General features: G+C 65.6%; 51 protein-coding genes and 3 pseudogenes (2 of these 54 running past the window's edge). 27 read left to right on the top strand and 27 right to left on the bottom strand.

Annotated elements, in window-relative coordinates:
- The 5 genes from D579_RS0100745 to D579_RS0100725 form a co-directional block, all read left to right on the top strand.
- On the top strand, window positions 1-440 hold the 3' portion of the coding sequence (locus D579_RS0100745; protein ID WP_018175728.1) for a sensor domain-containing diguanylate cyclase. The gene continues 586 nt to the left of window position 1, outside the view; 440 of the gene's 1026 nt are visible here — the last part of the coding sequence; its start codon lies beyond the left edge, outside the window; its stop codon occupies window positions 438-440.
- A 206-nt stretch (window positions 441-646) separates the two neighbouring features.
- Entirely contained in the window at window positions 647-1030 is a 384-nt protein-coding gene (locus D579_RS0100740) for a hypothetical protein (protein ID WP_018950784.1), read from the top strand.
- A gap of 171 nt (window positions 1031-1201) precedes the next feature.
- The gene (locus D579_RS0100735; RefSeq protein ID WP_018950783.1) at window positions 1202-3682 is read left to right on the top strand and encodes an EAL domain-containing protein; all 2481 of its coding nucleotides are present in this window, start codon (window positions 1202-1204) and stop codon (window positions 3680-3682) included.
- A 134-nt stretch (window positions 3683-3816) separates the two neighbouring features.
- Window positions 3817-4101, top strand: coding sequence for an MliC family protein (locus tag D579_RS0100730; RefSeq protein WP_018144242.1), 285 nt, complete (start codon window positions 3817-3819; stop codon window positions 4099-4101).
- Window positions 4098-5135, top strand: a complete 1038-nt coding sequence (locus tag D579_RS0100725; protein ID WP_018950782.1) for a phosphotransferase — start codon at window positions 4098-4100, stop codon at window positions 5133-5135. Before D579_RS0100730 ends, D579_RS0100725 begins: the two co-directional genes overlap by 4 nt.
- Window positions 5136-5278: 143 nt before the next feature.
- Here D579_RS0100725 and D579_RS0100720 read toward each other — a convergent pair whose 3' ends face one another.
- Window positions 5279-6172, bottom strand: coding sequence for a hypothetical protein (locus D579_RS0100720; RefSeq protein ID WP_051074757.1), 894 nt, complete (start codon window positions 6170-6172; stop codon window positions 5279-5281).
- 97 nt (window positions 6173-6269) lie between these two features.
- Between D579_RS0100720 and D579_RS0100715 the strand changes: the two genes are divergently transcribed.
- The 3 genes from D579_RS0100715 (at window position 6270) to D579_RS0100705 (ending at window position 9543) form a co-directional block, all read left to right on the top strand.
- Window positions 6270-7574 carry a PAS domain S-box protein gene (locus D579_RS0100715; protein WP_018950780.1) on the top strand — a complete coding sequence of 435 codons (1305 nt, stop codon included), beginning with the start codon at window positions 6270-6272 and terminating at the stop codon, window positions 7572-7574.
- Window positions 7575-7665: 91 nt separating this feature from the next.
- On the top strand, window positions 7666-8286 hold the full coding sequence (msrA, locus tag D579_RS0100710) for a peptide-methionine (S)-S-oxide reductase MsrA (RefSeq protein ID WP_018950779.1): 621 nt from the start codon (window positions 7666-7668) through the stop codon (window positions 8284-8286).
- 135 nt (window positions 8287-8421) lie between these two features.
- Complete coding sequence (locus tag D579_RS0100705; protein WP_018950778.1) at window positions 8422-9543, top strand: flagellin; 1122 nt, start codon at window positions 8422-8424, stop codon at window positions 9541-9543.
- Window positions 9544-9568: 25 nt separating this feature from the next.
- Here D579_RS0100705 and D579_RS0100700 read toward each other — a convergent pair whose 3' ends face one another.
- A complete protein-coding gene (locus D579_RS0100700; RefSeq protein ID WP_018950777.1) occupies window positions 9569-10810 on the bottom strand; it encodes an HD-GYP domain-containing protein in 1242 nt (413 codons plus the stop codon).
- Window positions 10811-10991: 181 nt separating this feature from the next.
- On the opposite strand from D579_RS0100700, the gene D579_RS0100695 reads away from it, so the two are divergent.
- Window positions 10992-12221: an EAL domain-containing protein gene (locus D579_RS0100695; protein ID WP_018950776.1), complete on the top strand. Its 1230-nt coding sequence runs from the start codon at window positions 10992-10994 to the stop codon at window positions 12219-12221.
- On the opposite strand, the gene D579_RS0100690 is transcribed toward D579_RS0100695, so the two are convergent.
- On the bottom strand, window positions 12215-12907 hold the full coding sequence (locus D579_RS0100690) for a DUF4197 domain-containing protein (protein ID WP_018950775.1): 693 nt from the start codon (window positions 12905-12907) through the stop codon (window positions 12215-12217). The two genes, D579_RS0100695 and D579_RS0100690, sit on opposite strands and share 7 nt — an antisense overlap.
- 107 nt (window positions 12908-13014) lie before the next feature.
- On the opposite strand from D579_RS0100690, the gene D579_RS0100685 reads away from it, so the two are divergent.
- Window positions 13015-14079, top strand: a complete 1065-nt coding sequence (locus D579_RS0100685; protein ID WP_018950774.1) for an alpha/beta fold hydrolase — start codon at window positions 13015-13017, stop codon at window positions 14077-14079.
- Window positions 14080-14107: 28 nt separating this feature from the next.
- Here D579_RS0100685 and D579_RS0100680 read toward each other — a convergent pair whose 3' ends face one another.
- Entirely contained in the window at window positions 14108-15085 is a 978-nt protein-coding gene (locus D579_RS0100680; RefSeq protein ID WP_018950773.1) for an OmpA family protein, read from the bottom strand.
- Window positions 15086-15215: 130 nt separating this feature from the next.
- Between D579_RS0100680 and D579_RS15180 the strand changes: the two genes are divergently transcribed.
- Both D579_RS15180 and D579_RS0100670 read left to right on the top strand, forming a co-directional pair.
- Complete coding sequence (locus tag D579_RS15180; protein WP_018950772.1) at window positions 15216-15359, top strand: hypothetical protein; 144 nt, start codon at window positions 15216-15218, stop codon at window positions 15357-15359.
- Window positions 15360-15429: 70 nt separating this feature from the next.
- A complete protein-coding gene (locus D579_RS0100670; RefSeq protein ID WP_018950771.1) occupies window positions 15430-16125 on the top strand; it encodes an MOSC domain-containing protein in 696 nt (231 codons plus the stop codon).
- A 146-nt stretch (window positions 16126-16271) separates the two neighbouring features.
- Here D579_RS0100670 and D579_RS0100665 read toward each other — a convergent pair whose 3' ends face one another.
- On the bottom strand, window positions 16272-16631 hold the full coding sequence (locus D579_RS0100665; RefSeq protein ID WP_018175711.1) for a hypothetical protein: 360 nt from the start codon (window positions 16629-16631) through the stop codon (window positions 16272-16274).
- Between the two features lie 153 nt (window positions 16632-16784).
- Between D579_RS0100665 and D579_RS0100660 the strand changes: the two genes are divergently transcribed.
- Window positions 16785-17324: a DsrE family protein gene (locus tag D579_RS0100660; protein WP_018950770.1), complete on the top strand. Its 540-nt coding sequence runs from the start codon at window positions 16785-16787 to the stop codon at window positions 17322-17324.
- A gap of 150 nt (window positions 17325-17474) precedes the next feature.
- Here D579_RS0100660 and D579_RS0100655 read toward each other — a convergent pair whose 3' ends face one another.
- The 5 genes and pseudogenes from D579_RS0100655 to D579_RS15395 all read right to left on the bottom strand — a co-directional run.
- On the bottom strand, window positions 17475-17747 hold the full coding sequence (locus D579_RS0100655) for a hypothetical protein (protein WP_231368438.1): 273 nt from the start codon (window positions 17745-17747) through the stop codon (window positions 17475-17477).
- 302 nt (window positions 17748-18049) lie between these two features.
- On the bottom strand, window positions 18050-20434 hold the full coding sequence (locus D579_RS0100650) for an EAL domain-containing protein (protein ID WP_018950769.1): 2385 nt from the start codon (window positions 20432-20434) through the stop codon (window positions 18050-18052).
- A 358-nt stretch (window positions 20435-20792) separates the two neighbouring features.
- Window positions 20793-22316 (bottom strand): NAD(P)H-dependent oxidoreductase, encoded by a 1524-nt coding sequence (locus tag D579_RS0100645; protein WP_026289398.1) that lies wholly within the window; start codon window positions 22314-22316, stop codon window positions 20793-20795.
- Window positions 22317-22728: 412 nt separating this feature from the next.
- Window positions 22729-23370 (bottom strand): hypothetical protein, encoded by a 642-nt coding sequence (locus D579_RS0100640; protein ID WP_018950767.1) that lies wholly within the window; start codon window positions 23368-23370, stop codon window positions 22729-22731.
- A 168-nt stretch (window positions 23371-23538) separates the two neighbouring features.
- Window positions 23539-24024 (bottom strand): annotated as a pseudogene (locus D579_RS15395) (EAL domain-containing protein); the annotation flags it as partial.
- 145 nt (window positions 24025-24169) lie between these two features.
- On the opposite strand from D579_RS15395, the gene D579_RS0100630 reads away from it, so the two are divergent.
- Window positions 24170-25702 carry an L-lactate permease gene (locus tag D579_RS0100630; protein ID WP_018950766.1) on the top strand — a complete coding sequence of 511 codons (1533 nt, stop codon included), beginning with the start codon at window positions 24170-24172 and terminating at the stop codon, window positions 25700-25702.
- 70 nt (window positions 25703-25772) lie between these two features.
- Here the strand turns inward: D579_RS0100630 and D579_RS0100625 are convergent, their stop codons facing one another.
- A complete protein-coding gene (locus D579_RS0100625) occupies window positions 25773-26567 on the bottom strand; it encodes a class III extradiol ring-cleavage dioxygenase (RefSeq protein ID WP_018950765.1) in 795 nt (264 codons plus the stop codon).
- A 282-nt stretch (window positions 26568-26849) separates the two neighbouring features.
- Here D579_RS0100625 and D579_RS0100620 point away from each other — a divergent pair, with 282 nt between their 5' ends.
- The 3 genes from D579_RS0100620 (at window position 26850) to D579_RS0100610 (ending at window position 29801) form a co-directional block, all read left to right on the top strand.
- Window positions 26850-27323: an SgcJ/EcaC family oxidoreductase gene (locus D579_RS0100620; RefSeq protein ID WP_026289397.1), complete on the top strand. Its 474-nt coding sequence runs from the start codon at window positions 26850-26852 to the stop codon at window positions 27321-27323.
- A gap of 588 nt (window positions 27324-27911) precedes the next feature.
- Complete coding sequence (locus tag D579_RS0100615) at window positions 27912-28307, top strand: sulfur globule family protein (RefSeq protein ID WP_018950763.1); 396 nt, start codon at window positions 27912-27914, stop codon at window positions 28305-28307.
- 255 nt (window positions 28308-28562) lie between these two features.
- Complete coding sequence (locus D579_RS0100610; protein ID WP_026289396.1) at window positions 28563-29801, top strand: MFS transporter; 1239 nt, start codon at window positions 28563-28565, stop codon at window positions 29799-29801.
- A gap of 4 nt (window positions 29802-29805) precedes the next feature.
- On the opposite strand, the pseudogene D579_RS14095 reads toward D579_RS0100610, so the two are convergent.
- Both D579_RS14095 and D579_RS0100600 read right to left on the bottom strand, forming a co-directional pair.
- Window positions 29806-30545: pseudogene (locus D579_RS14095) on the bottom strand (DUF72 domain-containing protein).
- Between the two features lie 157 nt (window positions 30546-30702).
- Window positions 30703-31197, bottom strand: coding sequence for a DUF99 family protein (locus tag D579_RS0100600; RefSeq protein ID WP_018950759.1), 495 nt, complete (start codon window positions 31195-31197; stop codon window positions 30703-30705).
- Between the two features lie 222 nt (window positions 31198-31419).
- Here D579_RS0100600 and D579_RS0100595 point away from each other — a divergent pair, with 222 nt between their 5' ends.
- From D579_RS0100595 to D579_RS0100575, 5 genes are all read left to right on the top strand, one after another.
- Window positions 31420-31899, top strand: coding sequence for a hypothetical protein (locus D579_RS0100595; RefSeq protein WP_018144261.1), 480 nt, complete (start codon window positions 31420-31422; stop codon window positions 31897-31899).
- A gap of 158 nt (window positions 31900-32057) precedes the next feature.
- A complete protein-coding gene (locus tag D579_RS0100590) occupies window positions 32058-32960 on the top strand; it encodes a complex I NDUFA9 subunit family protein (RefSeq protein WP_018938154.1) in 903 nt (300 codons plus the stop codon).
- Between the two features lie 221 nt (window positions 32961-33181).
- The gene (locus tag D579_RS0100585) at window positions 33182-33850 is read left to right on the top strand and encodes a cytochrome c (protein ID WP_026289395.1); all 669 of its coding nucleotides are present in this window, start codon (window positions 33182-33184) and stop codon (window positions 33848-33850) included.
- Between the two features lie 240 nt (window positions 33851-34090).
- A complete protein-coding gene (locus D579_RS0100580; protein ID WP_018950757.1) occupies window positions 34091-35365 on the top strand; it encodes a hypothetical protein in 1275 nt (424 codons plus the stop codon).
- Window positions 35366-35408: 43 nt separating this feature from the next.
- Entirely contained in the window at window positions 35409-35741 is a 333-nt protein-coding gene (locus D579_RS0100575; RefSeq protein WP_018950756.1) for a cupin domain-containing protein, read from the top strand.
- Between the two features lie 302 nt (window positions 35742-36043).
- Here the strand turns inward: D579_RS0100575 and D579_RS0100570 are convergent, their stop codons facing one another.
- From D579_RS0100570 to D579_RS0100555, 4 genes are all read right to left on the bottom strand, one after another.
- Window positions 36044-37513: an amidohydrolase family protein gene (locus D579_RS0100570; RefSeq protein ID WP_018950755.1), complete on the bottom strand. Its 1470-nt coding sequence runs from the start codon at window positions 37511-37513 to the stop codon at window positions 36044-36046.
- A 203-nt stretch (window positions 37514-37716) separates the two neighbouring features.
- Window positions 37717-38670, bottom strand: a complete 954-nt coding sequence (locus tag D579_RS0100565) for a DMT family transporter (protein ID WP_051074756.1) — start codon at window positions 38668-38670, stop codon at window positions 37717-37719.
- A 243-nt stretch (window positions 38671-38913) separates the two neighbouring features.
- A complete protein-coding gene (locus D579_RS0100560; protein ID WP_018950754.1) occupies window positions 38914-39234 on the bottom strand; it encodes a hypothetical protein in 321 nt (106 codons plus the stop codon).
- Between the two features lie 241 nt (window positions 39235-39475).
- Window positions 39476-39814: a hypothetical protein gene (locus tag D579_RS0100555; protein WP_018144270.1), complete on the bottom strand. Its 339-nt coding sequence runs from the start codon at window positions 39812-39814 to the stop codon at window positions 39476-39478.
- A 527-nt stretch (window positions 39815-40341) separates the two neighbouring features.
- On the opposite strand from D579_RS0100555, the gene D579_RS0100550 reads away from it, so the two are divergent.
- Window positions 40342-40815, top strand: a complete 474-nt coding sequence (locus D579_RS0100550) for an SgcJ/EcaC family oxidoreductase (protein ID WP_018938162.1) — start codon at window positions 40342-40344, stop codon at window positions 40813-40815.
- Window positions 40816-40939: 124 nt separating this feature from the next.
- Here the strand turns inward: D579_RS0100550 and D579_RS0100545 are convergent, their stop codons facing one another.
- Complete coding sequence (locus D579_RS0100545) at window positions 40940-41656, bottom strand: nuclease-related domain-containing protein (RefSeq protein WP_018950753.1); 717 nt, start codon at window positions 41654-41656, stop codon at window positions 40940-40942.
- A gap of 367 nt (window positions 41657-42023) precedes the next feature.
- Between D579_RS0100545 and D579_RS0100540 the strand changes: the two genes are divergently transcribed.
- Both D579_RS0100540 and D579_RS0100535 read left to right on the top strand, forming a co-directional pair.
- A complete protein-coding gene (locus tag D579_RS0100540) occupies window positions 42024-43232 on the top strand; it encodes an IS110 family transposase (protein ID WP_018950752.1) in 1209 nt (402 codons plus the stop codon).
- A 189-nt stretch (window positions 43233-43421) separates the two neighbouring features.
- Window positions 43422-44540 carry an alpha/beta fold hydrolase gene (locus D579_RS0100535; protein ID WP_018950751.1) on the top strand — a complete coding sequence of 373 codons (1119 nt, stop codon included), beginning with the start codon at window positions 43422-43424 and terminating at the stop codon, window positions 44538-44540.
- Between the two features lie 46 nt (window positions 44541-44586).
- Here D579_RS0100535 and D579_RS0100530 read toward each other — a convergent pair whose 3' ends face one another.
- Entirely contained in the window at window positions 44587-46011 is a 1425-nt protein-coding gene (locus D579_RS0100530; protein ID WP_018950750.1) for a PLP-dependent aminotransferase family protein, read from the bottom strand.
- A 153-nt stretch (window positions 46012-46164) separates the two neighbouring features.
- Between D579_RS0100530 and D579_RS0100525 the strand changes: the two genes are divergently transcribed.
- On the top strand, window positions 46165-46935 hold the full coding sequence (locus tag D579_RS0100525; protein WP_017941043.1) for a bifunctional 2-polyprenyl-6-hydroxyphenol methylase/3-demethylubiquinol 3-O-methyltransferase UbiG: 771 nt from the start codon (window positions 46165-46167) through the stop codon (window positions 46933-46935).
- Window positions 46936-47300: 365 nt separating this feature from the next.
- Here the strand turns inward: D579_RS0100525 and D579_RS0100520 are convergent, their stop codons facing one another.
- From D579_RS0100520 to D579_RS0100500, 5 genes and pseudogenes are all read right to left on the bottom strand, one after another.
- Window positions 47301-47720 carry a CBS domain-containing protein gene (locus D579_RS0100520; RefSeq protein ID WP_017941040.1) on the bottom strand — a complete coding sequence of 140 codons (420 nt, stop codon included), beginning with the start codon at window positions 47718-47720 and terminating at the stop codon, window positions 47301-47303.
- 132 nt (window positions 47721-47852) lie between these two features.
- Window positions 47853-48977, bottom strand: a complete 1125-nt coding sequence (locus D579_RS0100515; protein ID WP_018950749.1) for a site-2 protease family protein — start codon at window positions 48975-48977, stop codon at window positions 47853-47855.
- A 247-nt stretch (window positions 48978-49224) separates the two neighbouring features.
- A complete protein-coding gene (locus tag D579_RS0100510; protein WP_018950748.1) occupies window positions 49225-51912 on the bottom strand; it encodes an AMP-binding protein in 2688 nt (895 codons plus the stop codon).
- Between the two features lie 335 nt (window positions 51913-52247).
- Window positions 52248-52331: pseudogene (locus tag D579_RS15430) on the bottom strand (antibiotic biosynthesis monooxygenase); the annotation flags it as partial.
- 562 nt (window positions 52332-52893) lie between these two features.
- Entirely contained in the window at window positions 52894-54891 is a 1998-nt protein-coding gene (locus D579_RS0100500) for a S9 family peptidase (protein ID WP_026289394.1), read from the bottom strand.
- Between the two features lie 53 nt (window positions 54892-54944).
- Between D579_RS0100500 and D579_RS15175 the strand changes: the two genes are divergently transcribed.
- Window positions 54945-55196 carry a hypothetical protein gene (locus tag D579_RS15175; RefSeq protein ID WP_196800931.1) on the top strand — a complete coding sequence of 84 codons (252 nt, stop codon included), beginning with the start codon at window positions 54945-54947 and terminating at the stop codon, window positions 55194-55196.
- 222 nt (window positions 55197-55418) lie between these two features.
- Here D579_RS15175 and D579_RS0100490 read toward each other — a convergent pair whose 3' ends face one another.
- The 3 genes from D579_RS0100490 to D579_RS0100480 form a co-directional block, all read right to left on the bottom strand.
- Complete coding sequence (locus D579_RS0100490) at window positions 55419-56291, bottom strand: sensor domain-containing diguanylate cyclase (RefSeq protein ID WP_018950744.1); 873 nt, start codon at window positions 56289-56291, stop codon at window positions 55419-55421.
- 251 nt (window positions 56292-56542) lie between these two features.
- Window positions 56543-57280 carry a transposase gene (locus D579_RS0100485; protein WP_018950743.1) on the bottom strand — a complete coding sequence of 246 codons (738 nt, stop codon included), beginning with the start codon at window positions 57278-57280 and terminating at the stop codon, window positions 56543-56545.
- 226 nt (window positions 57281-57506) lie between these two features.
- Window positions 57507-57671 carry the final stretch of a 5'-nucleotidase gene (locus tag D579_RS0100480; protein WP_026289393.1) on the bottom strand. Its footprint extends 816 nt past the window's final position, so the window shows 165 of its 981 coding nt (coding positions 817-981); the start codon falls outside the window, past its right edge; the stop codon is at window positions 57507-57509.

The raw sequence follows: 57671 nt of genomic DNA, 5'->3' as shown, positions 1-57671 counted from the left end.
AGCGCCCGCTCTCCGCCATCATGCTCGATATCGACCATTTCAAGGAATACAACGACCGCTACGGGCACCCGGCCGGCGACGGCTGCCTGCAGCGGATCGCCACCTGTCTCGCCGGCGTCGTCGGCCGCGAACAGGACCTGCTGGCACGCCTGGGCGGGGAGGAGTTCGTACTGATCCTGCCGGACACCGATATCGACGCGGCCCACGCGCTGGCCGAGCGCTGCCTGCAGCGCATCCGCGAGGAGGCGATCCCGCACGCGAGTTCCCGCGTGGCCCCCACACTGACCGCCAGCGCCGGGGTCGGCTGCCTCACCCCCAACGAGACCCGCCACGCCACGCAGGTGGTCGAGGCCGCGGACCGCGCCCTGTACCAGGCCAAGCGCGGTGGGCGCGACCGGGTCGCCATTGCCGCGGCCGACACCGCCGAACCCAGGCCCTGAACCATCCCCATCGCCGGTGATCTGAACGGATAGCAACCGGACCGCGCCCGCGCAGGGGCCGGAACGCAGTCCATCCGCGGCCGGGCCGAGCGCCAGGGCCGTGATCCACGTCCAGTCCTCGCGCAGCGGTCGCTGGGCCACGTGGAAAACATCCCGGATTCGGACCAGACTCCGGGGAAAGCGGCACCCCGGAGAGAGGGATCGACATGACCAGCCTGCATCAACCCGCGCGGGAACCTGCGCTCTACCGTTTTCTCGGCATCGTGTTGCCGCCGGTGGCGGCGTACCGCTACGGCGCCGCCGCCCACAGCTGCGCCGCGCCGATCGCCATTGCCTGGGCGGCCGCCCTCGTGTCGATCGCCTATGCCCTGCTGACCGGCCTGGCCGACATCTCCGGCTACGGCGGCTTCCCGCTGGCAATCGGTCTGTTCCTGTGGGTGTTTGCGACGGTATGGACCTTCCTCGTCGTGCGAAACGTGCAGGCGGATCCCTCCCTTACCGACCCCCGGACACACGAACAACGCGTCCGCCAGCGCGAGGACGCCCACGACCCGCTGGATGAACTCGATTCCGGCGAACGCCCGCGCTGACATCTCCGCCCGTACCCGCGCCCCACTGAACCGCGCCGCGTTGACGCCGCTTGACCGCCCCTGAAATCTGCCTCTTGAATACGGTTTGCGCCTTCAGAACTCCCCTGACAAACTCGGGACAACACGTTCGGATGGAAGGAGCCAGCAGGACGCGTCCGACAGGGGAAATGCATGAGCGATTCGTCCGGGGTGATGGTCCAGTACGAGGACCTGGTGGAAAACCACCCCTTCATCATCATCTGTTATCGACCCGACACCACCATCTTCTATGCCAACCGGGCGGCCCACGAATACTTCGCGGCGCCCGCCGGCAGCCTGCTCGGGCACCGCTGGATCCATGACCTCCCCAAAGAGCGGCAGCCCGAGAACCGCGCCGACCTGCTGCGCTATACCCCCGACGCGCCCGTGCGCACCATCGAGAACCCGGTGCGCCGCGGCGACGGGACCGACCGCTGGATCCGCTGGACCAGCCGCGCCTTTTTCAACGAGGCCGGCGAGATCACCCATTTTCAGACCCTCGGAATCGACGTCACGGACCGCAAGCAGGGCGAACTCCTGCGCGAGAACCTGCTGGGGAGCCTGGCTGAGGGCGTCTTCGGCATCGACGCCGATGGCAACTACACCTTCCTCAACCCCGCGGCCTGCGAACTGCTCGGGTTCGCCAGCGAAGACGAGGCCCTGAGCCACAATTCGCACGAACTGTCGCACCACAGCCGGCCCGACGGCCAGGCCTTCCCCGCCACGGAATGCCCGGTCTACCGGGTCTTGCGCACCGGCGAGCCATTGCAGGCCTGCGAGGAGTATTTCTGGAGCCGCGCGGGGCACGGGTTCCCGGTACTGATCAACGCCGCCCCGCTGTTCGATGCCCGCAACCGTGTTACCGGCGCCGTGGTCTCGTTCCAGGACATCACCGAGCGGCGCGCGGCGCGCGAGGCGCTGGAACGGCGCGAGGCGGAACTGCAGGAGGCGCAGCAGATCGCCCATCTGGGCAACTGGATCTCGGACTTCGACGCCGGGGGCATCCGCTGGTCCAGCGAGGTGTTCCGCATCTTCGGCCTCGAATACGACCAATGGGGTGCGACCCACGAGGCGTTCATGCAGGCCGTGCACCCGGACGACCGCGAGCGCGTGCAGCGCGCGGTCGACGACGCCCTCACCCCCGGAGGACCGGAATACGACATCGAGCACCGCATCGTCCGCCCCGATGGCTCCGTCCGCATCGTCTACCAGCGCGGGAGCGTGGACTTCGATGCCCAGGGCCGGCCCCAACGCATGGCCGGCGTGGTGCACGACATCACCGAACGGCGCGAGGCGGAGCGCCACCTCCATTTCATCACCTACCACGACGCCCTCACCGGCCTGCCCAACCGCACCCGCTTTGCCGAACGCGCCGACCAGGCCGTCGCCGATGCCGAGCGCCTGGGGCGTCCGCTGGTGCTGGCCCACATTGGCCTGGATCGCTTCAAGAGCGTCAACGAAGGCATGGGCCAGGCCACCGGCGACGAGGTCCTGCAACATGTGGCCCGGCGCCTGGAAAACCGTCTGCCGGTCGGTGGCGTGCTGGCACGCCTGGGCGGCGACGAGTTCGGCGCCCTGCTCCCGGTGGAGTCTCCCGGCTCGGTCGCCGGCGCCGTCACCCGCCTGCTGGAGCCACTGCGCCAGATCATCAAGGCTGGCGAGCACGAGCTCTATGTGCCCGGTTCCGTCGGGGTCGCCGTGTATCCCCACGACACCCAGGATGCGTCCGACCTGATGCGCCGCGCCGAATCCGCGATGCACCAGGCCAAGCGCACCGAGGGCAATGCCATCCAGTTCTGTTCCGGCGAGCTCAACAACGACGTGCGGACACGCGTCTCGCTGGAGGGCCAACTGCGGCGCGCGGTCGATCACCAGGAAGGGTTCTTTCTCCACTACCAGCCGCGGGTGGCGGCCGGCGATGGCCGGATCGTCGGCGTCGAGGCCCTGCTGCGCTGGGAGGATGGCGCCGGCACCGTGCATTCGCCGGGCGCCTTCATCCCGATCCTCGAAGAGACCGGGCTGATCGTCGAACTGGGCCAGTGGATACTGACCGAGGCCTGCCGTCAGTGTCGGGACTGGCATCAGGCCGGGCTGCCACCGGTCCGCGTGTCCGTCAATCTGGCCGCTCCCCAGTTTCGGGATCGCCAGATGGCGCACAGCATCGACCGGGTATTGGAACACACCCAGCTGAGTGCGGACGCCCTGGAGCTGGAGGTCACCGAGAGCATGCTGATGGCCGATACCGACCAGGTCATCCGCACCTTGGGGCAGTTTCGCGAGCGCGGGGTGCGCGTGGCCCTGGACGACTTCGGCACCGGGTATTCATCGCTGGCCTATCTGCGCCGTTTTCCGCTGGATGTGCTGAAGATCGATCGCTGCTTCACCGCGGACCTGGAGACCGAGTCGAGCGCGGGCGCCATCGTGCGCACCATCCTCAGCCTCGCGGATAACCTGGGCCTCGAATCCGTCGCCGAGGGCGTGGAAACCGAGGCGCAGCAAGCCTTCCTGCAGGAGGCCGGTTGCCAGACCCTGCAGGGCTTCCTGTTTGCCCGCCCGCAGCCAGCCGCCGACTGCCAACGGATGCTCGCCGAGCCCGCTTCGTCCGCCGCAGCGCACCCGGGCCGCAGCGCCTGAGCGGTTCCCCGCGCCATGTTCGCGCGCCCAAGCGACGACGCAGCGAGCATGCACATCGATCCGTGTTTCCCTACGATGGACCATCACCAACCGGAGACCACCGCGTGCGCCTAGCAATCGTACTGGCAGGAATCATGCTGATCGCCGGCTGCAGCGCGCTGCCGCGGGGCGATGATGCCCCGCGCGAGGTGGCCTACATCTGCGCCTACGGCCCCGAACTCACCGCCACCTTCGAGGGCGAGCAGGCCGTGCTGGCTTTCAACGGGGCCCGCGCCCGACTACAAGCCACCGAGACGGCCTACGGCGGGCGCTACGCCAATCCCACCGACGACATCGTGTTCTGGACCCGCGACGACGCCGCCATGCTCGAGATGCTGGGCGTGTTCTGGAGCTGTCGCGCCCTGCCCGACCGCGGATGACCGACGCAGCGACCCGTTTCGTCCTGCAGGCCACCTGTGCCCGCACGGCGGTGCGCGGCCCGGTCATCCAGACCCTCTGGAGCGGCTACGGCGAGATCGTGCGCTACCTTCTTGAAGGCGGCGACTCCCCCACAGTCATCCTCAAGCACATCGTGTTCCCCGACGAGCTGGACCATCCGCGCGGCTGGAGCAACAACCGCTCGCATCAGCGCAAGGTCCGCTCCTATCAGGTGGAAATGGCCTGGTACCGCGACTGGGCCAACCAATGCGACGCCACCAGCCGTGTGCCCCGCTGTCTGGATACCGCGACCATCGGCGACGAGCACCTGATCGTGCTGGAGGACCTCGACGCTGCCGGTTTCCCGCAGCGCAGGGACCACCTGACCCGCGCCGAGGCGCGGCTCTGCCTGCGCTGGCTCGCCCGCTTCCACGCGCGTTTCATGGGGCGGGAGCCCACCGGCCTGTGGCCCGAGGGCAGCTACTGGCATCTGGCCACCCGCCCGGACGAGTGGGCCGCCATCGAGGACCCGGCGATTCGCGAGACGGCAGCGGCCCTCGACGACGCCCTGACCGGCGCCCGCTACCGCAGCTTGGTCCACGGCGATGCCAAGGTCGCCAACTTCTGCTTTGCGCCAGAGGGCGACGCCGTTGCCGCCGTGGATTTCCAGTATGTCGGAGGCGGCTGCGGCATGCGCGATGTGGCCTATTTCCTCGGGAGCTGCCTGGACGAACGGGAACAGGAAAACTGGGAGGCCGACCTGCTGGATGCCTATTTCGAGGCATTGCGCGAGGCCCTGAACGAACGGGGCAAGGGCACGGAAGCCGGCGCCATCGAGCACGAGTGGCGTGCGCTGTTCCCTATTGCCCAGGCCGACTTCTACCGCTTCCTGGTCGGCTGGATGCCGGATCACTGGAAGATCCACGACTACAGCCGCCGCACGGCACTGGCCATGGTCCGGCGCCTTCAGGAAGGTGGCTGGTCCGACATCCCGTCGGGGGCGGATTCGAGCGCTTCCGCGACCTCCAGCCAGTAGGGCCCGGCCGCACAGCGACCCACAAGCAATCGGCGACCGCCGGCGCAGCCGGAACCGCGGGGGCATTCGGAGTCGGCAGATCGGCCCTGGGTCGGCTCACGTCGTTCATGGCGGGCCGATGACGGCACACCCGAACACATCCCTTACGGTGCGGCAGTGTCCGCCGCAGGGGGCGCCGCAGCCCCCGAGAAACCGGGCCCACGGACATCCGCAGGCGCCCAGTCGCGTCCGCTGTCCCGACCGGTCACCCACCACTCGTGCACGAACAGCCGCAGCGGCCCGCGCACCCGTTCCTCGAAGCGCGTAGGCAGGGTGTACCCCTCGATCTCCGCGTACTCCAGGAAGGTCGTATCCACGTGGGCACCCTGGGTGGGGCCAAAGCCGTTCAGGGTGACATGCACGCGATAAAGCAGGTCGGTTTCGGGGTGGATCCACATCACCACCCGGTCTTCGTCCGCCTCGCCGAACCCGGGCTCAATGGTGGCCAGTACCCGACGGTAGTTCACACCGCCCTCGCGCTGGTCCGCCAGCCGCTCCATGTCGGTCGCCCGGTGTTTGACGAAGCTCGGACCGTAGTGGAACAGCTCGCCGGCGTCCGTGGTCATCGCGCTGGCGCGAATCCGGTCGCGGTCCGAACTGCGCTCGCCATCGTAGTACAAGCGGAATTCGTCACCGTGGCGGAAGACGCTCTTGGTGCCCTCGGGACCGGTGTAGTGGACCGCATACAGATCATCGGCGGGGCGATAACGCTCTTCGCCCTGGCCGCGGTAGTCGCCGTCCGCCACCAGCGGCTGCAAACGCTGGATCACGCGCCCCCACTCGCCATCGGTCGCCTGATTCAGATCACCCGGGTATTCGCGCAGGTCCCCGCCGTGGGCCGCAAGCGTTCGCTGAAACAGGGCCTGCGCACTCAGTCCGTCGTCGAATTCCGGATCCGGACCGGGCTGCGGGAAGGTGCCCCCACACCCGGCCAGCAGGACCGCGACTCCCAGCCAGAGGGCGGCGGCTGGCACCCTGATTCTTGCCCAATCAACCATGCATCGCTCCTAACAGGAAATATCTGTACCTTTCTTGTACATGACCTGTACATTGTTTGCAACGGCCTCTACCGCACCCGGTCACAAGGAGCTCGCCATGTTCTTCAACCCCGCCGTTTCGCCGACGGCCCATCCTGCTACGGGAACCACCGACGCGGCCGTGCTCGACGCGGTTCGGGAGGCCGTCGCCTACATCGAGTTCACCCCGCGCGGCCAGGTCCTCGATACCAACGAGCTCTTCCTGAAGACCATAGGCCACCCGCGCGAGGACGTCATCGGCCAGCACCACCGGATGTTCTGCAGCCCCGAGTACGCACGCTCTGTGCAGTACCGCGACTTCTGGCGCCGCCTGGCGGCCGGGGAATCGCATACCGGAACCTTCCCCCGAGTGACGCGCACGGGCGAAACCATCTGGCTGGAAGCCACCTACTTCCCCGTGCGCGACACCCAGGGCCAGGTGGAGAAGATCGCGAAGATCGCCTACGACGTCACCGAAAAGCAGGAACAGCTGCGCGACCAGGCAGCCGTCTTCACCGCCCTGGACCGCTCCATGGCGGTGATCGAGTTCACCCCGGAGGGCGAGATCCTCAAGGCCAATGACAACTTCCTCCAAGCGGTCGGCTACAACCTCGACGACATACGCGGCCAGCATCATCGTATCTTCTGCGACGAGACCTTCTATCGCGATCATCCCGATTTCTGGGAGCGCCTGGCGCAGGGCCAGCTCATGAGCGGGAAGTTCCGGCGGCTGAAGGCCAACGGCCAGGAGCTGTGGCTGGAGGCCACCTACAATCCGATTCTCGACCAACAAGGCCGGGTGGAGAAGGTCATCAAGTTCGCCACCGACATCACCGCCAGCGTGCATACGGCGCAGCGCACCCGCGAGGCCTCGGCCGTCGCCCACGACATGGCCCGCAAGACTGCCGATCACGCCCGCAGCGGCGAGGACTCACTGCGGCTCAACGCACAGCACACCGTGCAGATTCGTGCCGAGGTCACCAGCACCCAGGAGGCAGTCGAACGTCTCAACGCCGAGGCACGCAACATCGAGTCCATCATAGAGACCATCCGCACCGTGGCCGAGACCACCCGGATGCTGTCCCTGAACGCCGCCATCGAGGCCGCGCGCGCCGGCGAACAGGGCCGCGGCTTTGCCGTGGTTGCCCAGGAGGTGCGCAAGCTCGCCGCCAGCACCAGCGAAGCAACCACCCGAATCGCCGAGGTCATCAACAGCAACCTGGAACGCACACGCGAAATCGCCGCTCGCATCGACACGGTCCGTGAGGTCGCCGAGCAGGCCGACGCCCAGGTCCAGACCGTCCAGGGCATCGTCGACGAGATCCGCGACGGCGCCAACCTGGTCGTGGAATCCATCTCTTCCATCCCGCGCGATCACCCGTAGGGACTGCTCCGGGAGTCCGCATCTCCCGGGGCGGGCACCATCCGCGCGGGGACGGGTCTCACCAACGGCCCACACATCTTGGGGAGGCATCATGTCCTTCACTCGCACACTCTGGCTCGCCGCCCTGCTCCTGTTCTCGGCGCCGGCCCTGACACACGCCGAGGGACCCGAACAGGCGGTACTGGCCGGCGGTTGCTTCTGGTCCATGCAAGCACCCTTCGACACGCTGGAAGGCGTCCTTGAAACCGAGCTTGGATATACCGGGGGGCATACCCTCGATCCCGGGTACTGGCAGGTGGTCACCGGGCGCACCGGCCACGTCGAGGCCGTGCGTATCCTCTTCGACCCCGAGCGCATCGGCTTCAGCGAGATCCTGGAGGCCTTCTGGCGCAGTATTGACCCGCTGGATCCCCACGGGCAGTTCTGTGATCGCGGGCCCCACTATCGAACCGCCATCTTTCCGCAGGATGCCGCCCAGCGCGCCATCGCCGAAGCCTCACGGGCCGAGCTGAACCGCTCGGGCCGCTTCGACCAACCGGTCGTGACGCGCATACGGGACGCTGCACCCTTCTATCGGGCCGAGGACGAACACCAGAACTACTACCGCAACCACCCGGAACGCTACGCCGACTACGTGACCCATTGCGGCCTGGAGGAGCGCCTGCAAGCGCTATGGGGCGTACCGAACAGGTTGGGGCCACCATGGAAATGATTGGGTTTCCCGGGCCTAAAGTTAGGTTCAAGACCGCCGTTAACGCACTGTAGCCGCGAAACTTCGGCTGCATGATCCCGGCGGCATGGCACCGGGTACCGACAGGCCCGGTGACGGGCCGTGAGACCCGACAACATGGCCCAGGTGATCAACACGAATCTCCTGTCGCTCAACGCCCAGCGCAACCTGCGGCTTTCCCAGGGCGCCCTGCAGGTGGCCCTGCAACGCCTGGCCTCCGGGCGCCGCATCAACTCGGCGCGCGACGATGCCGCCGGAATGGCCATCAGCGAACGCTTCACCACCCAGATTCGTGGCCTGAACCAGGCCATGCGCAATGCGCAGGACGGCATCGGGCTGGCCCGCACCGCCGAGGGCGGGCTGGGCTCCATGAGCGGCAACATCCAGCGCATCCGCGAGCTGGCCCTGCAGGCGGCCAACGGCACCCTGTCCGCCTCCGACCGCCAGGCCCTGAACCGCGAGGCCCGGCAGTTGCTGGCCGAGACCGACCGGGTGGTTACCCAGACCACCTTCAATGGACGGACCCTGCTCGATGGCAGCGCCCCCACCGCGTTCTTTCAGGTTGGTGCCAACGCCGGGCAGACCCTCGCCGTGGACCTCGGCGACGGCATGGGCACGCGCCAGCTCGGCGCGATCGCGACCAGCCGGTCGGGGGATCTGACAGCGCTGTTCGCCAGCGGCCCGTTCACGGTGGCGGGCGACTTCCGCATCCGCATCGGCGAGCGGCCGGCGATCGACGTCCCGGACGGGGACTATGACTCGGTCGCGGCCCTGGCCACCGCCATCAACCGCGAGCTCGGAGACCCGAGCCGCGCCTCCGCCAGCTTCGATGGGCGCCTCGACATCACCGCACGCGAGACCATCACCATCAGCGGCGACGCCGGTCTCAATGCCCTGGACATGCCCGCCACCCGCGCGGTCGAGGGCCACCTCGCCGGGATCGATCTGGGCACCGCACAGGGCGCCAGCGACGCCCTCCCCCGACTCGACCAGGCCCTGGACCAGATCAGCGCCCGGCGCGGTCGTCTGGGCGCGGTGCAAAATCGCCTGGAGTCCACCATCGACAACCTGGGCATCGGCAGCGAGAACCTCCAGGCCGCGCGCAGCCGCATCCTGGATGCCGACTACGCCGCCGAGGTCGCCGCCCTGATCCGTGCCCAGATCCTCCAGCAGGCCGGAATCGCCATCCTCGCCCAGGCCAACCTGGCACCCCGGCTTGTCCTGCGCCTGCTCGCCTGAATCGCGTCCACCGTGCGCCCGCGATCTATCGACGGTCTGCCGGGAGCCCGGACCAAAGTTCATCAAGGTCCGCGAATGGCCAGACGGAAGGATCCTCGCGCCCGGCAATCGCTTCCTTGTTATGGACAGCGGAGAGATCCACCACCCTGGGTGGAATCCGGCAACCCGAGCTCGTCGAATAGAAGATCTTCACGACCGGCTTGAGCAGCGAACCGGCGGACTGGTCGACGACTACAGCAAGGCGTCCGGATTCCAGGCGCACCAGGGACCCCACGGGGTAAATCCCCAGGCTCTTCACGAACGCCTGGAAGACGGTTGGATCGAAATGGCCGTTCGCCCATTCCGCCATCCTGCGGATGGAGTCGCCCGGGTCCCAGCCCGCCTTGTAAGGGCGATTCGAGGTGATCGCGTCATAGACATCGCAGACCGCGCCCATCTTCGCGTACAGGGTAATCTGATCCCCTGTCAGCCCCTCGGGATATCCCGAACCATCCATCTTTTCGTGGTGATGCAGGCAAACATCCAGGGTGATCGGATCGAGGTCATCTTCAGCGGCCTGAAGGATACGGCGCCCCTCCTCCGGATGGCGCTTCATCACAGCAAACTCCTCATCGGTCAGCTTGCCGGGCTTGTTGAGCACATCCAGCGGCATCGCGGCCTTGCCGATGTCGTGCATCAGCCCCGCCTCGCCAGCCGCCAGGACTGCCTCGTCCGCGAGCCCCAGCTCGCGCGCCAACGCCACCATCAGCGCGCATACCGCCACCGAATGCATGTAGGTGTAGTCGTCGGCGTTCTTCAGCCGCGCCAGGCTAACCAGGGCGCGGGAATTACGGGTCACGGAGTCCGTGATTTCCTCGACTACCTTGCGCGCCAGCTCGGTGTCCACGGTACGGCCCATGCGCGCCTCGCCGAAAATCGAAGTCATCGCCTGCCGCGACTTCCTGCAGATCGTAACGGCTCGCTGCAGTTCCTCCGCAGTAGAAACGGGTTCCTGGCGACCTTCCACAGCGCAAGCGGCCTGCAGCGAGTCCTGCACCTCGGCTTCCCGCGTTGCCTGCATTACGGCCTCCCCCGCGCCTTCTAGGTCCCGTCCCTTGGCGGTGTCGATCCAGACCTCGCGGATGCGGCTTTTCCGCAGTGTCGCGAGGTCCTTCGGGTCGTCCAGGAGAAAGCGTGTGCGCCAGAAGGGATGCTCCATCCACGAGCCACAAAGTTCCCGGATGTACATTCCCTCGACGACATGTTCCAACTTGATCTTCTTCAGCATTCGGGGCCCAGGCTTGCAATGGCAGGCCGGGTCTGCAGAACGGTGTTCTGACTCACATGTACTACACTCGTGATACAGGTGGTCGCTTGGACGACTGGACATGCCACCCTGAAGCCGTGCCGCCTTGTCGCACAGCCGAAGGTGTAATAACCGGCCCGGGATTGGCCAAAGGAAGAGCGCGATGTCCAGGTTTCCCTCGGCCCTGCCCTCCACCGGTGGCATCCGCTACACCGACTATCTCGCGCGCACCACACTCCGTGCCTGGGTGGGCATGTCATTCGTGGGCGCTAGTCTGCTGATCTTGGGTGGGCTCGCCCTGTCCTGGCTGGTCGTCTACACCGCCGGTGGCGCTGACAGTATCGTCCCGCACTTTTATTACGTGCCCATCCTGTTCGCCGCGGCGCGCTTCGGCGCGGGCGCCGCCCTGGTCGTGGCCTTGGTGGCCGGCGTGCTGGCCGGACCCATGACGCCGGTGGATGTCACCGCCGGCATCGCGCAGGAGACCGAACGCTGGCTAACCCGTACCGGATTCTTCGTCGGCATCGGCCAGCTGATGGCCTGGCTGGTCATCCCCGCGCTGCACCCGGTCACCGAGGAACTGCGGCGCATGCGCCAGGAATTCGATATCCGGCGCGGGCTGCGGCACAACGAGTTTTTCCTGCGCTACCAACCGATTTACTCCCTGGCGCAGGAGCGCCATGTCGGCGTCGAGGCGCTGATCCGCTGGCGACACCCCATCCGCGGAGAACTATCCCCGGCGGAGTTTCTGGACGTGGCGGAGGATTCCACGTTAATCCATGACATCTGCGATCTGGCCCTGGACGAGGGCTGCCGCCAGGCGGCCGCGTGGAACGCTCTGGCCGCCGAACACGGCCGCCCCGCATGGTATGTGGCAATCAACCTCTCGGCGCACGACATCGTCCGCCCCGAAATGGCGGCCCATGTCGCGGCCGCGCTGGATCGCCATCGGCTACCGCCGGAGTTGCTGCACATCGAACTGACCGAAACGGTGCTGGCTATGGACGCGGCCACCGATGCCCTGAAGCAGCTCAAGTCACTCGGCATCCAGCTCGCCATCGACGACTTCGGCACGGGTTATTCCTCGCTGGCCTACCTCAACCGCTTCCCCATCGACATCCTCAAGATCGACCGCCAGCTGATCTCCGGACTCGGCCTGGATCCGTCGGCGCGGGACCTCTCGCGCGGCATGGTCCTGCTGGCCGAGTCACTGGGCCTGCGAACCATCGCCGAGGGCGTGGAGACGAAGGAACAACTGGCAATCGGCCGCGAACTGAAATTCGATTGCATCCAGGGCTACTACTTCGCCCGCCCGTTACGGGCCGAAGAGATCCCATCCCTGCTGCTTTCCGACACGCCGCACACCGGCCATCTGCGCGCCGTGCGCTACTGACCGAAATAGTCGCGCAGGAGCTGGGTCGTGCGGGCAGTCGGATCCTCGCGGATGCGCCGCTCCTCGTCCGCGAGGATGGTAAACAGGCCATCCAGGGCGTGATCGGTCACGTAGCGATCCAGATCGACGTCCAGCCCCGACAGGCCCGGAATACGGCCCGCCGCGTCGCGCAGCGGCTGGTACACCCGATAGACGTCGGCCCGCTCCATCTGCTCCCGCACAATCGGCATGTAGCGCTCGCGCAGGGTGGACTCCGACGCATCGCGCAGATACTGCGTGGCGGCATCATCGGCCCCGCGCAGCACCCCATACACGTCCTCCGGCCGCATCCCGCGGATGGCGCTGACAAACACCGGAACGGCCTCCCGCGCTGCCGCCTCCGCCGCGCGGTTCATGCGCCGCTCAAGGTCGTCAACCTGGCTGGCGAACCCGACGCGCCGCAGCACATCCCCAGCCTGTTCCAGCTCCTGCGGCAGCCCGATCCGGATCAGGGCGTTGCCCCAGTAACCGTCCTCGCGGCCGGTCCGCTCCACCGTGCGCTCGGTGCCCACCCGAAGGGCCTCGCGGATGGCCTCCTCGGCACGATCATCACCACCATCGAGGCCGAAGTCGCGGACATCCAGTCCGGCGCAGGCGGTCAGCAAGAGGGGGACCAGAAGCCAGGGGAGCAGGTACGCGCGTCGCATGTCGAAACTTCCGTGAGGGACTTCCCGTCATGATACACAGGGCATCGAATCCCCCGCTCCAGCCCCCCACTTGCCGTGGAGCTCAGCTTGTCCGATGGTGATCGTCCATGAATGCCAGCCGTCCTGATTCGAACCGGCGCCGCCGGCGCCTCGGCGCCTTCCTGATCCTGGTGGGCGTGCCCCTGCTCGCCCTGGCCATCTGGGTCGGCTGGGCCGAGCAGAACCCGGAACAGGAGCGCGAGCTGCGCGTCGAAGTCCAGGACCGCCTGCACGAATGGTTCCCCGAGAGCATGGAGCTGCCCGACGATCTGCAGGGCTTCCTGCCGCGTTCGGACCGGTTCGATGACGAGCGCCCGCCGGACGTCCTGCTGCTGCACGGACTGGACGAGCCCGGCGATATCTGGGACGCCCTGGCGCCCGCGCTGGACGACGCCGGAAGCAATGGCTGGGAATTCCGCTATCCCAACGACCAGGCCATCGACCACAGTGCGGACCTGCTGGCGGAACACTGGGCGCAGCTCGAAGGCGACGACCCGCTGATCCTGATTGGCCACAGCATGGGGGGTCTGGTGATCCGCGATTTCGTAACGCGCTACCGGCATCCGGAGGATGCGACCCCGCGTGTCGGGGGGCGACCCGTCGCCGGCGTAATCCTGGTGGCCACCCCCAATCATGGCTCCGAGTGGGCCCGGCTGCGGGTCTGGCTGGAGGTACGCGAGTGGCTGGCCGACATCCAGCAGCAGCGCTTCTCGCTGTTTGCCGGCCTGCGCGACGGCACCGGCGCGGCCAAGATCGACTTGCGCCCGGACAGCCGCTTCCTGGCCGAACTCAACGCACGCCCCTGGCCGGACGACATACCGGTCCGCATCATCGGCGGCAAACTGCCCGAACCCACCCCCGCCATGCGCGAGAGTCTCGCCGCGCTGGACGAACAGATCGACCTCGAGGCGGTGGCCGGGCGCATCAGCGAATGGTGGGAGCAGACCGACGACGAACTGGGCGACGGCGTGGTGCCGGTCGAATCCCTGCACCTGGACGGGCATCCGGACCCGCTGATCCTCGAGGCCTCGCATCGTGGGCTGCTGGTACCCGGCCCGCTGACGGACGATCCGCCCGCCATCGACCCTATCCTCGACATCCTCGAACACTGGAACGCCGCGCCGGGAGACTGAACACCCGGCTCGGGTCCGGCCGGCGCCGCTATCCGCCGCGCTCGACCAGCTCCACACGGCGGTTCTGGGCTCGCCCTGCCTCCGTGCGGTTGGTAGTGACCGGCGCCATCATCCCGGCCCCTGCGGCCTGGAGCCGGCTGCCTGCGATACCGTGCCGGTCGCGCAGCCAGTTCACCACGGACTGCGCGCGCTCCAGGGACAGCGACACGTTGTAGTCAAAGTCACCGGTGTTGTCGGTATGCCCGACCACCAGCAGCTCCATGGATGACTGCTCGTTCATCAGGTCCGCGATCGTCGCCAGCGCCTCGGCGGATTCCGGCAGGATCGCCGCGCTGTTCACCTCGAACAGGATGTCTTGCACCGCCACGCGGCCGTCCTCGATCAGGCCGGTCTCCATCTCGCCGGCGGTCAGCGGCTGGTGATCCATGGTCGTATCCATGTCCTCCGCGGTCACGATCGCTTTGGAGACCGCCGGCCCGTCGACCCGACGGGCGTTAAACACGGCAATCCCCGCCAGCACATCCCCGGCCTCGGAGCGCGCCGCGATGTAGCGCACCTGACGATCCCGGTTGGCTACCCGGCAGCAATCGCGCGCCCCGCGCTCGAACAGGCCGGATTCCCGGAAAAAGGTCCGTCCCGCCCCGCCCGAGAGCTCCTCCTCGGAGCCGGTGAACAGGATCTCGAAACCGCGTGCCTCCAACGCCTGCAGGTAGCTGCGCTTCACCCGCAGCGTGGTTACGCTGGGGTCCTCGAAGTTGTAGCTCAGCCGCAGGACCTCGCCCTCCAGCCGTTCGACCGACTCGAACCCATCCCCGTCCCACGGCCCGGTGGGCACCGCGAGCCGGTCAAAGTCGCTCTGGTCCTGGTACACGATGTACGAACCCGCCACCCGCGGCACATCCGGGTGATCCCCAGCCCCGTCGATGTCGGCCGCGCCCGCGCTGCCCACCCCCATCAGCCCCGCGACGACCCAGCCCGCAACCGCCGTGTTCGCACGCTTCCCCATGTAATTCCCCCTGTCCATACCCAAGATACGGCCCTACGGATACCCCAGCCGCAAGGCACCCTGCAACCCCGAAGCCGTCGCCCCGACCGACCGCCGCGGAACATCGACGGGAATCCCGGCTCTCAAGGGCATGGACATCCCCCTGCTCGTCATCGGCGCCCTGCTCCTCGCCAGCCTGACCGCCTTCTTCTCCGGCGTGCTGCCCTATCCCATCGGCTGGATCATTCTGGGCATCGCCTTCATCGCGCGGCTGCTCTATCTGCGCGGGCGCTGAACGACCGGTCGTCACCGGTGTACGGACGTTGTATCGTCAAGACTCCGCGCAAGCCCGGGACTGCACCCGCATGACTGCCAACCGACTCATCGGCCTCTACACCGGCCGCGTGGCCACGGACTTCGCCAATGGCCGCGCCAGCGCCATCGACAAGCAGCCGGTGGCCGGCGCGGTGACGGTAGAGTCCCTTGGCCTGGCGGGTGACGAGCAGGCCGACCCAGACCACCACGGAGGCTCGGAGCGGGCCCTGCTCCACTACAGCCTGGACCGTTATGACGGCTGGCGGGTGCAGTATCCGGATCACGCGGCCCGCTTCGCCGCCCCCGGCTTCGGCGAGAACCTCGCCAGCCACGGCATGGACGAACACAGCGTGCACATCGGCGATATCTATCGCATCGGCACCGCCCGGGTGCAGGTCAGCCAGCCCCGCACGCCGTGCTGGAAGCTCGACGTGCGCTTCGGCATCCCGGGCCTGGCGCGCGAGGTCCAGGAGACCGGCCGCTGCGGCTGGTTCTACCGCGTACTGCAACCGGGCACCCTCACCGTGGGCGATACCATCGAACACCTCGAACGCCGGCCCGACAGCCTCAGCATCGCCGCGGCCATGGCAGCGGTCTATCGGCAACCGGACGCCCAGCACCTGCAGCAACTGGCCGATTGCGCGGCCCTGGCCTCCAACTGGCGGGAAAAGGCCCGGCGAAAGCTGCGCGGCACCCCCGATGCCCGCAGCCACCAGCGCCTCACCGGCGAACCGCCCACCCGGTAATCTCCCCCGTACCCGGCTGGCGGACGCAACGGCACAAGTCCACTCCCCATATCCGCATCACGTTCCGGAGCCCCCGGGACGACGGCGGCCCCGGGGCTTCCGTCGCCCCCCATCCAGTCCCGGCACCGCCCGTCGAGTATTGACGTCTACGGGCGGGAGAAGGCCCAGGTGCTCGTAGAGACAGGGCCTGCGGGCGCCATGGCCCCGTACTCCACCCAGCGCGCATGAAGCCGGGCGCCCGTTACCAGCAGCTCGGCACCCTCGGTCACGGCCACGAGCGCCACTTGGCCATCCGCAAAACCGCGCGCGCATCCTTGCCGATCGTCGCCACGCGTTCCGTCCGCGTGGAGCACCCGTTCAAGCTCCAGCGTGACGTACCCCTCGGCCCGCACCAGTACCGTCACTTCGAAACGGCATTCCGACCAGTGCGAGGCACGGACCAACGTGACGCTTGCCAGCAACAGGCCGGCCAGCCCCACACCCACCAGGATTCTCGAAAGAGCCATCACCGCGTGTTTCTCCGGGCGCGTTGACCGGACTGTACTGGCATCCCGCCTGGACTCGCTTTACAGGACCCATGCCCGAAACAGGGGTGTAACGGGCAAAAAAATAAAATCAACAACAAAAACCATTTCTTAAAATCACCAAAGGAGACTCCAATGAGACATTCAGAGACCCCGGCCAAGCGCCGCACGGTTACCGCGAGGCCGCGTTTCCGGCTTCTGGCCGCCCTGGCCTGCACCGCACTTGTCGGCCTCGGCTGGAACGCATCTGCCACGGCGTTCGAGCCCGAAGCCAAGGTCGTCTATCACGTGGACTATGGCGATCCCCAACGGCTATCCTCGATGCTGACCAGCATCAACAACATGATGACGCACTACCAGAACGAGTTCATGCATGTCGACGTGCGGGTGGTATTCATGTCCGACGGCATACGGTTCACCACTGACAACAACCTCGAAGGCACCCCGTTCGAGTCGGATCGGGCGTTCATCGAGGAACGCGACGAACTCCGCACGCGGCTCGCCGGGTTGAAGCAAACGCACGGGGTACAGTACGAGCTTTGCGACATTACCCGGACGCGGGTCCGGCTGGACCATGACGAGGGCTACGACAAGGTCAGCCTGGTTCCCTCCGGTGTTGTCCGCCTGGCGGAACTCCAGAACGAAGAAGGCTTCGCCTACATCAAGATCGACTGACCCCAGGGGCAGAGCCCCTTCCATGTCGCGAGGCATCCAGGCGATGCCCCGTGGCATCGGGTCTTGCCGCCATCCCTCGCCCAGATCGCACATTCCAGTGCCCGGCCCACCAGGGAAACCCGCAACAACGTCCCCTGGCCACACCGCTGATCAAGGACGGTCGAGTAGACGGTAATCCCGCGATCCATCATCCCGTTCGGTAACCACGAGTTCGACCTCGCGACCCACTCCCATCGGGCTTCGCAGCTCCTGCCACAGAAATCGGACCGGACCGTCCGCGGGCGTCTCGACAACGACACGAATCCATGTCGTGTCCTCGGTCTCCCGTTCGACCTCGATCACCGGTGCCCGGATCACCTCCCGACTGGCTACGCCAGGCCCGAACCAGTCCGAATACAGCAACACGCCCAAGACTGCCAGCATGCCCAACGCCGCGAATGCCGCCCGTGTATTCCGAAAGGCATATGCCAGATTGTTCCAGAAACGCCCGACCATCCCGCCCCCCATCCAGCAAACGTCGACGACTGGGCGCCGACCGACTCCTTCCGACAAAACCCGTGGGCGCCTGCTCCACCTCGACTTCCGGATAAGTAGAGGAGTCTCGCCAGCAGGCAGTCGGATCGGAGACCCCGGAAAATCCGGCCGTATGCCCGTCATTTGCTACCGGCTCGTGGTATGCGACACCGCCCGGTACCGGTCGGCGTCACTTACCCGGAGTGCAGGGGTCAATTCGCCTGACGGATCCCTTCTGGGCCGACCAATGGTTCCGGACGATCCAGGCCGAACCCCTGCCCATGGGTGACGCCGACTTCCACGAGACGCGCCCGGATTGCTTCGTCTTCCACATGTTCGGCAATCGTGGTCAGCCCCAGGATCTGACCCACCTCGTGAATGGCGCGCACCATTGCGCGGTCGATCGGATCGGTGTTGATGTCCCGAACAAAGCCACCGTCGATCTTCAGATAATCCACCGGCAGATGCTTGAGGTAGGAAAACGAGGACAGGCCGCTGCCGAAATCGTCCAGCGCGAAGTGACAACCCGTTCGCCGCATCTCGGTCATCAGCCGAGCGGTTCGCTGCAGGTGCCGGACCGCCGCGGTCTCGGTGATCTCGAAGCACAAGCGGTCACCGGGGAGGCCGGACTTCGCCACCGACTCCTGTAGAAACACCAGGAAGGCATCGTTATTCAGTGACGAACCCGAGAGGTTGATCCCCATTACCGGAAGGTCACCCCATCCGGCAGCCTGGAGTTGCTGCATGTACGCCAGCGTCCGGGACACCACCCAGCGGTCGACCTGCCCCATCAGGTCATAGCGTTCGGCCGCCGGGATGAAGGTATCCGGCCGGACCAACTGACCATCGCGGTCACGCAGGCGCAGCAGGACTTCGAAATAGGCATCCGTGTCATCCGCCAGCGTGCGAACTGGTTGTGCCCAGAGTTCGAAACGATCCTGCTCGATCGCGTCCGGAATGCTGCTGACCCAGTGCAGTTCGCCCACCCGGTCACGCAAGTCCTCGTCCTCCGCGCGGAACACGCGCACCTGGTTGCGCCCCGTGTCCTTGACCACGTAGCAGGCCGCATCCGCCTGCTGCAGGATCAACTGGGTCGACTCGCTCGCCCTGCTGACTTCGACCAGCCCCAGACTGGCGGACACGGAGAAGGTCGACTCGTCCCAGTAGAAACGGAAGCTGGCCAGTTCGCGGCCGATCTCCTCGGCCAGGATTCGTCCGTCCTCGATGTCCCGGTCAACCATCAGGATCCCGAATTCATCCCCTCCGAGGCGCGCGACGATATCGCGTTCGTGCAACAGATGAGGCAAGAGCGCCGAAACCTGACGCAGGAGCTCGTCGCCTGCGGTGTGTCCACGGGTGTCATTGATAATCTTGAACTGGTCGAGGTCGAGATAGCACAGGGTGTGCCGGGTGTGGTGCGTGCGCGCGGAACGTAGCTGGTCCTCGAGACACGCCTCGAAGGCCGGCCGGTTCAGCAACCCTGTCAGGGCATCGTGTGTGGCCTGATAGTCGAGCCGGCGCATCACCTCGCGCAGATCGCTGATGTCACGCATCACGAGAACGCTCGCCTGGCTGTCGGCGGCGCGATTCAGGATCGGGGTAAAGGAAAGCTGGACCGGGCGGGTCTGGTCGTTCGCGGTGTGCAGGCGCATATGGGCAGGGTGGCCTGCTTCCGCGAGCACCTGACTACTGGATTCGAGCCGCGCGGACATCGAGTCCCCGCCGCTCTCGTCTTCCAGACATACCACCTCGTCGAGGGGCCGTTTCGCCAGTTGTGCCGCGGGCTCGCCCAGCAACAGGCTGGCCACCGGGTTGGCGTAGTCGATACGCCCATGGTCGTCGGTGGTAATCACCGCGTCGCCAATCGACTCCAGCGTGGTCTGGGCCCGCTCCTTCTCGCGCCGGTTTTGCTCCCGTTCAGTGGCGATGATCTCCCGCTGATGCATGTGGGTCAGGGTCATGCTCAGCCAGTCGGCACTGAGCTGAAGGAACCGCCGTTCCAGCGCGTCCGGTGGCTTGCGCCTCGCATCGTCGCGATAGAGCACCAACAAGCCACGCTGGTTGTCGGGAAGCGGAAGTTCGACCGTCTCGAGGCAAGCCGGAAGCGAATCCAGGCCCCTGGAGCGCAGTTCCTCGCAGGTACCGGACCGGCCTTCCTCAAGGGACAATGCCGAAAGCTCCCGCAGCGCACGTTCGGACAACGGCGAGGCGCGGTGCGGCGGGTAGTGCCGGAGTCGTCTTGCCTCCATCCCGGCCGGGTCCAGTTCATAGAGGGCCACCCCGTCCATCCGCAGCTGCTCAGCAACCACCCGCAGCAAATGCCGAATGGCCTCCTCGTGGTCACTGCTGGCCTGGGTCGCTTCGACAAAGGTGTTCAGGAGGTCGGTCTGCGACCGAAGCAGGTGCATGCGCGCCAGCATGAACCCGAAAAGGATCCCGACAACGGAAGGGATCGCCAGCAAGCGCGGCTCGAAACGATCGGCCCCATAGACAAACAGGATCTGGACCACCGCCAGCAGAGTGACGATCGCGACCGAAATGCCGATGAACCGCGCATAGGCCGGCCAGGTGTTCCGTAACCCGAGTTGTGCCCGCATCCCCCCCTCCCCTTGCGTGTCGATGCGTCGTCTGGCATCAACGGGGTCTTCCCGCAATAGCGGTGGAAATGCCCCCCGATCATTGTGACTATAACGGGTGCCTGATCGGGCCGAAAGAATGCGGCCCGCCGAAAATTAACGGCCCATCGGCTTCGGCACTCCGGGAAGGGCTTTCTGCACGTGCCGTTGCGGTCAAGATCGACCTGCCGCCGATTGCTAGATCCTGGCCCCCAACTGGCGGGAGAAGACCCGGAGAAAGTTTCGCCGCGCCCCCGATGCCAGCATCCAGCAGAGCCTCACCGGTGAACCGCCCGCCAAATAACGCGTGCCACGCACTGGCCCACGATGGCTCGCACCATCAGCCCATGACCAGGTTCATCAGGGGGAACAGCCCGAACCAGAGCACATAACCCAGGGAGGCCGCCATTAATCCATCGATGCGCCCTCTGGGGCCTTGGCGGTGCAGCGCACGCCACAGGAGCCAGACCAACCAGGCGGCATACGGAACCACCACATACCCGATCCCGGCATAGGCCCCCTGCACCCATCCCAGCGCATCGAACGATGCGCCGCTGATGGCCGCCAGGATGGTGAACGACAACGCCACCCAAAGCGCGCCGTCGTTCCCCAGGCGCACGGCCAGGGTGCCCTTGCCCACCGCGGCGTCCGCCTCGCGGTCGGGAATCCCGGATAGCGTGATCGACGGCACAATCGCCAGGAACAGCGGCAGGCTCAACAGCCAGGGCAAGGACGCGGTCCAGTCGCCCGCCAGGAACACATAGCCGCACAGCAGCACGCCCAGGCTGTGCGTCAGCGCGACATCGAGCTCGCCCAGCCCCCGATAGCTAAGCTTCAGCGGCGCCGCCGTGTAGCCGATCGCCAGGATCGCGAGGACGGCCATCACCGTCAGGATCGGCCCCGAATCTCCGGGTGCGGTCGCCAGCAATGCCACGAACGCGAGGGCGAAGCCCACCAGCGCGCCGGCAATCCCCACGCCCAGCTCGCGCGCGGACAACAGCCCCTCCACCAGCACGCGCGACCCACCGGTAAAGGGACCATAGAACCGGTTTTGCCGGTCCGAGCCAAAGTCCACGCGTTCGTTCACCAGCACCGTGGCCACTTCCAGTAGAAACAGGCACAGGTACCCGAGCCAGAACACCGGATTGCCGAACACCCCACCCGCCGGGGCGGCCACCAGCGCCCCCACCGCGTAGGCCACAAAGGTCATCGGATAGAACTGCAAGCGCAACGCCTGGAGCCAGGCACCGGCCTTGTGCGCAAGCCACTCACCCGCACTTTCGCGCCCCTTGGCCAGACGCAGCCCTTCCTGGCGTGCGCGCTGCAACCAGGCCTTGCGCTGGGCCTCGTCGCTATGGCGCACCGAACCGAACATCAACGAGCGCACCGGCCGGACCCCACAGAACCCCAGCGTGGCGCGCGCCATCGCATTGGCACCTGGCTGGCGATACACCAGCCGGTGGATTAGCGGCGGCGTATCCATGGTCGTGATCAATTGCGCCGAGCGGCCCTGCAGCAACCCTTCGTACCCGGTACCGCCCTCGCAAGAGCGAAAGGCGAATTCCGGTGTCATGATTCGGTCCAGAAAACCCTTGAGCAGCGCCGGCATGGTGCCCCACCAGGTGGGATAGACAAACACCAGATGATCAGCCCACTCGACGAGGCCGCGTGCGGCCTCCAGATCCTTTTCGAGTGGCTGCTGATTGGGCGAAGGGGTGTGGACGTGCGGATCAAACTCCAGGCTCGCCAGATTCAGGGACTGCACCTCGGTCCCGGCCGCGCGCGCCCCTTCGCTGTAGGCTTCGGCCAGCGCCCCGCACAGGCTATCGGCGCGCGGGTGGCCGAGGATGACGAGCACCTTCAAGCAGTGTCGCCCCATGCGGTCGTCATACCCTCGTTCTCCAGCCCGCCACGGTAACAACCACCGACGTCATGGGTACCGCAAGCCAGGCCCTGCCCGCGAATCGGATTCCACCCTGCCGACGACGTATCCCTGCATGACGAAACCCTCCGCACCACGCTACTCATCCATACCCACGACCCCACACAAGTCCTCCGTCCGCGCCGACCGACCGTTTTAGGGCCGATCCCGCGGGTCGAGGAATTCGTCCACCACAGCGGCTCCACCCAGAACATAGCCCGCGTCGGAGAGGCTTGCTACCGATCCGTCATACCCGGAAGCGCCGTTCCGTTAGAGAGCTCACAAGATCCGGTCCACCGGAACAGTTCACCGGGCGTACAAGAAGCGGTCGCGGCGACCTGCGTCTGCGGGTGGCTCAGCGACGCGGGTTACGGATTCCAAGCGCATCGGGATCCCGTTGCGGTTCGGACGGCCGGCGCAGTTCTGCGACGATCATGCGGAGCGATACGGCAAACAGAACCGTCCCCAGCACCAGCATGCCGTCGACCAGCCAGCCATTCGCCAGAAACGGAAAGATCGGACCATCAGTACCCCCGAACTTTTCGGCCAGTCCCAACCCCAGCAGGAGCGACCCCGGCGTCTGCACCAGCGCCGCACGGCGGAAGGGGTGCATCCGCACAGTCGACCGCTGTGCCGCGGCCACCGTGGACTCCTGGACGGCATCCGGCGCGGCCGTTCTGGCCGCCTTCGGCGGCAGTGAGCCCGGCGCGATGCCCCCCTCAGCAGGGTCCTCGGGGCCCCCTGCAGGGTGGCGATAGGCAAACACCCACCACATCAACAACGGGCTGCCAAGGAACGCAAACAGCACCAGCCCGAAAGCCCCCGCCCCGGATGTCTCGCCACCGTTCAGCGCATGCGCGAGCAATACCGTGGCAAAGGGCAGCACCAAGGTCGCGAAGGCATACAACACCCGCACCCCAAGCGCGGCGCGCCGCCGCGACAACAGCATCACCAATGCGGCCAGTAGCGCGAAACTGTATACAACCAGAAGAATCATGAACGCCTCCCTGCGTCACGTGATTGGAACGGTCCGTCGCTGCGGGGCCTGGCGACCCCACCTGCCGATCCTACCGTCCTGGACCATCCGTTGCTCGTGCTCCCCCCTGCGCCTTGCCAGCCTGACCGCCAGCCTTCGCAGGCGTACTGTCCTGTCTGACCGAGCCGATCAGCCCGCGTCGTCCAGGCCTGGAAACTCGAGTTCGTAGCGCAGCTCTTCCTCTGGCTGCCGGATGAAGTTCCCCTGCACCAGGTCGATCTGGGCCTGCCACAACAAGGCCAGACCATCGGCATCCTCCACATAGCTGGCCATGGTGTAGGCGCCGACCTCCTTGGCCTGGCCCAGGAGGCCGTTGAGCCGTAACGAAGGCGTGGCGGAGTGATGCAGCCCCACGGTGAGTTCCCGCGCGATCTTGACGTAGTCGGGCCGCATTTCGGCAAGCATCCGGCGCGTATCGGCATCGGTACTGGCGCCAAAGTGTTCCAGAGCGATGCGGATCTCCAAATCCCGAAGCGCATCGCCGAAGGCCGAGAGCTGATCCATCCGGCCCAGCACATCGCCCTCGCGGAGTTGCAGAACCAGGCTTCCCGGCCATACCGGGTGCACGGCAAGTTGCTTGCCCAGCCAGGGCAAAAAGCTCGAATCGCCGAGCGTCCGGCCCTGACCTCCAGGACGCTGCCCGACCCAGCGAGCTCTTCGCGGGGCATAACGCCGAGGGGCCTTGTGGCAGCCTGATTCGGTTATTCCCGAACCGAGCCCCGGGTTAGGATGACGCCTTGCGCATAACGGGAGAGGGATCGTGCTGTTCTGGCTCACGTTGGTGCCGTTCGTGTTGCTGTTCGTGTGGCTGGTGCCGTTGCGGCGGCCGGCCTTTGAAGCGGCGCCCATCGCCTATATCGCCACCCTGGTGCTGGCCGTTCTGGTCTGGCAGATATCGGGCACGGTGCTGGTAGCGAGTCTGCTGGATGCTGCCATCGTTTTCGTGGAGGTCCTGCTGATCATCCTGATGGCACTGCTGGTGCTGAACGTGATGATCGGGACCGGGCACATGAGTGCAATCCAGTCAGTCATCGCTAGCGTCTCGCGCGACCACCGGGTGCTGGCCATGCTGCTGGGGTGGGGGCTGGTCGGTTTCGTAGAGGGCATCGCCGGCTTCGGCACCCCCGCGGTACTGGCGGCACCGCTGCTGGTGTATTTCGGCATGCGGCCCCTGAAGGCGGTCGCCATCGCCCTGATCGGCAACAGCACCGCCGTCCCCTTCGGTGCGGCCGGAACGCCCGTGATCATCGGCTTCGCCGGCCTCGGCCTGGATGCGGAGACCACCCGCTCGGCCGTGTTGCAGACGGCGGTCATCCACACCGTCCTCGCACCGTTCATTACGCTGTTCATGGTCTGGGTGGCGACCCTCGGCGAGGAACGCGGGCGCTTCCGCGAATTCGTGCCCTTCGCCGTGCTGTCGGCGCTGGCGTTCGGCATCCCCTATCTGCTGGTTGCCTGGCTGGTGGGGCCGGAACTGCCCGCGATCATCGGCGGCGTGGTGGCAATGGCGGTGATTGCCCTGGCGGCCCATCGCGGCTTCCTGCTACCTGGGCACGAACAGCACCCAGAGGTCGAGCGGGCCCCAGTCGGGCGCGTGCTCCTGGCCTTTGTGCCGTTCGCGGTCATGGCCGTGGCACTGATCGCCTCGCGCACCATCATGCCGCTGCGCGAGGCCCTGCAGTCCGTGCGCTGGTCGCCGGGCGAGTTCCACGGCATTGAGCTGGGGCAAAGCCTCGCCCCGCTGTACACACCCTATTTCTACTTTGGCCTGGCCCTGCTCACCGCGCTGATCCTGTTCCGCGTGAGCCGCGCCACGCTGGGTCAGGCGGTGGCCGCCACCTGGGGCAAGCTGCGCGTGGCGGCCATCGTGCTGGCGTTCATCATCGCCCTCACCCAGCTCCTGCTGAGCTCCGGCTCCAACGCCGCCGGCCTGCCGTCGATGCCACAGGTGCTGGGGCAGGGCCTGGCGGAATCACTGGGCGGGACCTTCGTGATGTTCAGCGCCTTCCTCGGCGCGCTGGGCTCGTTCATGACCGGAAGCGCGACCGTCTCCAACCTGCTGTTTGCACAACTCCAGGCGGACACCGCCGATGCCCTGGGCATGGCGCTCCCGACCGTACTCGCCCTGCAACTGATCGGCGCCGGGGTGGGCAACATGATCTCGCTGCACAACATCGCCATGGCGGCCGGAGCCGCCGGTCTGCAGGCGCGCGAGGGTCAGGTGATCCGCGAGACCATCATCCCGGTCATCGTCGTCTGCCTCGGAGCCGGCTTGCTGGCACTCGCCTGGTAGCCAGGGGCGGCGTCGGCCCGCGCTACGGGTTACCGGAAGGCGACACTGGGGCGCCTTTCCGTGGCCCCGGCTACCACCGATAACAACTGGCCTCCTTGCCCATAATTTGCATCCCGATACGCTCCGCCGCGGGGCCACCCGCCACTCCGTAGCAGACATGCAGCGGCAACAAGTGCTCCGCCCGCGGATGGCAGAACCGGGCGCCCGTCGCGGCATCCCAGTGCACGAGCTTGGCCGCCCGTGCATCTTCCGCGTCCGCGCGCCCGCAGCAAACGGCCTCCAACCAGGCCTCGAACGACTGGTTGAGCTGCCGGGCCTCCTGCGTATCGGGCGTGAAAAAGGCGCGCAGGTTGTGGAACGAGAAGCCAGACCCCACCACCCACACACCGGATTCATGCAGCCCTGCCAGAGCCCGTCCAATCTCGATATGCTGCGCCGGGTCCAGCGTCTCCACCAGGGAAAGCTGAACGCATGGGACCTGCGCCTCGGGATACATGATCTTCAGCGGCACGAAGAGCCCGTTATCGAACCCTCGCGCCGGGTCCAGGTGCGCATCGATGCCCGCCTCCTGCAGCCGTCGATGAACCTCCGCGGCCAGTGCCGGCTCGCCCGGGCAGGGATATTCGATGGTGTACGACTCCGGGGGAAACCCGTGGTAGTCGTAGATCAGCCCCGGATTCGCCCCGGACGTGATGGTCGGCACCGACGCCTCCCAGTGCGCACTCACCACCACCAGCGCATCGGGCACCCGCACGCGCCCGGCCAGACCCTCCAGATTCTCCACCATGGCCGTGTGCCCTGGGTCCCCCAGCAGTGGCAGCGGCCCGCCGCCATGGGACAAAAACAACGCCTGCGTCTTGTCCATCCTTCGCTCCCGCCGTTGCATCCCGGTCATCCGGTCACCCACACAAGCCCGCTACCTACCTGCGCCCGTGTCCATCAACGCTGAGACCTGCACCCCTGGAGCCGACAAGCGCCCGCAGTCACTGCCAGACCAACGACCGCCCTGCACTGATCGTCCGGTTCGGGACTGGGCCCGTCACCCCAACCGTCAGTCTCGTCGTGCAATCCGCTTCCCTCAACTGGCGTGCATCCAGCTTTTCGTGTACACCGGAAACGTGTGTCACCCCCAGCATCCGGAGGCTGCATGTCCAGGAAATGGTTTCTACTAGCCGCTTTGCCATTGGCCGCATTGACGTCGACCCATGCGTGGGCAGACCCGGGCGAGATCCAGCGGATCCTCGAGGCAAAAGAGGCCGCATGGGAGGCCGGCGACGGCGAAGCCTGGGCACGCGATTATCAGGAAGATGCGGGGCTCGTGAACCTGTTCGGGACGCGTTTCAATGATCGCGCGACCAATGCCAAACGGCATACCGAAGTCCTGCAGGGCCCCTTTGCCGGAACGTCGCTCAGCGTGGACGTTCAGGACATCACCATGCTGAGCGGTGACACGGCCTTCGCCGAAGCCCTGTTGCGGGTCTCGAACATCGCGTCCATGCCTGCGGGCCTCCCGGACCGGGGGGACGGCGTCCTGCACACACGCATGAGCTTCCTGCTCGAACACGACGGTCATCACGGCTGGCAGATTCGGTTCGGGCAAAACACCGCCGTGCATCGGTAGGCGCGCGGAACCGGCATACTGGCACGGCGGCGAACTAGATCATGGAGACCCTCTGGCTTCGTCTCCACCGGACATGACGCGGTAGCGTTCAGGTGGTGACGCCTGGGTCTCGCGATGTCCGCCCCGCGCCCACTCCGATGGATGCGAGATCACTCCCGCCCGCACCATGTTCCGCCCCGCATCCACCCGTCTGCGCGCCAGCGGTGCCCTCGTCTCCACCGCCATCACGTGACCATCGGTCCTCTCGGAAGATGGCCTTTGCATCCCCTGCGCTGCTGAAAACCGGACTATCCCGGGCCGCGATCCACGGCATGGCATCCGCACTCTCGCCCTGAGATTCAGGGAGATGCCGGTCAGCGACCCTCGAAAACGTCGACTTTTCGACGGACCCCGCAGCCAACCCCCGCCAAAAGGTCAACATTCCGTCAAAAAATTGACCTATATCAGATTATCTGGATTTTCTTCTTTTACGATGGAAGCCGCTAGGTACTGGCGGGCCCAAAACCCCGCCCTCCAGCAGGCGGGGCCCCGAATGCCCCGAGACATTTGGTCTTGTTTAAGTGGTTGTTAACTTGAGGAGGTATTGCCATGAACAAGCTGGCCAAAGCTCTTTCTACCGCGGCGCTGATCGGCGCCTTTGCATTCCCGATGCATGCCTCGGCCCAGTGGTGGGGTCCCGGCTATCACGCGCCGAATCATGGCCCCTACTACGGTCCCGGCTACGGGTACGGTCCCGGCTGGGGTCGCGGCGTAGGTGACTGGTTCGGCCTCGGCGACATGTTCGGCGACTTCGACTTCAGCATGCGCGGTCGCGGCCATGGATACGGCAGCGGGCATGGATACGGCGACTACTACGGCCGTCACTACGGGAACTACTACCCGCGTTATGGCTATGCCCCGTATTACCACCCCGCCCCCTACCAGGGTGCAGCCTGGGCTCCGCAACAGATGGCCGCGGATCAGCCTGAAGATCAGGACAACTGATCGCGATCGCGCCTTCCGGCCGATAATCAACCGGCCCGGTCTGCCCATGGCAGGCCGGGCCGGTCACGTTCCTGCACCCCGCATTTCACACCGGATCTCGCCTCCCGGAAAATCATGGGATTCCTCATCTAGCCTGAAATTGACGCTTTATCCTCGTTTCATCGCTGTTTTCGACGTTTCGCGTGTTCAGCCCCCCGTTTTGCGCTCAAACCTGACCTATAGTTCTTTCAAAAACCCCGCTGGGCCGCAGATCCCATGACCGAGACCTCGGACATCCGCAGGAAGAGCTTCGTCGCCCACATGGCGACGGTCTTCATCAACGCCCTCAACGACAACTTCTTCCGGCTGGTGGTCATTTTCATCGCCATCCGCGAGTTCGTCGCCGAGGGCGAAGGCACCTTCTACTACAGCCTGGTCGGTTTCGTGTTCCTGCTTCCGTTCGTGCTGTTCTCGCCATGGGCGGGCTACATCGCCGACCGCTACAGCAAGAAGATCGTGATCGTCTGCACCCGCATGGCCGAGGCCGCGGTGCTGCTGACCGCCGCGCTGATGCTGATCACCGACAACTTCCCCGGCCTGCTGGTGACCACCTTCCTGATGGGCCTGCAGAGCACGTTCTTCAGCCCGGCGAAGTTCGGCATCCTGCCGGAGCTGGTGCGCTACCCGCAGCTATCGCGCGCCAACGGACACATCCAGCTATGGACGTTCCTGGCGATCATCCTCGGCACCGCGCTGGCCGGGTTCGTGATGGAGTTCGCCGGCGAGGCGCTGTGGGTCCCGGCGGCCCTGATCGTGGCGCTGTCGGTCACCGGTCTGGTGACCAGCTTGTTCATCGCCCCGACTTTGGCCACCGACAACCCCGCGCCGTTCCGCCTGAACCCGTTCGCGACCGTCATGCAGTCGGTCACCGAGATCCGGCCACACCGCGTCCTGTTCATGGTAATCCTCGGCATCGCATGGTTCTGGGCTCTGGGCACGCTGTACCAACTCAACGTCCCACTGTTCGCCGAGGTCCATCTGGAGCTGGGCGAGCTCGCGACCGGCATCATCCTGACCACGCTGGCGCTCGGCATCGGAACCGGCAGCATCCTTGCCGGCTACCTGTCGCGTGGCGGCATCGCCATGCACCATGCCCCGGCCGGCATGATCGCGGCGGCCCTGATCAGCGCATTGCTGTACTTCGCCACCGACAGTTACCCCGCGACGCTGGTGCTGATGGCCCTGCTGGGCATTGCCTCCGGTTTCTTCATCGTGCCGATCACCGCCTACCTGCAGGGTCACAGCCCCGCTGACCGGCGCGGCCGCTTCATCGCCGCCAGCAACTTCCTGGCTTTCTCCGCCATGCTGGTGGCACCGGTCCTGTTCTGGCTGCTTACCGGGCCCGCCGGTGCCACGCCCGCACATGTGTTCATGATCGGTGGACTGGCCTCGCTGCTGGTCGGGCTAACGGCCCTGCGGCTGTACCGCCGCCATCGCGCGGAGGCGGATGCCTGAGCCATCAGCCTGCAGCCCGCAGCCGTTCGATCAGGCGCTGGGCGTCCCGGGGCGCGGCGCCCTCGGCATCGTTGTCGAAGTAGACATGCACCTCGCACCCCTGCGCCAGCCACTGCCGCACGCGGTCGGCCCACTGGTCCAGCAGGCGGTCGCTGTAGGCCGAGGCATAGGTGCGGGTATGCCCGTGCAGACGGCAGTAGACCAGCGGGCCCGCTATGGCCTCCCAGCACGGCCAGTCCGGGGCATCGGAATGGCAGATCCCCACTCCGGCCGCGTCCAGCTGCCCCGCCACCGCCACCGCCACGGTAAACCAGCTGGGATGGCGAAACTCGATCGCATGCCGCACCTCCGGCCAGAAGCCCAGCGCGTTGGTGAACGCCTCCAGACGCTCCTGGTTCACCGCGAAGTTCGGCGGCAATTGCCACACGACCGCCCGCAGCCGGCTCCCCATCGGTTGCATGCGGTCGCGCAGCAGCCGAACCGAGTCCCCGGCGTCCTTCAGTCGGTGGATATGCGTGACGAACCGGCTGCCCTTGATCGCGAAGCCGAAATCCGGCGGCGTCTGCTCCGCCCACCGCTGCACAGTCGTACTCGCGGGCAGGCGGTAAAAGGTGGCATTGATCTCAGCCCGCTGAAATGCCGCGCACAGTGGGCGAGCCACTCGCGCTGTGGAACCCCGCGGTAGAAGTCGTCCTTCCACGCCCGGTAGTTCCAGCCGGACGTCCCGACATACGCACAGGCCATCGAGACCTCCTTCAGGCTTGCCTGCAACGAGTGTAGCCACAGGCCTGACGCCCTATCCGGAGGGTGCCCCAATCTCGCCTGCACTCATGCAGCGGAGTCGCGTGCGGAAAGCGGGCGGCCCAATGTCCGCCCGTTCCCGGACGGCTCGCGCCCCCGGTCAGGGACGGTGACGACTCGCCCCGGTCGTCACACCGCCTGCGATCATGTGCGCCACCCGCAGTGGTTCCGGCAACCGGCTATGGACGCGCTGGTCTTCCAGGAGCCTCTGCGCCGCCTCGGGACTCAGCCCGCAGCGCTGCACGTACAACCCCGCCAGCGGTTCCATGACGCCGGCGGCCTCGATCAGTCGCCACTTGCGCACGCCCCCTGGAACAGGCCCGAGCAGCGCGCGACGAATCGCGGGCAGATCCGGTGCGTGGCGCGCCACCGCGAGGATCGGTAGCCCGGTGCGCGCGTGCAGCGCCGGCAGGTCCACCACGTTGAATCCAGCCAGGGTGATCCCCTGCAACAGGATCGCGTGCAGTTGCGGTGCAAACGGACTGTCCAGCCGCATGCCGGCGAATACCGCACCGACCACCAGCACATCACCCCGATGTGGCCGCGCGAACGGCGCATCATCGAAACCCACCACGTGTGAAAGACGCTCCTGCATCCGCTTCCCGGTCTGCCGCCTCTCGCGCCGCGGCGTTTCACAGTTCCACTGGTGTCCGCCCAGGCCTCGCCAACCCGGAGCGCACTCGGGGCGGGCCCCACCCGCAGCGGCCCCGCCCGCTCCGGCGGCCCATAACGGACTCGCCTCGAAGGGCCACCGGTTGCAGAGGCGCCCGCAATACCCTACATCATGGCAGATACAAGCCCCGTTCCAGAGCAGACCGTGACCGACGAACTGCAACGCATCCGCTTCCTGATCAAGCGTGACGGCGAGGCCGCCACGCGGGAATGGGTCGAGCGCACATTGAACATCTACCGCGAAGCGCTTGCCGGTGCGGGCAATCACCCCCCGGCAGCGCACTACCGCTCGGAGTTCGAGCACTCCATCCGCCGCTTCGAACAGTGGCTGCACGGCAACATGAGGGACGACACGATGACGTTATCCGTCGAGGAGTTCTCCCGGGCGCGGGAGATGGTCAGCGGCCTGCTGGAGGAACTGCATTTGGCGACCTATACGTTCGATGTCGAGCCGCACGACGATGGCTGGGAGATTCGGGTCGAATGCGCCGCCGAGGACGGCTGGATGACCCAAACCTTCGCCGCTAGCCGCGAGGAGCTGCGGCGCGGCGACGACGCCGGTGTGCGTCAGCGGCTGCTTGATGCCTGGGCCGGGCAGCTGGCCGGATGTCGACGCACGCGCTGACTGGACGCCTGACCGTTCCCAAAAGGCACAGACAGCCCTTGAATCCACGCCGGCCCGGGACATTTCGTACTTCTGCCCGGTCTCACCCAGTACCTGGACGACTGATCATTGACACCCCACATCTGGCGCCAACCTAGAGCGCACAAAGGGGGCTCGCCATGCGCCCGGACCTGATCACGGTATTTGGTGGCACCGGCTTTCTCGGCAGCGCGATCGTGCACGAGCTGATCGACGCCGGACACCCCGTGCGGATTGCTTCGCGCCGGGCGGCGTTACCCGCCGCGCTGGAACAACATGCCCAGGTGGAGCACTGCAGCGCCGATATCCGTGACGATGCCGCCGTCACCCGGGCCCTGGAGGGGGCCAGCGGCGTGGTGAACGCGGTCAGCCTGTATGTGGAACACCGCGACCTCCGCTTCACCACCATCCACGTGGAAGGCGCTGCGCGTCTCGCCCGATCGGCGCGCGCCGCGGGCCTGGCGAGAGTCGTGCAGATCTCCGGGATCGGGGCCGACAGCCAGTCGCGCTCCGCCTACATACGCGCCAGGGCCGAAGGCGAGTCGGCCGTGATCCGCGCGTTCCCCGACGCCTTGATCGTGCGTCCCAGCGTGCTCTTCGGCCCGCATGATGCCTTCCTGCGCAACCTGGCCGGCCTTGCGCGCCTGCCGGTGATCCCCTTGTTCGGCCGCGGAGAGACCCGCCTGCAGCCGGTGCACGTGGCCGATGTCGCCCGCGCCGTGGCCAGGCTGTTCGCCGCCACCCCGCCCGCACACCCGGTCTTCGAACTCGCTGGCCCCGACATCATGACGTACCGCCAGATCCTGACTCGGGTACTGGTTCACCTGGAACGCCAGCGCCCGATGGTGCCTGTGCCCTTCGCGCTCTGGCACGCACTGGCCCGGCTCGGCTCGCTGCTGCCGAACGCACCCCTGACCCGGGACCAGATCTTCCTGATGCAGCAGGACAACGTCGCCGACGAAACGGCGGGAAGCTTCGCCGACCTCGGCATCACGCCCCGCAGGCTGGAGGATTCCCTTCCGGACTGCCTCCCGGCGGAATGATTCCCGGATGCGCCGCCGCGCCGTGTGAAACCCAGGAAGCAGGGTGTCCTCTTCCTGCTCTCCTCCTGTCCTTTCCTGTTCGCCGGGGATGCGGCACGCCGGACCGCGGCTATATCCGGCGGCGCACACCTCACAAGCCCGCCAAATGCGCACCGCAATTGCACCATCGTTGGAGCCACCCTATGTTCCTGAATATGACGTCCTGCAATCGTGGTGATCCGATGGCACGAGCGCACACCTTCGACCGAATCACTGCCCGGCCACTCGCGCTGCTAACCACCCTGTGGCTGCTGGGCGGCGCCGCCGTCGCCGAGGACGACCCGGGCGCCCAAATTGCGCGGGAAGGCAATGATCGCGGCGCGACCGCCTGCATCCAGTGCCACGGCGAACAGGGACAGGGCCAGGCACAGCCCCCATTCCCACGCCTGGCGGGGCTCCCGAAGGCCTACTTGGTCGAGCAGATGACGGCCTACAGGGAAGGCCAGCGCCCGAATGCCACAATGGCCCAGATCGCCCAGCATCTGGACGATGACGAGATCGAGGCGGTCAGCCGCCACTACGCCGAGATGAAACCGGCGGGCGGGCCGCACCGGGTACCCGAAGACCTGGTAGAAAAAGGGCGCGAGATTGCGCTCGAAGGGCTGCCGGAGCGAAACATCCAGTCCTGCGCCTCCTGCCATGGCGAACAGGGGCGCGAGCGCAACCCCAGCCTGCCACCGCTCGCCGGCCATCCCCCGCGTTATCTCATGGCACAGCTCCAGGCCTATGCCCAGGGGGCCCGCAAGACCGCCCTGGCCGGTTTGATGCAGGGCATCGCCCAGGAGCTGGAGGAAGAAGAGATGGCCGCCGTGTCGGCCTACTTCGCCTCGATTCCCGCCCGCGAGGAATGACCCCTTTGCTGCCGCCCGGACCGGACATCAACGAGCCCCGGGGGCGCAGGGCCGTGGGGGCCCGGCTTCCGTCCATCCCGCCGGCGGGCTCAATCCCTAGATAGCCCCCCGACGCGTAGCGAGCCTCGACCGCAGTGCGGAAATGTCCCGGAGTGGGTATCTTGTTGGCGCGGGACAAGGCAATCCCGCTGTCGGGTCCGGTATCGCGCGGCCCGGATGAGTCAAAACAGGGAGAGAAACATGCCAGGGAAACTGATCGCGGGCGGCCTCGTGGTCGCCGCCGCCGGTGTCGGGTATTACCACTACGAGGTCCGGCAGGTCGAGCAGAAGCTCGACGACATGGTGGAGATGCTCCAGCCGCTCGGCACGCTGCACTACTCCGACGTCGGGTTCGGCCTCGGGGGCGAACTGCACGTCAACGGGCTGCTGTTTGAACCCAACAACACGGCCATCGGCCGCATGCGCGCAGACCGCATCACCCTGGAAGCCGGAAACCTGTGGCGGCTCGCCCGGCTTCGGCACACGCTGGATGCCCGACGCCTGCCGCGGCAGCTCGGGTTTTCCGTGCACGGGCTGACCCTGCCCGCCGGCATCGCCGCAGGCGCGCAGGGCGACACGCCTGCGCTGTGGCTCGACACCGCCGGCTGCGGGGCCTATCAGGCCGCCCCGCCGGACGCCCTGATGGCCGCCCTCGGCTATCGCGACATCCCGCTGGACTTCGGCGCCCACTACCACCTCGAAGAGGACCGCAACAGCCTGACCGTGCACAGCACGTTCGGCATGGGCCCACTGGGCCAGGGCTCCTCCACCGGACACTTCGACATCCAGGCCACCTCGAACCGGGTTCGCGATCTCGCTCCGGCGCTAGTGACCGCCTCGCTACAATCCTTGACCGTGGGGTACGCGGACCGGGGGTACTACCCTGCACTGATGGAATTCTGCGCGAACGAGATGGAGATGGCTCTCGAGGACTATACCGAGCACCACAAAGGCGCCTGGGTCGAGGCCTGGCGACCCTTCGGCGTGCAGCCCGGGCCCGGCATGGTCGATGCCTACGGACGCTTTATCGAGGATCCCAAGGACGTTTCGCTGCGCATTGGCCCGATCGACAACCCGGCGCTCCTCTGGGCCAACGCCGACACCCCGACCCACCTGCTACGTCGGGTCGAGTCCAGCCTGACCGTGGCCGGAAAACACTACGGTCGCGTCGATCTGCGCCCCGTCACCCCGGGCCCCGCCAGACCGACGACGACCGAGAATACGAACTTGCATACGGGCCCGGCCGCCTCGGCCACGGCACCCGATTTATCGCCTGTCCCGAACATCGCACTGAATGCCCTGGGCGACCACATTGGCCGCAATATCCGCATCCAGCTCGCCGACGGGCGCACCCGCGATGGCGAACTGCTCGGAATCGAGGAGGAGCACATCCGTGTGCGCCGACGCTTCGGCAGCGGCTACATGGTCGTGCCACTCGCGCTGTCCGACATCGCCGAGGTGCGCCCACTCCGCTGAGGCCTGCGCGCCCCGCCATTGCAGAAAGCTGCTGGAGCACAACATGGCATTGCACCACGCCACACCCGGAGAGATCGTGGACGTTCGCCCCCTGGGGAAAGAACTGCGCGGGTCAAAAAGTGCAACGCTGCTGCGTTCGGAACACTTGCAAGTCTTCCGCGTCGTGCTCCCCAAAGGCGAAGAGTTCAGTGATCACGCCGTACCCGGAGAGATCACGGTCCAATGCCTGGAAGGCTCGGTCGATTTCCGCATCGGGGAAGACAAGGTCCAGCGGCTCACCGCCGGCGCCCTGATCTACCTGAATGGGGGTCAGCCCCATGCCCTCAAGGCGCTGGAAGACGCGTCAGTCCTGGTGACCATCTACCACCCGCGATAGCCTGATCAACCGATATTTGGCGTGATTCCACGCCACCATCCCGGACTGCACCGGGCCGGTTCCAGGCCCAGGCGCCACTCAGCGCTTGCTTGAGACGGAACCGACTGCCTCTGCGCGCTCGAGTAGACCGCCCCCCGAGTCCCATCCTCGCGCAGGCGAGATGACCGGGGCTGACCTTGCCCTTTGCCCATCCACTGCCAGCCGAAATGCCCGGGGTCGAACCTTGCCCTTTGCCCATCCGCCGCCAATCCGCCGACCTGCTACATCCGCAGGAAGAATTCTTAGCCCTGCCGGCAGCGACTTCACAGGGTGTTCCGGTACATCCGCCCGCCCTTCATGATCAACCGCAACGAGTTCTCCGGCTCCGCCAGGAAGGACAGATCCCGCTCCGGCTCCCCGTCGACCACCAGCAGGTCTGCCAGGCCACCGGGCTGAACAACCCCCAGACCGCTGCCGTAGGGCGCGCGCGGCCCGGATAACGCCAGGCAGCGGCCGTTGTCCCCAGTAGCCATGCGCAGTACCTCGAAGGGTTCGTAGAAGCGGGTCATCTTGGCCAGCTGACGCCCCTGGGTATGGGTCTTGTCGGGGGCAAACAGGATGTCCGTGCCCCAGGCGGTCTGTACCTCATGCTCGCGTGCCCACGCGTAGGCCTGTTCCGTACCCCTGGCCACCCGCGTCTGCTTCGCCACCTGTTCCGGATCCCGGTAAACGTTGGAGTCCTCGTCCTGGAGAAATGGCTGCAGGCTCCACCAGACGCCCTCGCCCGCCATCATGCGGACCGCCTCCTCGTCTGCCAGCTGGCCGTGTTCGATGCAGCCGACACCCGCGCGGATGGCGCGCTTGATCCCTTCGGGCACGTAAACGTGCACCGTGGCATAGGTGCCCCAGTCCCTGGCGGCCTCGACACCCGCGCGCAACTCCCGCTCGGTGTACTGCACGCTATCCAGGGGATCGTAGAGGGAGGCCACACCGCCACCAGCCATTAGCTTGATCTGGCTTGCGCCCAGCATGAGCTGTTCCCGCGCGCGACGGAGCACCTCGTCGGCGCCATCGGCGATCACCGACACCCCGGAAAGCTCCGTCTGGGTGGGGCCGGACAGGGCCGTGCGCGGTACTTCATGGCGCATGCGGAAATCACCGTGCCCCGAGGTCTGGCTGATCATCGCGCCGGAGGGGAAGATGCGCGGCCCCGGGGTAACGCCTTCGTCAATGACGCGCTTGAGAGCGAAGGCGGGGCCGCCCACGTCGCGCACCGTGGTGAAACCACGCATCAGCGTCGCCCGCGCCTCGCGCGCCGCCTGCAGGTGAATGTAGGCCGGATCCGCCGTCAGGGCGGTGCGCATGTCCACCCCCGCCAGGGTGGTATGCCAGTGGGCATCGATGAGTCCGGGCATCACCACCCGTCCTCCGCAATCCACACGCAGCACACCCTCGGGCGCTGCGTCCGGCGTGATCAGATCGACGATCCGCTCACCCTGGATCAAAACCGCCACGCCTTCCCTCAGATGGAGGGACTGGCCATCGAACAGCCGCAGATTCACCAGTAGCAGGGGGCGATCCGGCAGGCCCGGCCGCTCATCCGGCCCGGCCGCTACTCGGAACCCGGCGAACATGCCCACCAGCGCCGCCATGCCTCCCAGCATACGCCGGCGGCTGATGTCCGCCTCGATACGCTGCATGGCGCGCATGGTCTCCGGCCGGCCGCACAGGCACGACATGCCCCCGGGGTGTTCGATGCCGCAGCAGGGGTGGGAGTGGACAGGCTCGTGCATCACTGGGCTCCTTGGGCAAGGCCGCTGACCAGTAAACACCGGGAGACGTCCGCGCCGCCCGATCCCTAGTTCAGATTAGCAGGGATGAGTGCATCTTGACCCTCATTCTCATCCCTTTGTCTCTTTCGAAACATTGTCGGAAGTTGAGCCGTGACGGCGATATCGGACCCCACGAATCCAGCTCCCCGGAGCAGGTTCAAGCGCTAATCAGCGCGAGGTTGGGGCGGAACCGATTGCTTCTGCGAGCTGGAATAGACGCTCAGGGCGGTCACGGTCAGCAGGATCAGTCCCATGCCAAAGACCTGGAGTGCGCCCAGGGTCTCGCTCAGGAACACCACGCCGAACAGCGACGCAGTCACCGGCTCGACCATCGCCACGATGGACGCGACGGCGGGTGCCGTGTGGTTCAGGCCGATGATGTAGAAAATGAACGACAATCCGGCGCCCAGCACGCCCAGTATCACGAACAACGGCCAGCTCGGCGTGCTCAGCACAGCCACGGTCTGGTCGGGATCGCCCAGCCCGAACAGGATGACGACCAGGACCGCGAACGCAATCACCAGAATCGCCTGCGGGCTGCCGTGGGGTGCCGCGAACTTGAAGCCGAAGATGAAGACCGCGTAGGACAGCCCCGAAGCCAGACCGGCCCCGGCGGCGATCGGCGTCACGTCACCGGCACCGATATCGTAAATACCCGTCAGCAGCACCACACCCAGCATGACCATCGCGATCGCGACCCACTTGAACAGGGTGGGTTTTTCGAGCCCGAGTGCAAAAGAGACGAGATAAACGAATACCGGCGCGCAGTACATCAGTGTCGCAGCCACCGCGACACTGCCCTCGGCGATGCTCAGGAAGTAGAAGGTGAAGTTGCCCGCGACCCCCAGGCCGGCGATCGCCGACCAGAACCACATGCGGCCACTGGCCAATCCGCTGCCATGCGGGCGAATCGCAAGCCAGGCGAGCACGAACAGCAGCCCGATCGCGCCCCGGTAGAACGACACCACCACCGGATCCCAACCCTGGCCCGTGAGAATGCCCCCAATCCCGCCGGACAGCCCCCAGGAAAACGCCGCCAGGGCGACGAACAGCGTGCTCAGACCCACCACTTTTTCGGATGAAAGCGACCTCAGCGGGTTCGGTGCGCCCTGTGCCATTCAGCCAGTCCCTATCGTGGGTCGTGAGTGAGTCCCGACCCGTCGATCTGCTGGTCGGCGACATGTTTCGCGTTGACCCCGCGATGGGTCAGCGAAACGCCGCACAATATAACAGCGCCACACGTCGTGATGTTGTGAGACATCAACGAGCCCGGGACATTAGAGAAGCCCTTGCCGCTTGGGTGGAGGCGCGGCGCGGAAGGACGGCCTGAGCCCTTGCCGCCCTCGCGGCTCCCGGGAAAATCAGTCGTGGACGATGATACGCGCGCCGGCGGGGTCGATATCGACGCGGGAACTCGAATACTCGCAGGCGTCCGCGATTTCCTTCAGCTCTGGCATATTGTTGAGCTCCGCCAGTTTCCGCAACAGGCCGCCTTCGCAGTCGCATTGCATCCCTCTGTCGGGATCGGCTGTGCACTTGAACTCACCCCCATCCACCGACCAGTCCATGCCCGATGGCATCTTCATGATCACCGGCTCCTCGCGCCTCACCTGCATCTTCACCCGATCCGCGTTCTGTCCGTCCTGCCAATCCACGGTCGGCAAATTGTCTCTGGCCATCATGTCACTCCTTCCATCCGAATATCCCGCGCAGTGTCACGAGATTTATGCCCATCGTGCGGGGCGCCTTCCGACCTTTGCTTTGATGCCGGGCCGCTTTCCACGCTCGAAAAAATAGGCCGATGTCAGGCTGGCGTCCGTACGGTTTCAAACATATCGAAGACCGTGGGTGTCCTCTTTCTCCTCTTTCTGACGGGCAAGCGCGCCCGCCAGTTCAGGCAGGACCGCCAACGCCGATCCATGCTCAACCCGCCTTGGCCTTGGGTTCACCCCACGCCTCGACCACGTGCAGATGCGACTCCAGCGAGGCCCTTGGATCCTGGGCGTATTCGCGTACCGCGCCCTCGATCGCCCGGAGTGCATCATCGGCGCCGAGTAGCTTCACCAGAAACCAGGCCTGATCCACCGGATTGGCATCCCGGCCGGGCGCATCGAGGCCGGTCAGAGTCTCGTCGCCGATGGACCCCCTGAGGGATTGGTACAGCGGCCGCAACACCTGCGCCCCGTACTGCTCCGCGAGATACTCGCACTGCTTCGCCACCCGAGAGTTCGCCTCGGGTTGCAGGATGGCTGGTTTGTTCATGTCTTCTCCTTGAGAGCCCCTGAAGGCCCTCCTGATCAACGGCCCCGTCCGCGTCGGTGCCCCATTGTTCCCGGGACCAGACGCGTCACGCAGACCAGTAGTCATTCTTCCGGCACGGGATCCAACGCAGCATTGCGGGATAGGGGCCCCAAGCCCGAAGGGGCTCGAGACACGTCGCCACGCGCGCTAAGGGTTGGTTGCCCGTATAACTCCAATCCATCCCGCAATCCTCATGAATGACTGGTCTGTGACATTGCCAACCCACCCGAAAACTCTGCATAGCCAGCCCTCGCCCGTCTGTGCGGGGACACACAAATACGCCTCACAACCACGCGCGGCGCGCATATCCATTGCGCCACTCAAGCCGACGCGGCGGGGCCTATTTGTGCGGGAAGGCGCCGCGGCTGCTCCTCTGGCGACGCCGGCCTGCCAAATCCGCAGTAGACCCCATAGCGCGGGCTCACTGGCACTCAGGCCGCCACTCCTGTACACAGGGGCGCCTGTCACAAACACCATCCGGAGCTTGCATGTCCAGGAAACCGTTCCTACTGATCGCCTTGCCCCTGGCCGCACTCATGGCGGCCCCTGCTTGGGCCGACGACGGCGAGATCCAGCGCATCCTGGAGGCCAAGGGGGCCGCATGGGAAGCCGGCGATGGCGAGGCCTGGGCACGCGACTATGCGGAGAACGCCGGGGTAATCAATCTCGTCGGCACGCGCCTCGAGGACCGTTCGAGCAATGCACAACGGCATACGGACTTGCTGCAGGGCCCCTTTGCCGGAACCTCGCTAAGCGTCGACGTACAGGACATCATCCTGCTCGGCGACGACACCGCCTTCGCAGAAGTCATGTTTCGGGTTGCGGGCATTGAATCCATGCCGGAAGGCCTGCCGGACCGCGGCGACGGCGAGCTGCACACGCGTATGAGCTTCCTGTTCGAGCGCCACGATCACCACGGCTGGCAGATCCAGTTCGGACAGAACACCGCCGTGCACCCATAGCAGCCGTCGGGATCAGACCTGGCCTTTCGTTCCCGCCGGAACCCTCCAGGGGCAAACGGCAAGGTCTGACCCCATAGAGATTCAACTCTTAGCGTGGTCCGACGCCGCTATTTCTCTGGCCGATTCAGCCCTTCAGGGTCGCGATGGCCTGCACCGTGTTCTCCTTCACCGGGCGCGGCCGCTCCGGCTTGAAGTTCCGGATGTACTCGACCACCTCGGGGCCGGTGAGCACGGGTACCGACAGGTCGGAAGAACGCCCCAGCGAGACATCCGGGTGGGTGAACAGCACGATCGGCTGGATCCAGCGCTTCGCCTTGCGGCTCTTCAGATATTCACTCAGCAACCACACCTGCTTCTTCACCTGCCTGATGGGATTGCGCATCTCCTTGCCATAGCGGTTTCCGCGACGCCCCGTCTTGCTCACGGTCCATTGCGACCGGCTCTCGTCACAGTCGATCGCCCCGTTGTTGTGCTTCACCTCGATCACGAACACCGCCTCCGGTCCGGTCACCACCAGGTCGGTCTCCACCATCCCGGTGCGGGACTGTTCGCTGGGCAGATCCACCTGATTGAAGATCGCAAATGAATCCGGGAGCTTCGAAAGCCAGTCCAGGGCCGCATCCTCGCCGCGCGCCCCCGCCTCGATCACCGCGCTGCCACCGATGCTTCCATACAGGGCCGCCACGCCCGCAAGCGCTACGAGCCCTACGAGCGGATGAATGAAGAAGGCCGCAACCGCGACCGGAAGGCCCAGGATCAGGACCAGATTCCGCCCCTTCGCCTGAATCGCCTTCGACTCCTCAGTCAATCGATTCGCGGTCACATACCGAGTATTCGCCATGGCCCCTTCCTTTTCATTGCCGGAACGAATCGAACGCCTCCACGATGCCAGATTGAGCCCGACTACTGGACCGGCTTCGTTCCGCGGCAGCCGGATTACTGCGTAAGCCACGCCGGGGTCTACCTTTGGATTTCGCAGGCCGGCGAAGGGTGTTGAGGTGTTCTAGACTCGAGACGGCGGCGGAGGTGTGGCTTGTGGGGTCCGCACTCCGCTTGGACGTGCTCGGTTCTGAAATGCCGCCTTCGCCGCCCCTGCATCATCCGGAGCGTCCCACGTGGATGGTGCCCACTCTTCTGGAGTGATGGCTGAAAGGTAGACGAGACGCCGGATGAGTTTTGGCGTCGGATCTTGCCTGGAGGTCACCGCTATGGATACCCCTCTTCTTGTAGCCGTGGATGTCGGCAGTCGTTTCCACCAAGTGGCGGTCGGCGATGGTACGGGACATGTGCTGGACGAGTTCCGAATCGATCACGAACCGTCTGGATTTACAGCGTTCTTCGAACGAGTGGAACGCCATCGTCGGTCGCCGGACCAGAGGGTCCAGGTGGCGATGGAAGGTTACAACGGCTGGGCACGCCCGCTGGATAGCCAGACCCTGGCCCGCGGTTGGGCGCTGTACAACGTCAATAACTTGAAGCTAGCACGGTATAAGGAGATCTTTCCGGCTCCTGCCAAGACGGACGCGATCGACTCGCGCCGCATGCTCGAGCTATTCGCGCTGGATCAGCAACCCGGGGTAGCCCGCAATGCCCTACAGCGGGTGACGCTGATCCCAAAGGCGCACCGCCATCTGAAGTATCTGACGCGCCGGCGGCGGGTGCTGGTACAGGAGCGGGCTGGGCGTCTGACGCGGCTGAACTGCGATCTACAGGCGCTTTGCCCGGGCTTGCTGTCGATCACGGGTTCGATCGACAACCGGTGGTTCCTCCGCTTCCTGACCTGCCGAGACCGCCTCACGGCGTTGCCACGAGTACGCGCCTCGACGCTGTTAAGGATACGGGGTGTTGGGCGCGCTTATCTCGCCAAGATCCAGGCATGGCAGCCGACCGCACAGTTTGCCCCGGATATCGCCTTCGGCGATATGGATGTGGTCACCGATGCACGATCGATCCTGACGCTGAGTGAGCGGATCACGGAGTTGGACACCGAGCTCGAACGCTTGGCGTGCGAGAGCCAACCGGCTCGGCTCCTGCGATCCATCCCCGGCTTCGGCCCGACGGGTGTTGCGGAGTTAGTGGGCGAGATCGGCACACTGGATCGGTTCACCAAGGAATCGGGGCTGGCCGTCTATGTGGGGATGGCCCCGCTAGCGAACAGTTCGGGCGTTCGCGATCGGGGTAAACGCCCCCGCTCCGTTAATACCCGATGCCAGAATGCACTGATGACCTGCGTGGCACGGCACATGGCCCATGTGCCCGAGTCCCGCGCGTACTACGACCGCAAACGTGCTCAAGGCAAGACGCACAATCAAGCGGTACGAACCCTCGGGCGTCACTTGATCCGAATGATCTGGACGATGCTCCGTCAAGGACGGGAGTACCACCGTCGCCCCACACGCGAAACGCCCAAGCCTTGAAAATCCGAGAGGGATGTTCAGACCTTGCCTTTTCCGTGCGTTACCGCGGTCCGACCCCGTTATAAGATCCCGATCCGGCAGCAACCTCTTGATTGCACCCTACTGCTGGAGGTCCGACCCGGTCACTCCGGATATAGACTTAGGGTACCGACGGGAGTGATACAGCTCATCTGACAGGAGAGTAGTCGCATGCTTCGCATCGCTGCTGTGTTGCTGGGTCTCCTGCTGCTTGCCGGCTGCATCAACACTCAGAGCTGGGAGGCAACGCGCGTGCTGCAGGACATCGAGGCCGGCGCGGGACCGAGCACGCTGAAGGCCCGCACCCCCGAGCCCGTGCGCCAAACGCTTACCCTCGAGACGGACGAAGGTGACATCGCGGCCGACCTCTATCATCCCCAACAAAATGTGGGGGCCCGCATCGTCCTCGTGCCGGGCTTCACGCCACAGGGCAAGGACGACCTCCGGCTGGTGCAACTCGCCACTACGCTGGCGCGGGCACGCTTCCTGGTGCTGGTGCCCGACCTGCAGGGTACGAAAGACCTCAGTGTGCGCCCTGAGGATGCCGCTGCCATCGGTGATGCCGCGGCCCTACTGGCCCGTCTGGAGGTGGACCGCGCAACCGATGAACAAGAGGTGGGGGTCGCGGCGATCTCTTATGCCGTGGGCCTTGCAGTCCTGGCGACGCTAACGCCGGAGGGGGAGGAGGCCATCGACTTCCTGGTCGCGATCGGCGGCTACTACGACACGAAGAACGTGATCACCTTCTCCACCACAGGGGCCTTCCGGGAGCCCGGATCCGCCCACTGGCAGACGCGCACGCCGGACCCGCAGGCGAAGTGGATCTTCCTGCGCGGCAATCTGCACATGCTGAATGACCCCGAAGACCGCGCGATTCTCGAAGAAATCGCGCGGCGGCGCATGGGCGACCCCAAGGCCCCCATCGACGACGTGGCCGATGATCTCGGCGATGAGGGGCGAAGCCTATTGGCGTTAATCCTGAACGATGACCAGGACCGCGTCCCGGCGCTCCTGGACGATCTGCCGGCCAGCGCGCAGGCGGCCATCGAGATGCTGTCCCTGACCAACCGCGACCTCTCGCATCTTTCCAATGGTGCCATCCTGATCCACGGTCGGGCCGACACGATGATCCCGCACACCGAAAGCGAGCGCCTCGCCCGTGCAATCGGCGACGTCGACCTGCACCTGATCGATGGCTTCTCCCACATCGATCCGCAAGGCGTGGGACTCATCGGCCAGTGGCAGCTTATCCGCGCGGTGGCGGACCTGATCGCGCGGCGGTCGAATTGACCCTGTGGATGGTAACGAGGTCCGCCCCGATATCCGTTGCTGGGTGTCAGGCAGCGGCTTCCCGGGCCATTGCGCCAAGACGAGCCAGAGCGCGTTCGAGCCGCGCATCCCAGGGCTGGGCACAGTTCAGGCGCACGTGGTGACGGAATTTTCCGGAAGGCGAAAAAAGTGGGCCCGGCGCGATACTGATCCCCTCGTCCCGGCGGTAAAGCGCCAGCGCATCCACTGCCTCCGGGAGCTCCAACCAGAGTACGAAACCACCCGTGGGCCGGGTCTGGCGTGTCCCCGGCGGGAAATACCGGGCCACTGCCCGGCTCACACGATCCACCGCGCGCGCGTAGTCTCCCCGCACTCGGCGCAGGTAGCGATCATAGCCACCGCGCTCCAGAAAATCGGCCACCGCGAACCCCGGCCAGGCGGGCGTGGAAGAGCTGCCGGAGTACTTGAGGTACTCCACCCGGTCACGGAAGCGCCCGGGCACCGCCCACCCGACCCGCAACCCTGGCGACAGGGTCTTGGAGAAAGAGCCGCAGTAGAGCACCCCGCCCCGGGTCTCGAACGCCCGTGCCGCCCACGGCCGGGGCGCCTCGAAGGCCAGATCTCCGTACACGTCGTCCTCGATCAGAGGCACGCCGCGGTCCTCCAGTAGCTCCACCAGAGCACGCTTGCGCTCGTCGCTGGCGCGATGCCCCAGTGGATTGCCAAAGTTTGGCATCAGCAAGGCGGCCTTCACCGGCCATTGATCCAGCGCCAGGGCCATGGCCTCGGGCGCAATGCCTTCGTCCGGATCGGTTGGGATCTCCAGTGCCCGCAACCCCAGGGCCTCGATCGCCTGCAGCAGGCCGTAGAAGGTGGGCGACTCGATCGCCACCACGTCGCCGGGCTCCGTCACCGCCCGCAACGAGAGCGCCAGCGCTTCCTGCGCACCATTGGTGACGACCACCTCCTCCGGCGTGATCTGGCAACCGGCATCCGCCATACGCCGCGCAATCTGCTGGCGCAGCTCGTACGGCCCGGGCGGAAACGCGTAATCCAGCTCCCGACCACCCCAGCGCGCCGGGACCCCGGCAAAGGCTCGCCGCAGACCGCGCGCGGGCAGGAAATCCGCGTGTGGAACCGCGGCACCCAGCTGGACCATGCCGGGCTCCCCGGCCGCCTGAACCACCCGCAGCACCAGCGCCTGACTGGTCACCGGCACCGGTTCATTAGCGGGACTGGAGGGCGCCGGACGCTCCGGTGGTTCCCAGGGGTGACGACGCACGTAATAGCCCGAACGGGGCCGGGCCTCGATCAGGCCGCGGTCCTCCAGCAGATGTTCGGCGGCCACCACCGTGGACACACTCACCCCGAACTGGGCCGCGAGCTTACGGACCCCGGGCAACCGGTCACCGGGCCCGTGAACGCCCGCCTCGATCGCCGCCTCAAGCGCCCTGGCCACGGCCTCGTAGCGATGCCCCACCGGCCCTTCCATCACAGTTACCTCCCGAAGCGACCGGCACAGTTATGAAAACTGCGTATCTGTACCGGTTCATTCGCAACTCTACTACATCTGTATGGATGGGCAGGCCCCACGTAGGCTGTATCGGTATCAGCGGCGCGCTGCCGCGCAACCAAGGAGCACTGCATGAGTATTCAGAACCTCGACACCGGGAACCAGTATGGCCAGTACACCGCCGACTTTGTCGACTACTGGGACGACCTGGTCGGCTGGGAAGGCCGCACGGAATCCGAAGGCGGTTTCTACGAGCGGCTGGTGAAGAACGCCGGCGGCCGCGAAGTCGCCGACGTCGCCTGCGGCACCGGCTTCAACGCGATCAACCTGGCCCGTTCCGGTCTCGTCGTCACCGCCACCGACGGTTCCGAGAACATGCTGGCCAAAACGCGCGAAAACGCGCAGCGCCTCGGGGTCACCTTTGCTCACACCCAGGTGGCGGACTGGGTACAGCTGGACCGGCAATTGGGCGAAGAGCGCTTCGACGCGCTGGTGTGCCTGGGCAACTCGTTTACCCACCTGTTCGACCACGAGGCCCGACGCGACGCGATGCACGCCTTCTTCCGGGCGCTGCGTCCCGGCGGAATGATCATCCTGGATCACCGCAACTACGATTCGATGCTCGACAACGGCTTCAGCTCGACACACCAGCACTACTACACTGGCAAGGGCGTGGATGCCTATCCCGGCGAACTCAACCGCCAGCTCGCGCGTTTCGAGTACAAGTTCCCGGATGGGGCTCACTTCCAGCTCAACATGTATCCGCTGCGCCAGGACTACGTCTCCCACCTGCTGGAAGACGCGGGCTTCATTAACGTTTCCCGCTTCGGCGACTTCGCCAGCCCCTACGAGCGCGACAACGTCGACTTCATCCAGCAGGTTGCCTACCGCCCACGCAGCTAATTCCCGGCGGCACCGCCACCCCCTACCGGGACCCCACCCGCCCCGGGCCGCACAGGCGGCTCGGGGCTTTCGGCCGTTTCGGCGTTCGGGGAAGCCGCCACGACGACGAGCGCGCATTCACCGCGCCCCGGCCGCAGGCATTCGATATCCCGCATCCCGGAAAGTGACCCCGCCGGGGTCAAACCTTGCCTTTTGCCCTCCGCCGGAAACTAGCAGAGGCAAAAGGCAAGCTCTGAGCCCATAGCTCACCAGGTGGCGTGACCCAAACCAACGAGTCTCGGGCAAACCCGGGGCGGTTCAGTGTCCGAAATCGCCTGACCACTACACCTCTTCTTTTGTTTTTCCACACGTCGTCGCGCCACGCGTCATGCGGCGGGCGCGCCTCCTCCGCGGACGAGCTCGGTCAGCGCATTCAGGGCGTCGCTGGCCGTGAAGATCCCCAGGAACCGGCCATCTTCATCGTTGACGATCACGCTGCCCACCTTGTTTTCCGACATGGCATACGCCACCTGGTCCAGAGGCGTGGTCGCCGTCACCGTCAGCGGGTCGGCCGCCATGATGTCGGAGGCCCGCACCTGATTGATCTCGGTGAGCGGCAAGCCCAGAACCACGCGGACCTCGCGGTCACTGACCAGCCCCACCACCGACTCACCGCGCACGACCGGAAGATGGCGCACGCCATGCCGCTCCATCAACGCCCGCAGCTCGTCGATCGCCATATCTTCGTTGGCAGTGACGGGGTCGGGGGTGGTGAACTCCTCCACCGGTACATTCATCGACGTCATGTCCAGCACTCCTGTGATTGCTGCAGCCCACGGTATCAGATACACGCGAGCGTATCGGGCCCGGCCCTTCCCAAGGTGATGCGTCCCTGTGCAGTTGGCCTTCCATGGCTGCCCCCCTTTGTCTCCCTGGTTCTAGCGCTTGACCTCCATGTGGATCTCGATGGTGCGCAGGAGCTTCTGGCGGTCGATCCAGCCAATGGCCCGGCCGGATGCCTCCAGCACCGGGATCTGGTTGAGGTTGTGCTCACTCATGAGCTGCAGGATCTCCTCGGCCTGCGTATCCGGCGCAACCTGTCTCAGCGAATCCGCGGGGGTCATGATGTCGGCGATCCGGGTGGTCGCCCACCGCTCCCGCGGCACCTTGCGGCTGTCGCTCAAGGTCACCAGCCCCTGCACCCGCTCTGGCTCGCCGACCAGAAAGGAGCGGCGCCCGTCCGGCAGGACGCCCTGGTCGATCCACTCCTGGATGGACGCATCCGGGCTGACGAAGGGCGGCTCCGGATCGGCCAGATCCCGCGCGCGGACACCCGCCAGCCGGTCGCGCATCTCGTACATCCGCCCCTGCCCTTCGGCCATGGTCAGCAGGAACCAGGCGATCAGCATGATCCAGACGCCGCCGATCAGGTTGCCGATCACTACGAGATTCCAGAAACCGAAGCCGAACAGGAGGAACGCCACCATCCGCCCGCCCCAGACTGCGGCCGCCACCGCCTTGCGCGGGTCGCCGGTGATCTTCCACACCAGCGCCCGGAACACCCGTCCCCCGTCCAGCGGAAAACCGGGGATGAGGTTGAATACCGCCACCACCAGATTGATGAACGCCAGCCAGCCCAGCGCCACCGACACCGGCTCGTACCAACCGGAGGCGATCTGCGCGAGCCCCCCGAAGGTCAGCGCCAGGCCCACACTGACTGCTGGCCCGGCAATCGCGATCCAGAACTCGTCGTCCGCGCGCTCGGTGTCCCTTCCCATCTGGGCCAGCCCGCCGAAGATGAACAAGGTGATCGATTCCACCGGCACACCCCGTCGGATGGCCACCACGCTGTGGCCCAGCTCATGGGCCAGAATGGAGGCAAAGAACAACAGGGCCGTCACCACCGCGGTACCCACCACCATCGGCAGCGTCCACTCCGGAAACTGGTAGTGGAAGCCGGTGCTCATGGTCGCCAGCAGTAGCAGGAGGATGAACACCCAGCTCACGTGGATCTGGATGCGGATACCGCTGATGTGGCCGAGGACCAAGACCGTCTTGAACATACTTCCGCTCCTTGCAAGGGGGGAGCGGCCCCGTATCGAACAGCCAGGACCACCTGACATCCATTATGTGGCCCCGCGGCACCGCCCGCACAGGAGAGAGACCCCCGACGCCGGGTTCAGACCTTGCCTTGTGCTCACAAAAACCGGACGGGGAAAAGGCAAGGGCTGAAGGTAGACCCCATTTTCTTGCGCGGGACCCCGACGTGTGCGCGGAAACCTGGTCCGGCCCCGTCAGACCGTCAACAAATCAGGAGTGTCCTTTTCTTCGCGTGTCTTCGGCCGCGGGGTCTCCTCCCAGGTCCCCGAGTGCTGCCTGAAGGGTCTGCACGATCTCGCGCTCATCCTTGCCGTAGGCATCAACCGAAATCGGCTCGCCAATGACCACGCGCACCTTCTTGCCAGGCCGCGGGAACACCCGGCCCGGGGCCATAACCTCGCGGGTGCCCTCGATCCATACCGGCACCACGGGCACGGGCTGTGCTGCGAGCACCAGCCCAATGCCGGGCCGCAGGCGCTGGAGATCACCGTCCGGGGAACGCTGCCCTTCCGGAAACCAGACCAGGCTGTGGCCACGCTGCACCGTCGCAGCGGCCTGCAGGAGACTGCGCCGCGGTGCCGCGGCGGGATCGACCGGCAGAATACGCGCAATGCGACTGAACGCGCGGGAGAACCGGTTGGAAAACAGATAGGCCTCCAGACCCGCCCAGTACAGCGCCTCCAGCTGCCGCGTGCTGAACGCCGGCAGCAACGCCAGCGGGTCCACGAAGCTCAGATGGCGCGGCGCAATGATATGGGGACCCGCGTCTGGCCCCGGGAGACGGCCCCGCACCTCCACGCGCATCAACAGACGGGCCAGCAACCGCGTAGACCCAAGGAGCAGACGCCCGGCCACCCGGCCGGCCGATCCCGGCGGTTCCAGCGCCCTCTGCTGGACATCTTCAAGGAAAGACTCGGGATCCTGGAGCTGCTGTTTGAGCTCCCCTCGCCCTTCCTTCGCCTCCGCGGCTCCGGCCGCCTCCTTCAGCAGGTCACGCACCGTTTCCACGCGCTCGATCGCCGAATCGTCGAGGTCGATGGCGGCGCGATCCTCCAGCGCAAGCGTCAGATCCACCCAGTTGAGCGAATCGATCCCGAGTTCGTCTGCCAGCATGCTGTCCGGCGTCAGACGCAGGTCATGAAACCGTTCGGCAAGATAGGTCCATGTCTGCTCCGCCGCGGGATCCGAAAGCAGCTGCTGGTCTTCCGGCGCCCAGGATTCCGGCGAAACCGGCTCCGGCCGCGCCTCGGAAACGGTGTCCTCCCGACCCAGCTCCTCGAACAGCTCTTCCAGCTTGTGCCGACGCAACTTGCCCAGGCGCGTGCGCGGCAATGGGTCGAGCGCAACGCGCACCGTGCCCGGGCGATGATGGCTTGGCAGTTCCTTCGCCGCGCGGTTCACCGCCTCCTTCAGGCGCTTCTCGAGATCGTCGCCGGTCACCTCGCGCAGCAGACCCGATTCGGGCACAACGACAGCGGCCAGGCGATCTTCGTGCGCCAGAACCCCGGCCTCGCGTACGTCGTCGATCATCTTCAACGCATCTTCCACCCGTTCCGGATCAACGTTCTCGCCACCCGAGAGGACGATCATCGAAGATTCCCGCCCGTGCAGGTGCAGATAACCGTCATCGTCGATCTCGCCGGTATCGCCGGTGCGGTACCAGCCGTCTTCGTCCAGGGCTTCCTTGGTCTTGTCCGGCAGGTTCAGGTAGCCGGAGAACACGTTCGGCCCGCGCGCCATCACCTCGCCACGCCCGTCACCCGACTGTGAATCGTCGATCTTGAGCTCGACCCCGGGCAACGGCAGACCGGCGGCCTCGATCTTGAGCCGATCCGGCGGGTTGTAGGTCAGGATCGGGGAGGTCTCGCTGAGGCCGTAGCCGGTCGCCACGTCCCAGCCCAGCGCCTGCAGGTTGCGCGCCAGCTCCGGATCGAGCGCCGACCCGCCAGCGACGACCAGCCGCAGGCGCGGGGCCAGGCGACTGTGCAGGCCCTTCAGCAGCCTCCGGCCGAGGTTGAGACCGAGCCGGCGGCGCGCCAGCCTGGAGACACCGATGATCCGCCGGAACACGAACGCCGCCAGCCCGCCGCGCCCCGCGACCCGATCTTCCAGGGCCTGCCACACGGCCTCGTACAACCGCGGCACCCCAAGCATCACCGTGGCCTCGCCCTCGCGAAGCGCGCGCACGATCTGCGGACCCACTAGCGAGAACGGCACGATGATCGTCGCGCCCAGGGTCAGCGGAATCAGGATGCCCACGGTAAATGGATACACGTGGTGAAACGGCAGGGGCACCAGCACCCGATCGCGATCGTCCGCGAGCTCCTGGTCGCACAACGCCTCCACGTTGCTGCTCAGGTTGGCATGCGTCAGCGGTACGCCCTTCGGCGGCCCCGTAGTACCAGAGGTATAGAAGATCGCCGCGATATCATCCGGGCGCGCCACCGGGTCTGCCGGCTCCTTCGCAAGAAGCCCCTCCCAGGAATCCGCAGCATCGGCGTCCGCATCGAACAGGTAGGTGCGTACCTCGCCGAGGGCCTCGGGGAGCCGGTCCCTGAGCTTCGTGGTGGTGAAGATGAACCGCGGTGCGGAATCCGAAATCGCGTGGTCCAGGTCCTCGCGCGGCATCTGGGTATCCAGGGGCACCAGGACCGCACCGGCATTCATCACGCCCAGAGCCGACACTACCCACTCGGCGCTGTTGGGAGCCAGGATAAGGACCCGGTCGCCCTGCTCGACTCCGGCCTGCTGCAGCCCGGCCGCCAGGCGCCCCGCCCGTTCGAGCAGTTCCCCCCGCGAGAGGGCATCGGAGCCATCGCGGCTCATGGAGACGACCGCGTCCTGGTCCTCGCGAACGGAACGGGAAGACAGCAGTTCCCCGATGGTTTGCGCGCTCATCCTGAAATCTCCCGTACCAGAGCCTGCTCGCCCCGTCAGGCCGTGAGGCGGCGGCACGGCAGCTTCGCCAGCAGCGCCTCGCGGCGTCCATCACTGTATTGAGGCATGATTCGCCGTCTCTGTCATCCCCTCGAATCTAGGAGCTTAGGACACAGAGGAGGACCTCGAGTTTCACAATCCCCGTTCTGGCCGGGCTGACGGGGGTGCCAGTTCGTCAAGGCCCCCGCGCCTTGACGAACTGGCAGAACAAGAACTCATGGGCGTCCTCTTCCCCTGCCTCGCGGCGTGGGTGTCATCTTCCCCTGTGCTCCAGATTGGGCCCCGACGTCCAAAGGTCAGGGACGACTCGTGTCATACGTTCCGGGTGGGTCCACGTACCATTCGGCGTCCTCGAACTCGCCAATAACCCGGACGTCCAAACGAGATCATGGGTGTCCTTTTCTCGCCCGCCTGCGATGGACGTTCCGGGTCGCCGCCACGACGACGAATGCGCATTCACCGTCTCCCGGCCGCAACGGTTCGATACCCCGCATCCCGGCAAGCGGCCGCGCAAGGGTTTGTACCCAGCCATCGATCGAGAAGCCGCCCTGCAGAAGTAGCTGTTCCACTCCATCCGCGGAAAGACGCCGGGGTCAAACCTTGCCTTCCGCCGGAAACTTCCAGAGGCAAAAGGCTAGCTCTGAGCCCATAGCTCACCAGGTGGCGTGACCCCAACCAACGAGTCTCCGGGAGACCCGGGGCGGTTCACCCTTCCCGGCAGGTGATGGCGATTCGCCCGCGGCATGACTTCCCTCCCTGGAATGCCCATTTGATGGCCGAAATCACCGCTTCAAGCCCGACTCGCGCCCTTTCTATACCGGTTTCCTTCGGTTTTTCCGTACGTTACCGAGGTCCGACCCCGTTATCCCTCCGTATCCCCATCTCTCTTCTCCCTTCTCCCCGACTGCCCCCCGCCTCGCAATCAATGCCTCGCACTGCGGATCACGGTTTATGGCTCTCAAACCACTCGAGGATGAGTTCCAGGCGTTTGACCAGATTCACCGGAGTGCCGTCCCGGGACAGGTTGTGGCCTTCGCCATCGAATACCGCCAGCTCGCTCTCTACGTCGTTATTAAGCAGCGCGTAGAACCACTCCTGGCCCTGTCCGATCGGGGTCACCCGGTCATCGGTAGAGTGGATGATCAGCGTCGGCGTACTCACCTGGTCGGCGTACTTGAGCGGTGAGCGTCCCCAGTAATAGTCGTAGTTCGTCCAGATCGTGCCGCCAAACTCGGCATTCATCCTTGTCGGCACGTAGTCCTGGGTGCCGGCCTCAGAGATCCAGTTGGAGACACTGCGCTGGGTGACCGCCGCGCGGAAGCGATCGGTCTGCGTGGTGGTCCAGTTGGTCAGAAAGCCGCCATGGCTGCCACCGGTCAGAAACTGGCGCTCCTCGTCGATCCAGTCGTAGCGCTCCAACGCCGCGTCCAGGGCCTGCATGTTGTCGCGGTAGTCCACCCCACCGTAGTCCTGGTACACCGAGGCCTGGAACTCGTAACCGTAGCCGGTCGAACCCCGATAGTTGGTGAACAGCATCGCGTAGCCCGCGCCCGCGATCATCTGAAACTCGTGGAACCAGCGATGGCCCCACATATGCGCCGGACCGCCACGAATGTTCAACACCAGCGGCCAGTCATCGCCGGCGTCGAACCCTTTGGGCCGTAGCAGGAACGCATCCACCGTGCGGCCATCCTCGACCTCGTAGCTGAAGCGTTCGAGCTCGGTCCGGTAACGTGATTCCAGCAGAGTGTCGTTGAAGCCCGTCAGGCGTTGCGACTCGAACCCTTCACTGTCGGCGACGTGCACCTCCGGCATCCGGGTTTCGTCTTCGACCAGCAAGGCCAGGGACTCGCCGTCGGCGGCAAAGTCGATATCGCTGAGAGCGGCTTCATCACCGAGGACCACCTCGCTGTCACCATCGGGGTGCAAGCGAATCAGTGGACGGCTGCCGCGGAAGTCCGCCAATACCAGGGGGCGATCGAACCCCTCGGGCCACCAGGCCTGCGTAACGGAGAAGTCCATGCCATCGTGCAGTACCTTGTGGTCGTCGTTGTCGATCCCGATGCGGTGCAGTTCCACGGGACGATAACGGTCGGACTGATAGAGAAAGGCGACCTGGCGCCCGTCGGGCGAGAACACTGGGTCGGTGACACGCCCATCGGGCGCGGACAGCTTGCGTTCCTCACGGCTTTCGAGATCGAGCAGGTAGATGTCCTGATTGAAGCTGCCGTCGTACTCGCGGCCGCTGCGGTCGACATTGAACGCCAGGAAGCGGCCATCGGGCGAAACCGTCGGGTTGTTGTGGTTCCACTCGGCGTCCCCTGCCAAACGCTCGAGTTCGCCGCTTGCCGAATCCAGCAACCACAAGGTGCGGCGGCTCTCATCCAGCCAACCCTGCGACTCACGACGGCTGAGCGGCCGCGAATAGACCTTCACATCCGCCTGCGGTGCGTCATCCCCCTGCTCCTCCTGCGCGGGATCCTCGACGGCCGGGTCGATGGTCAGGGTAACGATCAGGTGTTGACCATCAGGCAGCCAGGCAAAGTGAGAAAGATCGCCCTGTTCAATCTCGGTGATGGCATGGGCTTCACCACCGTCAATGGGTATCAGATGAATCTGGGCGTCCTCGTCGACGGTCCTCAAGAAGGCCACTTGCCGCCCATCGGGAGAAAAACGGGGATGACGATCGGACTCACCCTGAGTGAACTGGCTTGCCGATTCCGAGCCATCAGCCGGCACCATCCAGATGCTCGATTCCCGATTGCGGCGTTCATCGTCCACGCGACTGCGCACGAAGACGACATGGCCAGCATCCGGCGAAAGCCTCGGCTCGGTCGCGAACACGAAGTCGTAATAGTCGGCGGGCACCATCGGCTCCGGCGGCTCCGCCCATACCGACGGCGTGTAGAAGATGACGATCAGCAACAGTGTTCGGGTCATGGAGTCCTCGAGGGAAAGGAAATGCTCCCGAGTTTGACGCAACGAGATCATGGGTGTCCTTTTCTCGCCCGCCTGCGATGGACGTTCCGGGTCGCCGCCACGACGACGAATGCGCATTCACCGTCTCCCGGCCGCATGGGTTCGATACCCCGCATCCCGGCAAGCGGCCGCGCAAGGGTTTGTACCCAACCATCGATCGAGAAGCCGCCCTGCAGAAGCAGCTGTTCCACTCCATCCGCGGAAAGACGCCGGGGTCAAACCTTGCCTTCCGCCGGAAACTTGCAGAGGCAAAAAGCGAGCTCTGAGCCCATAGCTCACCAGGTGGCGTGACCCAAACCAACGAGTCTCCGGGAAACCCGGGGCGGTTCACCCTTCCCGGCAGGTGATGGCGATTCGCCCGCGGCATGACTTCCCTCCCTGGAAGTCCCATTTGACGGCCGAAATGACCGCTTTAAGCTCGAATCGCGGCCTTCCTAGACCGGTTTACCTCGGTTTTTCCGTAGGTTACCGAGGTCCGACCCCCTTACTTAGGAGGTTTCCGAATGCCCCTTACCCCTTTTCCGCTTCACCCGGTACATTTCGCCATCCGCACGGCTCAGCAAGGTATCGGCGTCCTCTCCGTCAGCGGGATAGCAGGCCACGCCAATGCTACAAGACGGTATGATCCCGCCGAACTCGGCGCCCAGGGGCTCGTCCATGGCCGATTGAATGTGCTCGACCTTTCTGGAAACGGCACCCTCCACCTGGATATCCGTCAGCAGGACAATAAACTCATCCCCGCCCATCCGCGCCACCGTGTCCGTCTCCCGCACGCAGCCTTCCAGCCGCCGGGCGATCGTACAAAGCACACGGTCCCCCACCGCGTGTCCATGGACATCATTGATCACCTTGAAGTCGTTGATATCCAGAAACAGCAAGGCCAGGTGGTTCTGGTAGCGATGGGCCGAATGTATCGCCAGATCCAGGCGGTCATAGAACAGCGATCGGTTGGTCAGTCCTGTCAGCGGATCATGATGGGCGAGGAAGCGCAGTTCCTCCTCGGCCTCCCGCAGGGCCGTCACGTCCCGCGCAACCCCAATCCGCACACCCTCCTCCTCGACCCAGTGGGCCGACCAAAGGATGTACACGACACCGCCATCTTTGCGGATATAGCGGTTACGGAAATCGACGTGAGGCTTGCCCTCCATGACCCGAACAATGGAGGCCAGTGAGGCCGCCAGGTCTTCCGGATGCATATAGTCGGTGATCGTGGTTCCGATCAGCTCCTCCGCGCGATAACCAAGCAGATCCTCACAGGCATCGGTCACGAAGACGATCTGATTGTCCCGATCGACCACAAAGACCGTGTCGAGGATCAGATGGATCAGCCTGGCCGAGAGCGCTTGAAGGTCAACGGGCATTGGTCAAGGATATCTGGTCCACGGACTCACACTCTAGGGAAACACTGATTAATGTACGCACGCGCGCTCGAGTCGCTTTTGCGTGCGAACAAGGCGCGGTGACTGCCGTGCCGTCATTCTGCACGAGGGAGCCGCAACCGTTCGGCGACGGGACGTTCGGCGACGGGGTCGGACCACGACAACCTACTGTCTTCATGGATTTATATCGCGCAAAACCCCCTTTCTAGAGGCTTATCCGCCCCATTTCGCCGTCAAAACCGTTGATCAACCCCATAACTCGCCCCATCGTCGCGCACCCATGCGGTATCCCCCGTCTGTTCAACGTGGCGCCCCGGCGACCGCACCCCCAGCGCCCCGTGCACTTCGTCCACATACGACCGGTCCCCTACCGCTACGGCCGTCGTCCACCACTCATCCCGACTGGCGCGATCCGAGGCCAGCGCCTCCTCCACCCACAAACGATGACACTCTCTCAGCTCGGCTACGGAACCGATCTCCAGCGTATCCAGCAGGGCCTGCTCATCAATGACTCGGTAACGGTCCGGTGGTGCCTGGATCTCGCGATATCCGCTGGCTTCCCACTCCGATGGATGCTTCACCACCCCCGCCCGGACCATGTTCAAGTCGATGTACACCAGGCAGCGCGCGAGGTGGGTCCCGGTCTGCACGGCAGTGGCATGGTAGCGGTCTTCCCAGAAAGCGCCCTTGCGCGCCTTCCGCCGGTTGTATGACTGGCCAACCCGGCCCGCCATCAACTGCATGGAACGCGCAATCTCGCCTCCGCCCCCATCGCGCACCAGCAGGTGTACATGGTTGGAGGTCACTATGTAGTTGAGCACACAGAGTCCGTAACGCTGGCGCGCCTGGTACAGCCAGTAGCGCCAGAGCCTCCGGTCGCGGGCAAACTTCAGCAGAAACGCCTGCTTGTGACAACGATGCGTAACGTGCCAGACATGGCCCGGCAGATGATGGCGATTCGCCCGTGGCATGGCTTCCCTCCCTGGAATGCCCATTTGATGGCCGAAATGACCGCTCTAAACTCGAATCGCGACCTTTCTAGACCGGTTTACCGCTGTTTTTCCGTAGGTTACCGAGGTCCGACCCCGTTATTCTGGCTTCTTTGCCGCCACGAAACCTAGCCCGACCGCCTCAGACGGTCAAGAAGATCATGGCTGTCCTCTTCTTACGCGTCGAGGGTTAGCGTGACCGACCCCGTCATGCTTTGCCTTCTGATGGAGTCATCATAGGGGCCCTCAATTGTGAATCCGATTCGTACGGTACCAAAGCCGATGGGACAACATGCGCCGCGTCCTTTAAATGCAGCTCTTGGTCATCAAAGAAAATATGCGGCTTGAATGCGCTCAACACCTTATCCTTCTT

Origin of the sequence: Thioalkalivibrio sp. AKL12 (assembly GCF_000377925.1) — a bacterium.
GTDB classification, from domain to species: Bacteria; Pseudomonadota; Gammaproteobacteria; order Ectothiorhodospirales; family Ectothiorhodospiraceae; genus Thioalkalivibrio; species Thioalkalivibrio versutus.
This window is presented reverse-complemented; position numbering and strand designations above follow the sequence as displayed.

Coding starts and splice junctions, on each gene's coding strand:
- D579_RS0100740 (WP_018950784.1), top strand. CDS start 647: ATGACCAGCCTGCATCAACCCGCGCGGGAACCTGCGCTCTACCGTTTT.
- D579_RS0100735 (WP_018950783.1), top strand. CDS start 1,202: ATGAGCGATTCGTCCGGGGTGATGGTCCAGTACGAGGACCTGGTGGAA.
- D579_RS0100730 (WP_018144242.1), top strand. CDS start 3,817: ATGCTGATCGCCGGCTGCAGCGCGCTGCCGCGGGGCGATGATGCCCCG.
- D579_RS0100725 (WP_018950782.1), top strand. CDS start 4,098: ATGACCGACGCAGCGACCCGTTTCGTCCTGCAGGCCACCTGTGCCCGC.
- D579_RS0100720 (WP_051074757.1), bottom strand. CDS start 6,172: ATGGTTGATTGGGCAAGAATCAGGGTGCCAGCCGCCGCCCTCTGGCTG.
- D579_RS0100715 (WP_018950780.1), top strand. CDS start 6,270: ATGTTCTTCAACCCCGCCGTTTCGCCGACGGCCCATCCTGCTACGGGA.
- msrA (WP_018950779.1), top strand. CDS start 7,666: ATGTCCTTCACTCGCACACTCTGGCTCGCCGCCCTGCTCCTGTTCTCG.
- D579_RS0100705 (WP_018950778.1), top strand. CDS start 8,422: ATGGCCCAGGTGATCAACACGAATCTCCTGTCGCTCAACGCCCAGCGC.
- D579_RS0100700 (WP_018950777.1), bottom strand. CDS start 10,810: ATGCTGAAGAAGATCAAGTTGGAACATGTCGTCGAGGGAATGTACATC.
- D579_RS0100695 (WP_018950776.1), top strand. CDS start 10,992: ATGTCCAGGTTTCCCTCGGCCCTGCCCTCCACCGGTGGCATCCGCTAC.
- D579_RS0100690 (WP_018950775.1), bottom strand. CDS start 12,907: ATGCGACGCGCGTACCTGCTCCCCTGGCTTCTGGTCCCCCTCTTGCTG.
- D579_RS0100685 (WP_018950774.1), top strand. CDS start 13,015: ATGAATGCCAGCCGTCCTGATTCGAACCGGCGCCGCCGGCGCCTCGGC.
- D579_RS0100680 (WP_018950773.1), bottom strand. CDS start 15,085: ATGGGGAAGCGTGCGAACACGGCGGTTGCGGGCTGGGTCGTCGCGGGG.
- D579_RS15180 (WP_018950772.1), top strand. CDS start 15,216: ATGGACATCCCCCTGCTCGTCATCGGCGCCCTGCTCCTCGCCAGCCTG.
- D579_RS0100670 (WP_018950771.1), top strand. CDS start 15,430: ATGACTGCCAACCGACTCATCGGCCTCTACACCGGCCGCGTGGCCACG.
- D579_RS0100665 (WP_018175711.1), bottom strand. CDS start 16,631: ATGGCTCTTTCGAGAATCCTGGTGGGTGTGGGGCTGGCCGGCCTGTTG.
- D579_RS0100660 (WP_018950770.1), top strand. CDS start 16,785: ATGAGACATTCAGAGACCCCGGCCAAGCGCCGCACGGTTACCGCGAGG.
- D579_RS0100655 (WP_231368438.1), bottom strand. CDS start 17,747: ATGCTGGCAGTCTTGGGCGTGTTGCTGTATTCGGACTGGTTCGGGCCT.
- D579_RS0100650 (WP_018950769.1), bottom strand. CDS start 20,434: ATGCGGGCACAACTCGGGTTACGGAACACCTGGCCGGCCTATGCGCGG.
- D579_RS0100640 (WP_018950767.1), bottom strand. CDS start 23,370: ATGATTCTTCTGGTTGTATACAGTTTCGCGCTACTGGCCGCATTGGTG.
- D579_RS0100625 (WP_018950765.1), bottom strand. CDS start 26,567: ATGGACAAGACGCAGGCGTTGTTTTTGTCCCATGGCGGCGGGCCGCTG.
- D579_RS0100620 (WP_026289397.1), top strand. CDS start 26,850: ATGTCCAGGAAATGGTTTCTACTAGCCGCTTTGCCATTGGCCGCATTG.
- D579_RS0100615 (WP_018950763.1), top strand. CDS start 27,912: ATGAACAAGCTGGCCAAAGCTCTTTCTACCGCGGCGCTGATCGGCGCC.
- D579_RS0100610 (WP_026289396.1), top strand. CDS start 28,563: ATGACCGAGACCTCGGACATCCGCAGGAAGAGCTTCGTCGCCCACATG.
- D579_RS0100600 (WP_018950759.1), bottom strand. CDS start 31,197: ATGCAGGAGCGTCTTTCACACGTGGTGGGTTTCGATGATGCGCCGTTC.
- D579_RS0100590 (WP_018938154.1), top strand. CDS start 32,058: ATGCGCCCGGACCTGATCACGGTATTTGGTGGCACCGGCTTTCTCGGC.
- D579_RS0100585 (WP_026289395.1), top strand. CDS start 33,182: ATGGCACGAGCGCACACCTTCGACCGAATCACTGCCCGGCCACTCGCG.
- D579_RS0100580 (WP_018950757.1), top strand. CDS start 34,091: ATGCCAGGGAAACTGATCGCGGGCGGCCTCGTGGTCGCCGCCGCCGGT.
- D579_RS0100575 (WP_018950756.1), top strand. CDS start 35,409: ATGGCATTGCACCACGCCACACCCGGAGAGATCGTGGACGTTCGCCCC.
- D579_RS0100570 (WP_018950755.1), bottom strand. CDS start 37,513: ATGCACGAGCCTGTCCACTCCCACCCCTGCTGCGGCATCGAACACCCC.
- D579_RS0100565 (WP_051074756.1), bottom strand. CDS start 38,670: ATGGCACAGGGCGCACCGAACCCGCTGAGGTCGCTTTCATCCGAAAAA.
- D579_RS0100560 (WP_018950754.1), bottom strand. CDS start 39,234: ATGATGGCCAGAGACAATTTGCCGACCGTGGATTGGCAGGACGGACAG.
- D579_RS0100555 (WP_018144270.1), bottom strand. CDS start 39,814: ATGAACAAACCAGCCATCCTGCAACCCGAGGCGAACTCTCGGGTGGCG.
- D579_RS0100550 (WP_018938162.1), top strand. CDS start 40,342: ATGTCCAGGAAACCGTTCCTACTGATCGCCTTGCCCCTGGCCGCACTC.
- D579_RS0100545 (WP_018950753.1), bottom strand. CDS start 41,656: ATGGCGAATACTCGGTATGTGACCGCGAATCGATTGACTGAGGAGTCG.
- D579_RS0100540 (WP_018950752.1), top strand. CDS start 42,024: ATGGATACCCCTCTTCTTGTAGCCGTGGATGTCGGCAGTCGTTTCCAC.
- D579_RS0100535 (WP_018950751.1), top strand. CDS start 43,422: ATGCTTCGCATCGCTGCTGTGTTGCTGGGTCTCCTGCTGCTTGCCGGC.
- D579_RS0100530 (WP_018950750.1), bottom strand. CDS start 46,011: ATGGAAGGGCCGGTGGGGCATCGCTACGAGGCCGTGGCCAGGGCGCTT.
- D579_RS0100525 (WP_017941043.1), top strand. CDS start 46,165: ATGAGTATTCAGAACCTCGACACCGGGAACCAGTATGGCCAGTACACC.
- D579_RS0100520 (WP_017941040.1), bottom strand. CDS start 47,720: ATGACGTCGATGAATGTACCGGTGGAGGAGTTCACCACCCCCGACCCC.
- D579_RS0100515 (WP_018950749.1), bottom strand. CDS start 48,977: ATGTTCAAGACGGTCTTGGTCCTCGGCCACATCAGCGGTATCCGCATC.
- D579_RS0100510 (WP_018950748.1), bottom strand. CDS start 51,912: ATGAGCGCGCAAACCATCGGGGAACTGCTGTCTTCCCGTTCCGTTCGC.
- D579_RS0100500 (WP_026289394.1), bottom strand. CDS start 54,891: ATGACCCGAACACTGTTGCTGATCGTCATCTTCTACACGCCGTCGGTA.
- D579_RS0100490 (WP_018950744.1), bottom strand. CDS start 56,291: ATGCCCGTTGACCTTCAAGCGCTCTCGGCCAGGCTGATCCATCTGATC.
- D579_RS0100485 (WP_018950743.1), bottom strand. CDS start 57,280: ATGCCACGGGCGAATCGCCATCATCTGCCGGGCCATGTCTGGCACGTT.